At 70.9% G+C, this 57,671-nt stretch carries 42 protein-coding genes and 1 pseudogene (1 of these 43 cut by a window edge); 26 read left to right on the top strand and 17 right to left on the bottom strand.

The window, feature by feature from the left end; translation table 11 throughout:
* The 3 genes from AB0K60_RS01900 to AB0K60_RS01890 all read right to left on the bottom strand — a co-directional run.
* A protein-coding gene (locus tag AB0K60_RS01900) for a DUF4193 domain-containing protein (protein ID WP_161479042.1) crosses the window boundary here: on the bottom strand, positions 1–214 show its 5' portion. The gene continues 86 nt to the left of window position 1, outside the view; only the first 214 of its 300 coding nucleotides appear in the window; its start codon is at positions 212–214; its stop codon lies beyond the left edge, outside the window.
* Positions 215–499: 285 nt separating this feature from the next.
* On the bottom strand, positions 500–1,861 hold the full coding sequence (locus tag AB0K60_RS01895; RefSeq protein WP_364047491.1) for a HAMP domain-containing sensor histidine kinase: 1,362 nt from the start codon (positions 1,859–1,861) through the stop codon (positions 500–502).
* 7 nt (positions 1,862–1,868) lie between these two features.
* The gene (locus tag AB0K60_RS01890; RefSeq protein ID WP_364047489.1) at positions 1,869–2,522 is read right to left on the bottom strand and encodes a response regulator transcription factor; all 654 of its coding nucleotides are present in this window, start codon (positions 2,520–2,522) and stop codon (positions 1,869–1,871) included.
* 295 nt (positions 2,523–2,817) lie between these two features.
* On the opposite strand from AB0K60_RS01890, the gene AB0K60_RS01885 reads away from it, so the two are divergent.
* Positions 2,818–2,994 (top strand): hypothetical protein, encoded by a 177-nt coding sequence (locus AB0K60_RS01885; protein ID WP_364047487.1) that lies wholly within the window; start codon positions 2,818–2,820, stop codon positions 2,992–2,994.
* Here AB0K60_RS01885 and AB0K60_RS01880 read toward each other — a convergent pair.
* Positions 2,966–3,823 (bottom strand): inositol monophosphatase family protein, encoded by an 858-nt coding sequence (locus tag AB0K60_RS01880; protein WP_364047485.1) that lies wholly within the window; start codon positions 3,821–3,823, stop codon positions 2,966–2,968. The genes AB0K60_RS01885 and AB0K60_RS01880 overlap by 29 nt on opposite strands.
* A 40-nt stretch (positions 3,824–3,863) precedes the next feature.
* Here AB0K60_RS01880 and AB0K60_RS01875 point away from each other — a divergent pair, with 40 nt between their 5' ends.
* Positions 3,864–4,838 carry a ferrochelatase gene (locus AB0K60_RS01875; protein WP_364047483.1) on the top strand — a complete coding sequence of 325 codons (975 nt, stop codon included), beginning with the start codon at positions 3,864–3,866 and terminating at the stop codon, positions 4,836–4,838.
* A 123-nt stretch (positions 4,839–4,961) separates the two neighbouring features.
* On the opposite strand, the gene AB0K60_RS01870 is transcribed toward AB0K60_RS01875, so the two are convergent.
* Positions 4,962–6,299, bottom strand: coding sequence for a lytic transglycosylase domain-containing protein (locus tag AB0K60_RS01870; RefSeq protein WP_364047481.1), 1,338 nt, complete (start codon positions 6,297–6,299; stop codon positions 4,962–4,964).
* 216 nt (positions 6,300–6,515) lie between these two features.
* On the opposite strand from AB0K60_RS01870, the gene AB0K60_RS01865 reads away from it, so the two are divergent.
* From AB0K60_RS01865 to sepH, 3 genes are all read left to right on the top strand, one after another.
* The gene (locus AB0K60_RS01865; protein WP_364047479.1) at positions 6,516–7,745 is read left to right on the top strand and encodes an MFS transporter; all 1,230 of its coding nucleotides are present in this window, start codon (positions 6,516–6,518) and stop codon (positions 7,743–7,745) included.
* Positions 7,746–7,760: 15 nt separating this feature from the next.
* A complete protein-coding gene (locus AB0K60_RS01860; RefSeq protein ID WP_364047477.1) occupies positions 7,761–9,062 on the top strand; it encodes a D-arabinono-1,4-lactone oxidase in 1,302 nt (433 codons plus the stop codon).
* A 419-nt stretch (positions 9,063–9,481) separates the two neighbouring features.
* The gene (gene sepH, locus AB0K60_RS01855) at positions 9,482–11,410 is read left to right on the top strand and encodes a septation protein SepH (protein WP_364047475.1); all 1,929 of its coding nucleotides are present in this window, start codon (positions 9,482–9,484) and stop codon (positions 11,408–11,410) included.
* Positions 11,411–11,732: 322 nt separating this feature from the next.
* Here the strand turns inward: sepH and AB0K60_RS01850 are convergent, their stop codons facing one another.
* Together AB0K60_RS01850 and AB0K60_RS01845 are read right to left on the bottom strand one after the other, a co-directional pair.
* On the bottom strand, positions 11,733–13,325 hold the full coding sequence (locus tag AB0K60_RS01850) for a PH domain-containing protein (protein WP_364047473.1): 1,593 nt from the start codon (positions 13,323–13,325) through the stop codon (positions 11,733–11,735).
* 290 nt (positions 13,326–13,615) lie between these two features.
* Entirely contained in the window at positions 13,616–14,131 is a 516-nt protein-coding gene (locus AB0K60_RS01845; RefSeq protein WP_364047471.1) for a PH domain-containing protein, read from the bottom strand.
* A gap of 521 nt (positions 14,132–14,652) precedes the next feature.
* Between AB0K60_RS01845 and AB0K60_RS01840 the strand changes: the two genes are divergently transcribed.
* Together AB0K60_RS01840 and AB0K60_RS01835 are read left to right on the top strand one after the other, a co-directional pair.
* Complete coding sequence (locus tag AB0K60_RS01840; RefSeq protein WP_364047469.1) at positions 14,653–15,627, top strand: ATP-binding cassette domain-containing protein; 975 nt, start codon at positions 14,653–14,655, stop codon at positions 15,625–15,627.
* Positions 15,624–16,436: an ABC transporter permease gene (locus AB0K60_RS01835; RefSeq protein ID WP_364047467.1), complete on the top strand. Its 813-nt coding sequence runs from the start codon at positions 15,624–15,626 to the stop codon at positions 16,434–16,436. Before AB0K60_RS01840 ends, AB0K60_RS01835 begins: the two co-directional genes overlap by 4 nt.
* A 113-nt stretch (positions 16,437–16,549) precedes the next feature.
* On the opposite strand, the gene AB0K60_RS01830 is transcribed toward AB0K60_RS01835, so the two are convergent.
* A complete protein-coding gene (locus AB0K60_RS01830; protein ID WP_364047465.1) occupies positions 16,550–20,371 on the bottom strand; it encodes a BTAD domain-containing putative transcriptional regulator in 3,822 nt (1,273 codons plus the stop codon).
* Positions 20,372–20,572: 201 nt separating this feature from the next.
* On the opposite strand from AB0K60_RS01830, the gene AB0K60_RS01825 reads away from it, so the two are divergent.
* The 7 genes and pseudogenes from AB0K60_RS01825 to AB0K60_RS01795 all read left to right on the top strand — a co-directional run bounded on the left by AB0K60_RS01825 (position 20,573) and on the right by AB0K60_RS01795 (position 29,493).
* Positions 20,573–21,064: a YbhB/YbcL family Raf kinase inhibitor-like protein gene (locus AB0K60_RS01825; RefSeq protein WP_364047463.1), complete on the top strand. Its 492-nt coding sequence runs from the start codon at positions 20,573–20,575 to the stop codon at positions 21,062–21,064.
* Between the two features lie 192 nt (positions 21,065–21,256).
* Complete coding sequence (locus tag AB0K60_RS01820; RefSeq protein ID WP_364047461.1) at positions 21,257–23,830, top strand: hypothetical protein; 2,574 nt, start codon at positions 21,257–21,259, stop codon at positions 23,828–23,830.
* A 1,027-nt stretch (positions 23,831–24,857) separates the two neighbouring features.
* Positions 24,858–26,867, top strand: a pseudogene (locus AB0K60_RS01815) (SulP family inorganic anion transporter); the annotation flags it as partial.
* Between the two features lie 21 nt (positions 26,868–26,888).
* On the top strand, positions 26,889–27,260 hold the full coding sequence (locus tag AB0K60_RS01810; RefSeq protein ID WP_364048133.1) for a carbonic anhydrase: 372 nt from the start codon (positions 26,889–26,891) through the stop codon (positions 27,258–27,260).
* A 22-nt stretch (positions 27,261–27,282) separates the two neighbouring features.
* Positions 27,283–28,329, top strand: a complete 1,047-nt coding sequence (locus AB0K60_RS01805; protein ID WP_364047459.1) for an NAD-dependent epimerase/dehydratase family protein — start codon at positions 27,283–27,285, stop codon at positions 28,327–28,329.
* 445 nt (positions 28,330–28,774) lie between these two features.
* On the top strand, positions 28,775–28,987 hold the full coding sequence (locus AB0K60_RS01800) for a DUF397 domain-containing protein (RefSeq protein ID WP_364047457.1): 213 nt from the start codon (positions 28,775–28,777) through the stop codon (positions 28,985–28,987).
* 86 nt (positions 28,988–29,073) lie between these two features.
* Positions 29,074–29,493 carry a hypothetical protein gene (locus AB0K60_RS01795; RefSeq protein WP_364047455.1) on the top strand — a complete coding sequence of 140 codons (420 nt, stop codon included), beginning with the start codon at positions 29,074–29,076 and terminating at the stop codon, positions 29,491–29,493.
* A 56-nt stretch (positions 29,494–29,549) separates the two neighbouring features.
* On the opposite strand, the gene AB0K60_RS01790 is transcribed toward AB0K60_RS01795, so the two are convergent.
* Complete coding sequence (locus AB0K60_RS01790) at positions 29,550–30,464, bottom strand: bifunctional nuclease domain-containing protein (protein WP_364047453.1); 915 nt, start codon at positions 30,462–30,464, stop codon at positions 29,550–29,552.
* 500 nt (positions 30,465–30,964) lie between these two features.
* Between AB0K60_RS01790 and AB0K60_RS01785 the strand changes: the two genes are divergently transcribed.
* Both AB0K60_RS01785 and AB0K60_RS01780 read left to right on the top strand, forming a co-directional pair.
* Positions 30,965–32,125 (top strand): glutamate--cysteine ligase, encoded by a 1,161-nt coding sequence (locus AB0K60_RS01785; protein ID WP_364047451.1) that lies wholly within the window; start codon positions 30,965–30,967, stop codon positions 32,123–32,125.
* A gap of 193 nt (positions 32,126–32,318) precedes the next feature.
* Positions 32,319–32,789 carry a molybdopterin-dependent oxidoreductase gene (locus AB0K60_RS01780; protein ID WP_364047449.1) on the top strand — a complete coding sequence of 157 codons (471 nt, stop codon included), beginning with the start codon at positions 32,319–32,321 and terminating at the stop codon, positions 32,787–32,789.
* On the opposite strand, the gene AB0K60_RS01775 is transcribed toward AB0K60_RS01780, so the two are convergent.
* Genes AB0K60_RS01775 through AB0K60_RS01765 form a run of 3 tightly spaced genes read right to left on the bottom strand, consistent with a single transcriptional unit; the run spans position 32,778 to position 34,323 of the window.
* Positions 32,778–33,083, bottom strand: coding sequence for a hypothetical protein (locus AB0K60_RS01775; RefSeq protein ID WP_364047448.1), 306 nt, complete (start codon positions 33,081–33,083; stop codon positions 32,778–32,780). The genes AB0K60_RS01780 and AB0K60_RS01775 overlap by 12 nt on opposite strands.
* A 6-nt stretch (positions 33,084–33,089) precedes the next feature.
* Positions 33,090–33,896, bottom strand: coding sequence for a molybdate ABC transporter substrate-binding protein (gene modA, locus AB0K60_RS01770; protein WP_364047446.1), 807 nt, complete (start codon positions 33,894–33,896; stop codon positions 33,090–33,092).
* A gap of 13 nt (positions 33,897–33,909) precedes the next feature.
* Positions 33,910–34,323, bottom strand: a complete 414-nt coding sequence (locus AB0K60_RS01765; RefSeq protein ID WP_364047444.1) for a helix-turn-helix transcriptional regulator — start codon at positions 34,321–34,323, stop codon at positions 33,910–33,912.
* A gap of 110 nt (positions 34,324–34,433) precedes the next feature.
* Here AB0K60_RS01765 and AB0K60_RS01760 point away from each other — a divergent pair, with 110 nt between their 5' ends.
* The 5 genes from AB0K60_RS01760 (at position 34,434) to AB0K60_RS01740 (ending at position 38,697) form a co-directional block, all read left to right on the top strand.
* Entirely contained in the window at positions 34,434–35,036 is a 603-nt protein-coding gene (locus AB0K60_RS01760) for a molybdopterin-dependent oxidoreductase (RefSeq protein WP_364047442.1), read from the top strand.
* A gap of 76 nt (positions 35,037–35,112) precedes the next feature.
* On the top strand, positions 35,113–35,313 hold the full coding sequence (locus tag AB0K60_RS01755) for a hypothetical protein (protein ID WP_364047440.1): 201 nt from the start codon (positions 35,113–35,115) through the stop codon (positions 35,311–35,313).
* Positions 35,314–35,894: 581 nt separating this feature from the next.
* A complete protein-coding gene (locus AB0K60_RS01750) occupies positions 35,895–37,799 on the top strand; it encodes a DUF6571 family protein (protein WP_364047438.1) in 1,905 nt (634 codons plus the stop codon).
* A gap of 314 nt (positions 37,800–38,113) precedes the next feature.
* Positions 38,114–38,389 carry a hypothetical protein gene (locus AB0K60_RS01745; protein WP_364047436.1) on the top strand — a complete coding sequence of 92 codons (276 nt, stop codon included), beginning with the start codon at positions 38,114–38,116 and terminating at the stop codon, positions 38,387–38,389.
* A gap of 14 nt (positions 38,390–38,403) precedes the next feature.
* Positions 38,404–38,697, top strand: coding sequence for a hypothetical protein (locus AB0K60_RS01740; protein WP_364047434.1), 294 nt, complete (start codon positions 38,404–38,406; stop codon positions 38,695–38,697).
* 268 nt (positions 38,698–38,965) lie between these two features.
* Here AB0K60_RS01740 and AB0K60_RS01735 read toward each other — a convergent pair whose 3' ends face one another.
* Together AB0K60_RS01735 and AB0K60_RS01730 are read right to left on the bottom strand one after the other, a co-directional pair.
* Complete coding sequence (locus tag AB0K60_RS01735) at positions 38,966–39,589, bottom strand: hypothetical protein (protein WP_364047432.1); 624 nt, start codon at positions 39,587–39,589, stop codon at positions 38,966–38,968.
* A 9-nt stretch (positions 39,590–39,598) separates the two neighbouring features.
* Entirely contained in the window at positions 39,599–40,156 is a 558-nt protein-coding gene (locus AB0K60_RS01730; protein ID WP_364047430.1) for a WHG domain-containing protein, read from the bottom strand.
* A gap of 739 nt (positions 40,157–40,895) precedes the next feature.
* Between AB0K60_RS01730 and AB0K60_RS01725 the strand changes: the two genes are divergently transcribed.
* Genes AB0K60_RS01725 through AB0K60_RS01710 form a run of 4 tightly spaced genes read left to right on the top strand, consistent with a single transcriptional unit; the run spans position 40,896 to position 42,348 of the window.
* The gene (locus tag AB0K60_RS01725; RefSeq protein WP_364047428.1) at positions 40,896–41,723 is read left to right on the top strand and encodes a helix-turn-helix transcriptional regulator; all 828 of its coding nucleotides are present in this window, start codon (positions 40,896–40,898) and stop codon (positions 41,721–41,723) included.
* Positions 41,714–41,905 carry a DUF397 domain-containing protein gene (locus tag AB0K60_RS01720; protein WP_364047426.1) on the top strand — a complete coding sequence of 64 codons (192 nt, stop codon included), beginning with the start codon at positions 41,714–41,716 and terminating at the stop codon, positions 41,903–41,905. Before AB0K60_RS01725 ends, AB0K60_RS01720 begins: the two co-directional genes overlap by 10 nt.
* Before the next feature lie 31 nt (positions 41,906–41,936).
* Positions 41,937–42,128: a DUF397 domain-containing protein gene (locus AB0K60_RS01715; protein WP_364047424.1), complete on the top strand. Its 192-nt coding sequence runs from the start codon at positions 41,937–41,939 to the stop codon at positions 42,126–42,128.
* Positions 42,129–42,141: 13 nt separating this feature from the next.
* Positions 42,142–42,348 (top strand): DUF397 domain-containing protein, encoded by a 207-nt coding sequence (locus AB0K60_RS01710; protein WP_364047422.1) that lies wholly within the window; start codon positions 42,142–42,144, stop codon positions 42,346–42,348.
* Here AB0K60_RS01710 and AB0K60_RS01705 read toward each other — a convergent pair.
* The 3 genes from AB0K60_RS01705 to AB0K60_RS01695 form a co-directional block, all read right to left on the bottom strand.
* Positions 42,337–46,539 carry a DNA methyltransferase gene (locus AB0K60_RS01705; RefSeq protein WP_364047420.1) on the bottom strand — a complete coding sequence of 1,401 codons (4,203 nt, stop codon included), beginning with the start codon at positions 46,537–46,539 and terminating at the stop codon, positions 42,337–42,339. The genes AB0K60_RS01710 and AB0K60_RS01705 overlap by 12 nt on opposite strands.
* Positions 46,539–49,559, bottom strand: coding sequence for a DEAD/DEAH box helicase (locus AB0K60_RS01700; RefSeq protein ID WP_364047418.1), 3,021 nt, complete (start codon positions 49,557–49,559; stop codon positions 46,539–46,541). Before AB0K60_RS01700 ends, AB0K60_RS01705 begins: the two co-directional genes overlap by 1 nt.
* A 91-nt stretch (positions 49,560–49,650) precedes the next feature.
* Positions 49,651–56,025, bottom strand: coding sequence for a protein kinase (locus AB0K60_RS01695; protein WP_364047416.1), 6,375 nt, complete (start codon positions 56,023–56,025; stop codon positions 49,651–49,653).
* A gap of 775 nt (positions 56,026–56,800) precedes the next feature.
* Between AB0K60_RS01695 and AB0K60_RS01690 the strand changes: the two genes are divergently transcribed.
* Positions 56,801–57,671 (top strand): hypothetical protein (locus AB0K60_RS01690; RefSeq protein WP_364047414.1); only part of this gene is annotated, 871 nt, incomplete at its 3' end.

The following is a 57,671-nucleotide window of genomic DNA, read 5'->3' as shown; positions in this document are numbered from 1 at the left end:
AGGTGAACTCGTCGGCCTGCCTGGGTATCACCCGCAGCGACAGCTCTTCGTTCGACAGGTCCGCGCCGGGCAGCTCCAGCGACTCGGCCAGGTCGGTCTCGTCGATGTCGATGCTGCCGGAGGACTTGTCGCTCCGCCGCGCCTGGAGCTCCTGGAGGCTGTCCTCGCTCAGGTCGTCGTCGGTCTTACGTGGGCTGTCGTAGTCGGTAGCCATGTGAGTACTCCATCCCCCTCATCTATGTGTCTGCGCACCGTCGCGCGCCTATAACGTCTGGGAAGCCCATCTTGTGCCCGTTTCACCGGGGAGATTTTGCATCGGTACCCCGAGATGGCATATCACGAACCTCCTAGCACGCCGGGGCCGTGCTTCCGGCACGCCGAGTTAGCCAAATATGGCCAAACCCCCAGCGCCGGACGCGTGGCCCGACATGTTCGACGGCACATCCAACCACATGTCCGCACCGTTTTGAGACGCTCCCCCGCCGGTTGTTCCGGGGAGTCACGCCTGCGGCAGGCGTACGGTCACCACCAGGCCGCCGCCGTCCCGCGGGGCCGCCTTGACCGTGCCTCCGTGCGCGCGCACGACCGCCCGCACGATCGACAGGCCGAGGCCCGCGCCACGGGCGGAATCGATCCGGTCGGCGTTGAGCCGCCGGAACGGCTCGAACAGGTCGTCCACCTCGTACGCGGGCACCAGCGGCCCGGTGTTGGCGACCTGAACAACCGACCCCCCGTCCAGAATTCCCGTGCGTACCCACAACTGGCCCGCCTCGGGCACGTTGTACTTGATGGCGTTCTCCACCAGGTTCGACACGCACCGTTCCAGCAGCACCGGGTCCCCGGTCGTACGCGCGGGGAACAGGTTGACGTGCACGGTGACGCCGTTCTCCGCGGCGTTCGCGGCGAGCTGGTCGACGGCGGTCTGCGCCACCTCGCGCAGGTCCGCCTCCTTGCGCACGCTCAGCTCCCGCTCGCTGCGGGCCAGCAGCAGCAGGCCCTCGATGAGATGTTCATTGCGGGCGTTGGTGCCGAGCAGGGTGCGGGCCAGCACCTTCAGGTCCTCCGACGCCTCCGGGTCGCCGAGCGCCACCTCCAGCACCGTACGGTTGATCGCCAGCGGGGTGCGCAGCTCGTGCGAGGCGTTGTCGACGAACCGCCGCTGCGCGTCGAAGGCCCGGTTGAGCCGGGTGAGCATCGCGTCGAAGGTGTCGGCCAGTTCCTTCAGCTCGTCGTCGGGGCCCTGCAGGTCGATGCGCTCGTGGGCGAGGGAGGTCTCCGACAGGCGGCGTGCCGTGGCGGTCATCTTCTGCACCGGGCGCAGCGCCCGGTCGGCGGCGAAGTAGCCGAGGATGAGCGCGATCACGCCGAGCCCGAACAGGGTGAGCAGCGACCGTCTCAGCAGCGCGCTCTGCACCCCCTGGATCGCCGCCTCCCGCTCATGCGCGTACACCTCACGGAACTGGTCGATCACCTCCGGCGACCAGCGGGGGTTGACGGCCACGTCGCCGGGCATCAGCAGGATCTCATCCATCAGGTGACCCGCGTACGCGTACATCACCGTCAGCAGCACGGCCCCGCCGAGGAAGAACAGCGCGCCGTAGATGAGGGTGAGCCGCACCCGGATGCTCATCCGGTCGCTGATCGCCTTCAGCCGCTGGTAGGGGCTGGGCCGCAGCGCGATCGGCGAGGGCGGCGGGGGCCCGTCCCAGACCGGCGGGCCGGTGGGCGGGGGCGGCTGGGCGCCGGGCCGGGAGGCGCGCGGGCTCTCGACGGTGAGCTGCTCGCTCTTCCAGCCCGCCGCCTTGCCGGCGGGGTAGCCGGGGCCCGCCCCTGCCGTTCCCTGATTCCTGTCCTGGCTCATCGGCCGCTCACAGCTTGTAGCCCACGCCCGGGACGGTCTCGATCACCTGGGGCTCGCCGAGCTTCTTGCGCAGCGTCATCATCGTGACACGCACCACGTTCGTGAACGGGTCGATGTTCTCGTCCCAGGCCTTGTCCAGCAGGTCCTCCTGGCTGACGACGGCGCCCTCGGCGCGCATCAGCTCCTCCAGGACCGCGAACTCCTTCTTGGTCAGCGTCACCTCCCGGCCGTCGCGGGTGACGACGCGCTTGCCGGGGTCCAGCCGGATGCCCGCGCGCTCCAGCACCGGCGGCAGCGCCGGGGCCGAGCGCCTGCCCAGCGCCCGCACCCGCGCCACCAGCTCCAGGAACACGAACGGCTTGGCGAGGTAGTCGTCGGCGCCCAGCTCCAGGCCCTCGACCTTGTCGTCCACCTCGCCGGAGGCGGTGAGCATGATGATGCGCGAGGCCGTGCGCTCGGCGACCAGGCGGCGGCAGACCTCGTCGCCGTGCACCTTCGGCAGGTCCCGGTCGAGCACGATCACGTCGTAGTCGATGTAGGAGGTCTTCTCCAGCGCCTCGGCGCCGTCGTAGGCCACGTCGACCGCCATGGCCTCGCGACGCAGGCCCGTCGCGATCGCGTCCGCGAGCACCCGCTCGTCCTCAACCACAAGCACCCGCACCGTCCCGCCGCCTTTCCTCGTGCGCTTGTCCGTGTGCGCTTGTCCGTGTGCGCTTCTCCGTGTGACTCGCTTCTCCGGATGGAGTCGGAGCCGAACCGCCTCCAATTCTCGTCCCTCGCAGCGTAAGCGGGCGGTAAGCCCGCCGCCGCCCGGTACGCGGGTGACCCAGGTGACACACGACACACCGCGACTTGGCGAAAAACTCCGAAAGTCATGTTTAGCCGAATGCAACGCCTGGGTAGGGCGTGGTCCAACCAACCGTCCCTGCCCCCTACAGCACGAGAGAGAAGGTGAGATGGGCGAGTTCACGACCACGATCGAATTCCGGCTCGACCAGGCCTACAAGGGTCTGGCGGAGGCCCGGTCGGCCGGCGACGACTTCCTCGCCGACACGCTCACCGCGGAGATCGAGGACCTGCGTCGCATCGCCGACGACAACGGCATCACCCTTCCCCGCCAGATGTCCCGCTGAGATCCCGCTCAGGTAGATCGCGTTCCGGGTCCAGCGGCGCGAGGAGGTCGTGTAGCTCCTCGAACAGATCCGGCGCGGCGCAGATCGTGAGTTCCGGGCTGTACGGCTTGCCGTACAGCCCTCCGATCCTCGCCCCGGCCTCCACGGCGATCAGGCCCCCGGCGGCGTAGTCCCAGTACTGCGGCCCGCGCTCGTAGTAGGCGTCCACTCGCCCGGCCGCCACCGAGCACAGGTCCGACGCCGCCGATCCCGCGCGCCGGATGTCGCGCACCCGGGGCAGCACGTGCGCCAGCACCTGCGCCTGTACGGCACGCCGTCCCGGCCGGTAGCCGAACCCGGTGGCGACCAGCGCCTGCGCCAGCGGCACGCCGGTGTTGCAGCGCAGCCGCTCCCCCGTGGTCAGCAGGTAGGCCCCCGCGCCCCGCTCGGCCGCGAACACCTCGCCGCGCGGGACGACGTTCACCACCCCGGCGGCGATCTCGCCGTCCACCTCCACGGCGATGCTCACCGACCACTCGGGCAGGCCGTACAGGAAGTTGACCGTGCCGTCCACCGGATCGACGATCCAGCGCACCCGGTTCTCGCCGGAGCTGTGGCCCCCCTCCTCGCCGAGGATGGCGTCGTGCGGCCGGCTCTCGCGGATGCGTCCCCGGATCAGTTCCTCGGCGGCGCGGTCCAGCGCCGTCACGACGTCGGTCGGGCTGGATTTGGTCTGGATCACCTCCGGCCGGTCCGGCCGCTTGTCCAGCAGCATGTCGCCGGCCTCCCGGGCGATGCCCACGGCCAGGTCGAGCAGATCACTCAGGGGAACGTCCAGCACATTGCTCACTCTGCCGAACCTACATCGGCGCGTGCGGTTGGATGGAGGCATGGGGAGTTATGACGCTTTGCTCGTCGTCTCGTTCGGCGGGCCGGAGAAGCCCGACGACGTGATGCCGTTTCTGGAGAACGTCGTACGGGGGCGCGGCGTGCCGCGCGAGCGGCTGCTGGAGGTCGAGGCCCACTACCAGCGGTTCGGCGGGGTGAGCCCGATCAACCGGCAGTGCCGGGAGCTCATCGAGGCGATTCGGCCGCACGTGGACCTGCCGATCTACTGGGGGAACCGCAACTGGCATCCGTTCCTCGCGGACACGCTGCGGGAGATGGCGGGCGACGGGGTGCGGCGCGCGGCGGCGTTCATCACCTCGGCCTACAGCTCCTATTCGAGTTGCAGGCAGTATCTCGACGACATCGAGCGGGCGCGCGCGCAGGTGCCCGGGGCCCCCGAGGTCGTACGGCTGCGCCACTACTACGACCACCCGGCCTTCATCGAGGCGTTCGCCGATCACGCGGCCGAGGCGCTGGGGCGGCTGCCCGAGCAGGTGCGGGACCGGGCGCGGCTGGTGTTCACCGCGCACAGCATCCCGGTGTCGATGGCGGCGGGCGCGAGCCCGTGGGGCGGCGGGTACGAGGTGCAGTTGCGCCGGGTGGCGGGGCTCGTGGCGGATCGGGTGGGCCGCGGGGACTGGGACCTGGTGTGGCAGAGCCGCAGCGGCCCGCCGCACGTGCCGTGGCTGGAGCCGGACGTCTGCGACCACCTGCGCGTGCTGGGCAAGGAGGGCGTCGAGGCGGTCGTGCTGGTGCCGATCGGGTTCGTCAGCGACCACATGGAGGTCGTCTACGACCTCGACGTCGAGGCGGCGGAGGTGGCCCGCGAGCTCGGCATACCGTTGACCCGCGCCGCCACGGCGGACACCCATCCGCGCTTCGCCGCGATGGTCGCCGACCTGCTCGCCGAGCCCGAGCCGGTCAACTGCCCGGCCTTCTGCTGCCCGGCTCCAAAGCGTCCGGGCGTCCGGCCGTAACCGGGGGTCGGGTTCACCCGTCGGCCGGACGTGCGTCGGGCCTGTCGTCGTGGATCGGTCGCGGGATCGCCCTCCGTCGCGGACGCCGCTCAGGGGTGTGGCGGCCTGACCCCGGTCACGTCGTCACGGGTAGGCGGCGGCGTAGGCGTTGGCCAGGTTGAGGACCTTGGCGACGTACGACCACGAGTGGTTGTAGTGCCAGACCGCCTTCTCCAGTTTTCTCCCGCCCTGCCCGGCGCCGACGGCGCACAGGTAGTTCGCCGCGCCGGGGACCGCGTCGTACGGGCTCCAGATGTCGGCCTTGCCGTCGCCGTCGCCGTCCACGCCGTACACCTTCCAGGTGGCGGGCATGAACTGCATGGGGCCGAGCGCCCCGGCCGACGACGGGCCGTTGTTGCGGCCGTGGCCGCTCTCCACCTGGCCGATCGCGGCGAGGACGGTCCACGACAGGCCGGGGCACAGGGTGGCGGCCCGCTGGTAGAGCTCGATGTAGCTGCCGGGCCTGCCGACGCGGCCGGTGAAGGTCTCCCGGGAGGGCGGGGCGGCGGACGCGAGCGGGGTGGCGGACGCGCTCGGGGCGGGGCGAGCGGCGGCTGCGGGGCCGGTCAGGGCGACCTGGCTGCCGTCGCCGAGCACGCGGCGCACCTGGCGGGACACCGTGGTCGCCTGTGCCGCCGGGCCGTTCACCAGCACGACCGCGCCGGGCATGAGGCCGAGCCGACGTCCGGTCTCCTCGCTGACGTAGCCGTCCACGCCGGGCAGGCCGATCGCGGCGGAGGCCGCCAGGCGCAGGCGGGGGCCGCCGTCGAGCTGGTAGTACGCGCCGGGGACAAGGCTGAGCCGACGGGCGGTGGCGGCCTCGGCGATGAACTCGCCGCGGCGCAGGGCGTCCCACGGCTCAGGGCGGTCGGCGACGCCGACGGGCGTCCAGGCGCGGAACTCCTCCACCGGTACGGCGAGCAGGTTGAGCGTGACGCCGGAGACGCGGACCGCGCCGCCGCCGAGGGTGGCGGTCTTGTTCACGTGCCGCAGGGTGCGGATCCGGCGCAGGTGGTCGTCGGTGAGGGGGCGGGGGGCGACCGCCACGAGGGTGGGCGGGCTGAGCTTGATCACGGTCGGGGCGGTGCCGGTGGCCTGGCCTCCCGGCGAGGCGGCGGGCCCCGCCTGATCGGGTCCGGAGCCGGCGGCGGCGCGGTCGCCGGGCATGGCCAGGAGGGAGATCGCCGACGGGAGGTCGGCGCGCGCGGCCCCCTGCGGCGCATCCGCCGTGCCCCTGTCGCCGGTTCCGCCGGTCGGGGCGGTCGCGTCGAAGCCTCCGAACGCCGTGTCCGCGCCGTCCGCGCCGTCCGTACCATCCGGGCCGCCGCGTACCAGCAGGAAGGTTCCGGCCGCCGCGATGGTGACGAGAATCACCCCGGCCAAGGTACCGACCACCAGGGCGAGTTGGGGAAGACGGGACACGGCGCAAACGTTAGACGCAATGACCTTGTGTCGGGAACGTACGAGAAAAATAACTTGTGCGTACGTAATCGGTGAGTCAAGGTCAAAGGGGACATTCCGTATGTCTCGGGTGGGCTTCGCCGTCCGCTGAGCACGAACGGCGATCGCGATGCCGTGGGCGGGCATCGCGTGGGCGCGCCCTCACGGGCGCGTGGTCGTGAGTGGAAGGAAGACGACGTGGTCGGGCCGTATCGTGATCTCTTCAGCCTGCCCGGGGTCAAGGGTTTCGTCATCACCGGATTCATCGGGCGGATGCCCATGTCGATGCTCGGCATCGGCGTCGTCCTGCTGATCTCCGCCCTGACCGGGTCGTACGCGACCGCCGGCGCGATCTCGGCGACCGTCTCGGTCGCCTTCGCCGTCGCCGGGCCGCTGTCGGGGCGGCTGGTGGACATGTTCGGCCAGACCCGCGTGCTCATCCCGCTGGTGCTGCTGCACGGCGCGGCGCTGGTCGCGCTCATGCTGCTGGCCGGGAACGGCGCCCCGGTCTGGACGCTGTTCGTCGCCGGCGCGGTCGCGGGCGCGGCGGCCACCTCGCTCGGCTCGATGGTGCGGGCGCGGTGGACGTACCTGTTCTCCGGCTCGGCGCGGCTGCACACGGCGTTCTCGTTCGAGTCGGTGGCCGACGAGGTGATCTTCGTGTCCGGCCCGACGATCGTGACCGCGCTGGCCACCATGGTCAGCCCGTACGCCGGGCTGCTGCTGGCGGTGGTGCTCGCCGTCGGCGGGACGGTGGCCTTCGCGTTGCAGCGCCGTACCGCGCCTCCGGTGGTGCGCACCGGGAGGCGGCACCAGGGCACCCCGATCCTCATCCCGGGCATCGCGCTGCTGTCGGCCGTCTTCCTCGCGATGGGCGCGGTGTTCGGCTCGGTCGATCTGATCACCGTGGCGTTCGCCGAGGATCATGGGGTCAAGAGCGCGGCGGGGCCGCTGCTGGGCGCGTTCGCCGGGGGCAGCCTGGTCGCCGGGCTCTGGTACGGCGCGCGGGCCTGGAAGATCTCGCTGCACACCCGGTTCCGGCGCGGGCTGGCGGTGTTCGCCGCCGGGCTCACCCCGATCGTGCTGATCGACAACGTCATCGCCATGGGGGTGACGCTGTTCGTCGCCGGGCTGGCGATCTCCCCGACCATCATCACCGGCTACGCGCTGGTCGAGCGGCTGGTGCCGACGCACCTGCTCACCGAGGGCATGTCGTGGATCTCCACGTCGGTGGGCTTCGGCGTGGCCATCGGCGCCTGGGCGGGCGGACGGCTGACCGACCTGTTCGGCGCGTCCAACGCCTACGCCTTCTCCCTGCTGAGCGGACTGCTCGCGGTCGGCATCGCGCTCGGCGGCTCGGCGCTGCTACGCGTGCCGGAGACGACGGTTCGCCCGGCCGCGCACCCTACCGGCGACCAAGGTTCATGAGTATCGTTCACGTTCATGAGCGAGGTGTTCCGCAACTGGGCGGGTAACCAGGTCGCCACCCCCATCGAGGTGCGGACGCCGTCCTGCACGCGGGAGGTGGCGGCGGCCGTCGCGGAGGCGGCCGAGACCGGGCGGCGGGTGCGCATGGCCGGCAGCGGGCACTCGTTCACCGGCGTGGCGCTCACCGAGGGCCTGCTGCTGCGGCCGCACGCCCTCACCGGGGTGCGCGAGGCCGGCGACGGACGAGTCAGGGTCGCGGCGGGCACTCCCCTGCACGTGCTCAACGAGGAGCTGCACCGGCGCGGCCTCGCCCTGGCCAACATGGGCGACATCACCGCGCAGACCGTCGCCGGGGCGATCCAGACCGGCACCCACGGCTCCGGGCGGGACGTCGGCGGGCTCGCCGACCAGGTCGCCGCCCTGGAACTCGTGCTCGCCGACGGCTCGGTCGTCGAGGTGGGCGAGGACGACCCGGACCCCGAGCGGCGCGACCTGTTCGACGCGGCCCGGGTCGGGCTCGGGGCGCTCGGCGTGGTCACCGAGGTGACCCTCAAGGTGGTGCCCGCGTTCCGGCTGCGCTCCGAACGGCGGCCGATGCGGTTCGGCGAGGTGCTGGAGACGCTGGAGGAGCTCACCACGCGCAACGAGCACGTGGACTTCTTCTGGTTCCCGCACACCGACTTCTGCATGGTCAAGCTGCACAACCGCGACGACGGGCCGGTCACCGGCTCCGGCGGGTTCAAGCGGTGGTTCGACAACGTGTTCCTGGAGAACACGGTCTTCGGGGCGGTGTGCGAGGTGGGGACGCTGTTCCCCCGGACGATCCCGGCGATCAACCGGCTGTCCGGCCGCGCGCTCACCGCCGCCGCGTACACCGACGTGTCGCACCGGGTGTTCGCCACGGTGCGCCGGGTGCGGTTCCTTGAGATGGAGTACGCGATCCCCGCCGAACGGCTCCCGCAGGCGTTGCGTGAGGTGCGCGACCTGATCGACCGCGGCGACTGGAACATCGTCTTCCCGGTCGAGGTGCGGGTGTCGCCGCCGAGCGACGCGTGGCTGTCCACCGCGTACGGCCGCGCCACCGCGTACCTCGCCTTCCACGTCTACCGGCGCATGCCCCTGCCCGCCTACTTCGAGGCGGCCGAGCAGATCATGGTACGGCTCGACGGCCGCCCGCACTGGGGCAAGCTGCACACGCGGGACGCGGCCTACCTCGCCACGGCGTACCCGCGCTTCGGCGACTTCGCCGCGCTGCGGGCGAGGCTCGACCCGCGCCGGCTGTTCGGCAACGACCACCTGGACGCGGTCCTGGGGTGAGCGGCGCGGGGACGGACGATGCCGGGCGATGCCGGGCGATGCCGGGTTGCGCCTGGTTAGCGGCCTTTCGGGCGGGGTAGTAACCCGCGCGGCGGCAAGGACTTGGCAAACCGGGAGGGGTGACGGCGCGGCCTCCTCAAGGATGTGGGCGCGTGAATTCTTCTTCGAACTCTTCGCCCAAGTTCACGGCACGACCGCGTCCGATTCGCGAGAATCCGTCAAAGGCCGTTGCCGGTTGCCATACGCCGGTGGTCTGTATAAGGGTGATTACGACAAATGTGACCGGCGTCACAGCGACTCCGGCGCCCCCTAGGAAGGCGATGTTCGGACATGCCGGGTACGGTGCTGGCAGGGAACCGACTCACGCGAGAGACTCAAGGGTCCGGGGGAAGATTGAGCACGACGACGAAGGGACTCGCATGCAGGAGCTCCGACTCGTCGCGGTGAGCGAAGACGGCACGTACCTGGTGCTGGCGACGGCCGGCCGAGGTACGCGCTTCACGCTCCCCGTGGACGACCGGCTCCGTGCAGCCGTCCGCGGCAACTTCTCCCGTCTCGGCCAGTACGAGATCGAAGTGGAGAGTCCGTTGCGCCCCAAGGAGATCCAGGCTCGCATCCGCGCGGGAGAGACCGCCGAGGAGATCGCCGCCACCGCGGGGATCCCGGTCGAGCGGGTCCGCTGGTTCGAGGGCCCCGTGCTGCAAGAGCGCGAGTACATGGCCCAGCAGGCGCAACGCATCGCCGTACGCATGCCCGGTGAGGCCGGCGGCCCCCGCCCGACCCTCGGCGAGCTGGTCATCGAGCGGCTGACCCGGCGGGGCGTGCCCACCGACGAGATCGACTGGGACTCCTGCAAGCGCGACGACGGACTGTGGCGGGTCAAGCTCGGCTACGTCTGGAACGGCCACACCCGGCACGCCGAGTGGCTGTTCGACCCGCGCCGCCGCCACATCACCCCACACGACGACGAGGCGATGCGCCTGTCGGCCGCCGAGTACGTGGAGCCGGTCGAGGACACCACCGTCACCCCGTTCGTGCCGCGCCTCGCCGCCAAGCTCGCCCCCGTACCGGCGATCAACGACCTCCCCCCGCAGTTCACGCCACTGCGCTCCGACGCGCCCGGCGACCCCGCCACGCCGCCGCCGCTGCCTCCGGTGCCCGTCGATCCCGACTCCGACCTCATCACCGCGGACTCCATCAGGCCGCCCCTCGACCGGCGTCCCCCATCCCCCCGCGAGCCCCTCGGCCTGCCCGCCGCGTTCCTCGGCGACGACCGCGCGCTCCCCGCCGACCCCGCCCACCGCGCCGACCCACGCCCGCCCGCCTCCTTCGCCCCCGAGACGGCCACGCCCACCGACGCGCCCGCGTCCGGCCGGGGCTTCGAGCCGTCCGCCCCCGACCTGTCCGCGTCCCCCGAGCCCGACCAGGCGGTACGCCCCGTCGTGGCGGCCCGGCCCGCGTCCGAACCGGCGGAAACCGGCCTCCCGGCCCAGGAGCCCGCCACGGCCGCCCGCCCCGCCTTCGAGTCCCCGGCCTCGGAGGCGTCGGCCGCCGAGCCCTCGATCGAGCCCGCGACCCCGGAATCGCCGCACGTCGCCTCGCCGATAGCGGAAACGCTGCCGACGGACCCCACAGGTCCGGCAAAGGCATCGGCACCCGCCCGCCCGGCATCCGAGCCCGCGACGTCACTGGGATCGACGACGGAATCGACCCCCGGCCACTCCCCGGCCAAGCCTTCGGCCCCGGATCCGTCGGCGTCCGAGCCCGGCACGGCCCAGCCAACGCCCACACCCACACCGTCGGCCCCTGCGCCGTCCGCTCCCGCGCCGTCGGCCCCTGCGGCCGAGACCCCCGCGTCCGGGACGCCTGTGTCCGGGACGCCCGTGCCGCCCAGGCCCGCGCCCCCGGTCCCCGCGCCGTCCCCCAGCCCCAAACCCGACCTCGTGGTTCCCGAGCCCCGCGTGGTCGAGCCACCGGTAAACGATCCTCAGCCCGCCAAGCCCGCAGCCGAGCCCATCGTCGCGAAGGTCCCGGCCCCACCGGTCGCGCGCAAGCCTCTCCCGGCCACCCCTCCGACGAAGGCCCCGGCAGAGCCGGTGGCCGTCCCCGCCGCCCGCACCAGCGAGGACGGCGCCGACGCCGCCCCCAAACCGGAGCCGCCGATCGAGGACCCCGCGACGGAGCAGGCCGCCGACCCGGCCCCGCAACCCGTTCCGCCCCAGCCGGCCCCTCCCCCTCAGCCCGTCAAACCGGCCAAGGCACCCCGCTCCCGCAAGGGCTCCCGCAGCCGCCGCGCCTCCGTCCCCACCTGGGACGAAATCATGTTCGGCGCCCGCCGCCAGGACTGACCCGCACCCACCGGCAAGGAGGCCCCAAGCCCGATCCGCCGGCTTCGCCCCCATCACGGCGAAGCCGGCGACCCATATCCCCGTCCATCACCTGAATCTTGGACGACTCGGACATACCACTAGACCGCGACCAACTCGGGCTTACTTCGCCCCAACGCCCCTGGGCACCCTGGTTTCTGGCCACGGAGGTCTCTGGTGCGGAGACCACACTGCTACGCCGCGCCATCCTGGGCCATCCCTTCCGGGCGCCGCAGCGGCGCGCAGGTGTACGGCGCTGACCGGCGCCTCTTGGACGGCGTCCAACCCTGTGATCGGCAGGGCCTTATCCCTTGTCGTTGGGCGGCGGTGGTGAGGAGGTCCGGAACGGTTCGATCCAGGCCGGGGTGACTTTGGCGGCGAAGTCGACGCCCTGGGACTCCCCCACGTCGATGGCGGAGTAGCCGCCGCTTCCCGCGCCCACGCCGGCGATGACGGTCATGACGCCGGCCTGGCGCTGGAACAGGGTCTGGCGGATGGTCCAGCCGACGACGGCGCGGCCTTCGAGGTTGGCCTGGGTGCGGCGCAGCGAGCCCGAGCGTACGGCGAGGTGTTCGCCGTCGAAGGTGTGGCCCAGGGAGCGGTAGCGGTCCAGGCCCAGGGGGATGCCGAGGAGGGCCAGGGCGACGGCGGCGAAGGCGACGATCAGCCAGCCGACGGCGAAGGCGATCACGGCGACGAGCGCCCACGGGGCGATGGCCCGGAAGAGACGGCGGCGGAGGGCGGCCGGGGGGTGGCGTTCGAGGGGCAGGGTGAAGGGCCAGATCGCCTGGGCCATCGTGTCCAGGGCGTATGGCCGGGGGGTGGCGGGCAGGAGTTGGCCCCTGCTGGAGGAGTCGCCGAGGCCGGTGACGATGGCGCGCAGCCGTACCACGCCGGCGGGTCGCTCGCCGATGCCGTCCAGCACCTCGTAGCCGCGGACCCGCTGGTGCTCCAGGGAGACGCTGCGACGGGTGATGAGCCCGCGTTCGGCGACGAGGAAGTCGCCGCGGCGGCGCAGGGTGAAGTCCCAGTGGAAGATCGCGTACATCACGCCGCCGACCAGGGGCATCGCCAGCACCAGCACGACGGCGGCGCCGACCAGCAGGTAGGGGCGCTCCAAGATCCACTCGCCGATGCTGCGGGCCGTGCTCGCGCTGATCCCGAGTTCCTGACCGGCCTGGAAAACCAGCCCTATCGCACCGGCGAGCAAGGCGAACGGGGTGAGCAGATAGGCCCCCGACAGCGGGCCGTACTTGAGCCAGGATCGCGGCACGCGGGCCAGCACCTGCTCCGGCTCGGCAGACCGGTCGGGGCCGACGGCACCGGGCGACGCCGCCCCCGCCTCGGGCCCCGCGCCCGCAGCCCCCGCCTCGACCCTCGCGTCCGCCGCCACGCCCTCGGCGGCCTGGGTCGCCGCCGCGCGCTGGAGCAGCAGGGCGCGGACGCGCTCGGCCTGCCCGATGGTGAGCGCGTTGAGCTCGCCCTCCTGCGCGCCCGCGCCGCTCGCGCCGGTGTCGACCCGGAGCACGGCGAGCCCCAGCAGGCGATGCAGCGGCGGGGTGCTGATGTCCACGCCGCGGATCCGGTCGAGGGGGATCGTGCGGATCGAGCGGCCGATCAGCGCGCGGTTCAGCTCCAGGCGGTCGCCCACCACCTGGTAGGTGAACGTGGCCCAGCGGAGCGAGGTGTAGACGACGGTGATGACGATGCCCAGACCGGCCCACAGGAACGATCGCGGCGAGAATCCGCCCACGAAGAGCACGCCCACCAGCGGCACGAAGAGCGACTTCAGCGTGCGCACCGGGTCGATCAGCAGCACCCGAGGGCTCAGCCGGGTCGGCGGGAGGACCTGCGGTCCGCCGGGCGGCTGCCCCGGCCACGTGCCCCAGGGCGGCATCGCCGGGCCGTTCGGTTGCGCTCCAGGGCCGTACCGACCCGCTTCGGAGCCGTGCTCTCCCGATCCAGGGGCGTACCGCCCCGCCTCGGGGCCGTGCTTCTCAGGGGCGAGCTGTCCCGCTCCATGACCGTACGGTCCTGGCCCGGCGTCGTGTGGGGCCGCCTGCGGGCGGTGTGAAACGGCTCCAGGGCCATACGATTCCGGCCTCGCGGCTTCGGGGCCGGGAGGGGGAGGGGCCGAATCGGGGTGCGGCTCTCCCCCCGGCCGGGCGGCGGGATCGTGAGGTTGCGTCATGTGGCATCGTCCCGGAGCTGCTGGGCGCGCTGGGCGATCTGTTCGGCGAGGGTGGCGGCCACCGCGTAGTCCAGGCCCTTGATGGAGGACGATCCCGCGTACGAGGCGGTTCTGATTTCAAGGGTGGCGAGGCCCAGGGCGCGTTCGAGCCAGCCCTGCGTCTTGTCGACCGTCTGCACGCGGCTCACCGGGACGAAAACCCATTCCCGACTGAACCAGCCGGATCGGGCGTACACCACATCGTCGGAAAACTCCCAGCGGTGCACCGCGTACCGCCAGAACGTCTCGATGAACGCGAGCGGGGTCATGATGCCCGCGACCAGGAGGGGCAGCCAGCGGATGTTGTCGTAAATCCATGTCGGCACCCACGACCAGCCGCTGCCGTCGATCCAGGTGGAGATCAGCATGGCCAACGCAACGAAGATCACGATTCCGATGATCTCGTGGACCAGCCACAGCACGATCGCGCGCGGCGATATCCGGTGAGCAGGAGCACGCAGGGCGATGGACACGTCATCAACCCTAGTGCCTGATGTCGAGTACGCCCCGGTGTCAGCGATCTCTCAGCGCCGTCGGCGGCATCCGCGGCCCCGTCGGCGATCGGGCCGTCGGCGGCGGTAACTCGCCACCCGATCAGTGACCGCGCGACGCCATCGAACCGCACTCGCCGGACCATCGGGGATCGCTCAACGTCATCGCGGGAGATTCACCTCCGTCGGCGCACGTGCGCTGACATCGCCGACGCGCACGGCGGGTCGTGGTCGTCAGCGCGTCAGCGCACGTGCGGCGCCGTCGGCCGACGCTCGCCGAACCAGCAGAGACCATCGCCAACGGCCGCCCGGCATTTCGCGCCCGTAAGCGATCAGCGAACGCCGTCGACCGACCGGCGCTCGCCGGACCGCCATTGATCGCCTACAGCCGTCCGGCATTGCGGCCCTGTCAGCGAACGCCCGCGGCCGTCAGCCGCCGCTCAGGATTCTGTCAGTGGTGACTGGCAGCATGGCGGCGACTACATGCAGAAGGAGTTCGTGCGATGCAAAACGCCATTGAGGCCGAAGGGCTCGCCAAGCGCTACGGCGAGACGCGGGCCCTCGACGGCGTCGATCTGGTCGTGCCGCAGGGAAGGTTGCTCGGCGTGCTCGGGCCGAACGGCGCGGGGAAGACGACCGCCGTGCGCATCCTCGCCACGCTGCTCCGGCCGGACGGCGGCCGGGCGACCGTGGGCGGGTTCGACGTGGTCAGGCAGGCCCACCAGGTGCGTTCGCTGATCGGCCTGACCGGTCAGTACGCGGCGGTCGACGAGACGCTGACCGGCGCGGAGAACCTGGTGATGATCGGCCGCCTGCTCGACCTGTCCCGCGCCGACGCCAAGCGGCGGGCGGCCGAGTTGCTGGAGCGTTTCGACCTGACCGACGCGGCCGGGAGGGCCGCCAAGACGTACTCGGGCGGCATGCGCCGCCGATTGGACCTGGCGGCCAGCCTGGTGGGGCGGCCCCGGATCCTGTTCCTGGACGAGCCGACGACCGGGCTCGACCCGCGCAGCCGTACCGAGTTGTGGGACGTGGTGCGCGGCCTGATGGCCGACGGCGTGACGGTGCTGCTCACCACGCAGTATCTGGAGGAGGCCGACCAACTCGCGGATGACATCGTCGTGTTCGACCACGGCAGGGTCATCGCCAAGGGCACCTCCGACGAGCTGAAGGCGACCACCGGCGCCCAGGTGCTCCAGGTGCGCCCACGGCGGGCCGAGCATCTCGACCTGGTCGCGCAGGTCATCGCCGACGTGGCCGGCACCGCGCCCGACACGGCGGGCGGCCAGGCCACGGCGAATCTCACCGATCCCGCCCTCGTGCCGCTGATCGTCCGACGGCTGGACGACCTGGGCGTGATCGCCACGGAGCTGTCACTGCGCAAGTCCACCCTGGACGAGGTCTTCCTCGCCCTGACCGGGCACCGCGCCGAGGAGGAGCCGGGCGACGCCGCGGCTCAGGAGGGGAGGGCCGCATGACCGCGATCGCGCAGGAGGCGCCGACCGCCTATCGGGCGGCGCAGCGCATCGGCCCGCTGGGCACGCTGCGACACACGATGACCTTGGCCTGGCGCAGTCTCGTGCAGGTCAAGCACAACCCGATGGAACTGCTCGACCTGTCGGTGCAGCCCATCATGTTCCTGCTGCTGTTCACCTACGTGTTCGGCGGTGCGATCGCCGGTTCGACCGGGGACTACCTGCAGTTCTCGCTGCCGGGTTTGATCGTGCAGAACATGCTGTTCGCCACGCTGAGCACGGCGCTCGGCCTCAACACCGACATCAAGAAGGGCGTGTTCGACCGGCTGCGCAGCCTGCCGATCTCCCGCGTCGCCCCCCTGGCTGGCCGCATCGTGGCCGACACCCTCAAGCAGGTGTGGGCGTTCGCCCTGTTCCTCGGCCTCGGCATGATCCTGGGGTTCCGCGTGCACACCGGAGTCCTCGGCGTCGTCGGCTCCCTGGCGCTGCTGCTCACCTTCGCCCTTGCGATGTCCTGGATGTCGGTCCTGATCGGCCTCAAGGCGTCGGATCCTGAGAAGGTGCAAATCGTGGCCTTCTCCACGATGATGCCGATCACCTTCACCAGCAACGCGTTCGTGCCGCTCGACACCCTGCCCGACTGGCTGCAGACCTGGGTCGAGGTCAACCCGGTCACCTTCCTGGCCGACACGATCCGCGGCCTGCTCAGCGGCGGCCCGGTCGCCGAGAACATCACCCCGTCCCTGCTCTGGGCCGCAGCACTCGTCCTCGTCTTCCTCCCCCTGTCCGTCCGCGCCTTCCGACGCACGTAACCTCCGCCACGCCCGACAACGGGCCGGCGATCCCCGGGCCGGTGCCGAAGCCGATCGACCGATCGCCTCCGGCACCGGCCATTCGCTTCCCGGCCGCACCCCGGATCATGGCGTCACGAAACATGAGGAGCCAAGACATCAGCCGTGAGCAGAGCAAGGGCCTCATCGCGGGGCAGGGCGCGTCCGCGCTCGTATTCCGTGTCGAAGGCAGGGCCGAGGGTTGCCTTCGTCTGGTCGACGACGCGGACGCAGTCGAGGCTCGCGGGGTCGTGGCTGCCGCGGAGGCGGTGGCCTACTCCGAGCATGGTCGCGGCCTTCCGTGGCTCGCCCCGGGCCAGGGCGAGGGCGGCGGCGCCGACGGCGTTGGCCGCCAGTACCTGGCCGTCCATGCTTTCGATGGCCCCGTCGAGCGCGTCTTCGAGCAGACGACCGGCGCGGGGCAGGTCGTTTTCCTCCAGGGCCAGGAAGGCATGGCCGAGCAGCACCAGCGAGACCTGCTGGGGTGCGACGCGACGGATGTGGGGCATCGCCGTGGCCGCGGTGGCGTACTCACGTCGGGCCTTGTCCAGGTCGCCCTCCCAACGGGCGATCTCGCCGCGGACGTGGTGCAGGAAGGACATGCCGACCTCGTCACGCACCTTCTCGTAGAGCCGTTCGGCCTCCTCCAAGTGGGCCAGCGCGCGCTCCCGGTCACCGGCCACGTAGACCGCCATGGCGATCGTGCAGCGGATGTGCGGCAGATCCTCCTGATTGCCCATCGCCGCGGTGAGGTCCAGCGTCTCCTTCAGCACCGCGACGGCCTGGCGGAAGTTGCCGCGCAGCAGGTGGATCCCGGCGAGGGCCGACAGGCACATGCCGATGCCCCACCGGTCGCCCGTCTCCCGGAACAGCCGCACCGCATGCTCCGCCTCCGGTTCCGCCTCGGCGATCCGGCCGAAGTTCAGCCACAGGTAGGCCCGGAACATCCGGGCGACCGCGCGGACCCAGGGGTCGGGATGCGGGACGAGGTCCGCGATCGGCTCCTCAAGCTCCTCGTTCCAGGTCATCACCGCCAGGATCGGGTCGGCGAGCATCGACAGCGGGTTGCGGTGGCCGTGCTCGCGCCCCAGCCGCGCCGCCTCCTCCAGCGATGCGCGGATCTCCTCGTCCGGCGGCAGCCCGGCGCCCTGGCCGTTGATGGCGAAACCCACGTACAGCAGCGCGAGGTCCCGCGGATCGACGGACGCGCCGCTCTCCCGCACCAGGCGCAGGACGGCCCTCGCCCACCGGGCTCCCTCGGCCCGGTGACCGATCAGCCACCAGTACCACAGCAGCTCGCCGGTGATCGCGGCGGCCAGTTCGGCGCGTCCGGCGGTCATCGCCCAGTGCAGCGCGCCGGTCAGGTTGTCGTGTTCGCTCGACAGCGTCTCAAGCCACTCGATCTGCTCGTGCCGCCGCAGATGCGGCTCGGCGGTCGTGGCCAGGTCGAGGAAGCGGCGCGCGTGGGCCAGCCGGTAGCGATCCTCCTCGCCCGCCTCGACGAGCCGTTCCGAGGCGTACGCCCGGATTGTCTCCAGCATGCGGTAGCGGGGGACGCCGTCCCGCTCCTCCATGACGACCAGCGACTTGTCGACCAGGCGGGCCAGCACGTCGAGGATGTCGTCCTCGTGCAGGCCGTCCCCGGCGCAGACGCCCTCGATCGTCTCCAGGGTGGCGCCGCCCGCGAACACGGCGAGCCGCCGTACCAGCCGCAGCTCCTGCTCGTCCAGCAGCTCCCAGCTCCACTCGACGACCGCGCGCAGCGTCTGGTGCCGGGGCAGGGCCGTACGGCTCCCGCCGGTCAGCAGCCGGAACCGGTCGCCGAGCCGGGCGGCGATCTGCTCGGCGGACAGGGAGCGCAACCGCGCCGCGGCGAGCTCGATCGCCAGCGGCAGCCCGTCGAGCGCCCGGCAGATGCGCACCACCGCCGTAGGGTCGTCGATGCGGTGGCCGGGCCGTACGCCGGATGCCCGATCCAGGAACAGCCGGACCGCCGGAGACTCCCGCGCGTCCGGATCGTCGGGAGCCGGCAGGCCCAGCGGCGGCACCGTCAGCAGCGTCTCGCCGGTGATGCCGAGCGGCTCCCGGCTGGTGGCCAGCACGCGCACGCCGGGACACTCGGCCAGCAGCCGGTCGGCGAGCCGGGCGGCGCCGTCCACCAGGTGCTCGCAGTTGTCGAGCACGAGCAGCGTGGTGCGCGCGCCGAGCAGCGTCACCAGCCGGCTCACCGGATCGCCGCCCTCGGGTGAACGGGACGTGGGGCCGCGCGGGGAGGCGACCGGGGTCATGTCACGCAGGCCCAGCGCGGCCAGCACCGCCTGGGGGATCTCGACCTCGTCGCGTAGGGGGGCCAGTTCCACCAGCCACACCCCGTCGGGCATGCGGTCGCCGATCGCGTCGGCGGACTCCACCGCGAGCCGGGTCTTGCCCGCCCCACCGGGCCCGACCAGGGTGACCAGCCGCCGCTCGGCGAGCAGGCGGCCGACCCGCTCGACCTCCTGCTCGCGGCCGACGAAGCTGGTGAGACGGGCACGCAGGTTGCCGACACGGACGGCCGCAGGCGTGGGGGGACCCGCCGTGGGGGACGCCGACGGAAGTACCGATTCGGCAGACGGTACGGGGGCGGACGCGAAGGGCGACCCGGAGCCCGGCGGAGGGAATGACGCGGCAGCCGACCCGGCAGCCGACCCGAGCGGAGACGCCGACTGAGCAGGCGGCACAGAGGCCGAACCGGGCCCCGAGGCGGAGGCCGACGCGGGAGACGGCACCGAACCAGACGGAACAGACGAGGCAGGGGCCGACCCGGAACCCGGCGAAGGGAAGGACACCCCAGCCGACCCAGCAGCCGACCCAGACAGAGACGCCGAATCAGCAGGCGGCACAGAGGCCGACCCAGGGGCCGACCCGGGAGCCGACGTGGGAGACGGCACCGAGCCAGATGGAAGAGATGAGGCGGGAGACGACCCGGAACCCGGCGAAGGGAAGGACACCCCAGCCGACCCAGCAGCCGACCCAGACAGAGACGCCGAATCAGCAAGGGGCACAGAGGCCGACCCAGGGGCCGACCCGGGAGCCGATGCGGGAGACGGCAGCGAGGCAGGCGGAAGGGGCGAGGCGGGGGACGGTCCGGAGGTGACGGCGTGGGGTGGTCGGGGCGGGGTGGGCGGTTTGTGCTCGCGGCGAAGCATCGCCAGGTGTAGTTCGGCCAGTTCGGGCGAAGGGTCGGCGCCGAGCCGATCGGCGAAGTACGCCCTGGCCTCCTCGTAGGCGGCGAGGGCCTCCACCTGGCGGCCGGACTCGTACAGGGCGCGCATCAACTGACCGCGCAGCCGCTCGCGGAGCGGGTGGGCGGCGATCAGCCGGGTGATTTCTGCGGGGAGGCCGTCGTGTGCGCCCAGCCGCAGGTCCGCCTCGACGCGGTCCTCGATCGCGGCGAGCCGGAGCTGTTCCAGCCGGGCGATCTCGGCGCCGCCGACCTCGGTGCCGGACAACTCGGGCAGCGCCGGGCCGCGCCACAGCCGCAGCGCCTCGCGCAGCGTCGCGGCGGCCCGTGCGGCGTCGCCGTCGCCGAGCGCGGCGCGGCCGGCGCGGGCGAGGCGGGCGAACGCGTGGGCGTCCACGTCGCCGGGGGGCACCGACAGCCGGTACCCGTGCGGCTCGGCGACGACCAGGCCGCGGTCGGCGCGGAGGGCGGCGCGCAGCCGGGAGACCAGGGCCTGCAGGGCGTTGCCGACGCCGCTCGGCGGGCGGTCCTCCCACACGCCGGAGATGAGCGTCTGGGTCGGCACGGTACGGCCCGGCGTCAGCAACAGCAGGGCGAGCAGGGCACGCAGCCGCTGGCCGCCGATCTCGACTGCCTGGCCGTCCCGGCGGACCTCAAGGGGGCCGAGAATCGCGAAACTTACCTCTGTGGGCAATCTCACCCCCTCGCAGGACGCGTCTCCTGCCTAGATTCTGGCTGATCGCAGGACTTGTCCGTGCACGTCGATGACACCGATGCGTGTCGTCGATGACACCGATGAGTGGGATCGGGTCAGCATGGTGGCGAGTTCCGCGTAGCATCGTCGGTCATGGGGCAGCCGAGATTGGCCGGACGCGCGCGTTCTGCCGTGGTGGGCGTGACCATAGGGGTCACCGCCGTGTCCGGCTGCGGTGCCGTGGGGGCGGATCGGCCGGTCGACTCGGTGACCGTCTCCAGCTCGCAGTTCCGCAACGGCGCGCCCCTGCCGAAGGAGTACGCGTGCGGAGGGGTGGGCAACCCCCCGCTGCGCTGGTCCAACATTCCCGCCACGGCCAAGTCGATCGCCTTGGTGGTCGACGACGGCTCCTCGGACGGCTCGTCGGTGCACTGGGTGGTGTTCAACGTCGACTTCCGCACCACGGTGCTGGTCGAGAGCGCCGTGCCCCAGGGCGCCCGCCAGGGCCGGGTGACCAGCGGCAAGGTCGGGTACGATGCGCCCTGCCGCGACGGTGACACCTATCGGTTCAGTGTCTACGCCCTCGACTCGCGGCTGGATCTTCAGGAGGGCGCGAGGCTCACCGAGACCTTGCCCGCCATCGCGAATCACACCATTGCTCGTGGACGCCTCACGGCGACGGGCATCGAATGACATGCTGAGTACCGGAGGTTGTAGTGGCGATCAGATCTTCACGTAAGGTGTGACAGCGGTCATAGTGGTCGGACACAATCAGATCCAATCTCTGAGCGCAGGTGATCGAAGGGGGAAGATCGCGTTGATGGCCGCGCGGTCTCACCGGCGCCTCTGGAAGGCCATGGCCGGCTCGGCCTTGAGGATGGTGCTATGACAGCGATCATTGTGGGCCTCGGGGCCGTGGTGTTCCTCGTGGTCGCAGTCGTGGTGTCGGGCGTCCGGGGCATGAAGCGGCGGGAGAGCAACCTGTCCCCCGAGCGCATCAAGGCCATGGCCGAGGGCAAGACCAAGCGGGCGTCGAGCCGTCCCGCCGAGGACACCTTCTTCGAGAGCTTCCCCGAGGGGTTCGACAAGTTCGAAGACCCCGACTCCGGGCCCAAACGCGCTCCCCAGCGTCCGTCCACCGGCAACCGTACAGCTCAGCGCGCCGCCGGGCGCAAGGGTCGCGGCGTCGACGAGTGGGGCGACAACGACGACTACGACGACGACTACTGGACGCGGGTACGCGCCGACGAGGGCGGCTTCGGCGGATCGATCGCCGCCCGGAAGGCCTCGCCCCATCCGTCCGACGAATCCTCCCCCGCCGGTACGCCCGCCGCGGGTGCCGGTGGCGCTCCCGGTGGCGCGCTCGGTGGCCCGCGCAACGCCGAACGGGTCGATCCCAACGCCGCGACCGTGCAGGCACCGCTGCCCACCCGTCCCGGCAAGAACCTCGCCGACCTGGTGGAGACGGCCCGTGCCACGCCGTCCTCCGCCGCCGAGGAGAAGACCATCCGCTTCACCAGCCCATCCGGGCAGACTCCCGCCGGAGCGGCCCCGGGCCTGAGCCCGACCGGCCAGACCCCTGCGGGAGCCGCCCCGGGCCTGAACCCCACCGGGCCGACGCCCGCCAGGGGGACCTCCGGGCTGAGCTCGACCGGACCGACCCCCGCCAGGGGCACCTCCGGACCGACCCCCGCCAGGGGCACCTCCGGGCTGAGCTCGACCGGACCGACCCCGGCCAGGGCCACCCCGGGCCTGAACCCCACCGGGCCGACCCCCGCCAGGGGAACCCCCGGCCTGAACTCCACCGGCCAGACGCCCGCCGGAGCCCTCCCGGGCCTCAGCCCGGCCGGACCGGCCCCCCGGCCCTCGACCTCCACCGGTCCCGCTCCCGCCACAGGCCCGGCGGGCCGCTCCGGCCCCGCGACCGGTCCGGCGCCCGCGACCGGCCCCGTACGCCCGGGAAGCGCCACCGGTCCCGTCCGCCATGGCGGTGCCACCGGCCCCGTGCCCGGCTCGGGCCCCGCCGCCCGCCCGGCGGCCTCCACCGGCCCCTCCGCCCGGCCCGCCACGGCCACCGGGCCGGGGACCCGCCCCACGCCCGGCCCCGGGTCCGCTTCCCGCACGCCGCTGGGCGGCCCCGCCGGCATGCCCGGCCCCACCGGACCGGCTCCGCTGAGCCCCGGCGGCACGGGTCCCGGCAGTGTCGTTCCTCCGTCTCGTCCGCAGCGGGACACCCGCTCACCGCGAAGCGCGCCCCGCCCCGCCGCCGCGTCCGCCCGCCCGGATCCGTTGTCCGATCCGCTCGGCACGGGCGGCTCCTCGCGGCGCACCCCGGCCGACCCGGCGAGCACGACCGGGCCGCGCCGCGGCTCCGCCGATCCGCTCGGCGGCACGGGCCCTCGTCGCGCCCCCGCCGGGCCGTTCCAGGAGGGCCGCGGCGGCGCCACCTCCGCACCGCTCGACACCGGCCGGGGCAGCGGCTCCTTCGAGGCCGCGCGCACCCCCACCGGCCCCTTCGCCGGGTCCCCGCCCGGCCCGCGCGCCGGTGAACCGCCACGCACGCCCGGCGCCCCCTTCCCGGGGACGCGGCTGCCGTCGGGCCAGTTCCCAAGCGCGCCGGACGCGCGTGCCGTACCGGGGGCCCCCGAGCTCGGCATGCCCGAGCCGCGCCGCTCCCCCAGCGACTCGTTCCCCGCGATGCCCCCCGCGTCGGCCACCCCCGCCGGCCTCATGGCCGAGCCGCAGGGCAGGCCGATGCGCCGCACCCCCACGCCCACCGGCCCCGCCCCGGCGGACGCCGCCCTGCCGGAGACCGGCGTCTTCTCCATGCCGCCGATCCCGTCCGCGTCCCCGGCCTCTCCGGCGGGCTCCCCTCGCCCGGCCTCACCGGCCCAGACGCCGGCGGCCTCGGCCGCCCCGTCCGGCCCCACCGGCACGCCGACCCCCATACCCGGCTGGTCCGGGGTCCGCGACGTACTGGACGACGACCCGCCGCCGTCCTCCTCCTCACGCGAGACCTGGTCCACCGCCGGATACCAGACCTCCTTCAGCGACGGCTACGGATCCTCCCGGACCGGCACACCGACCGGCCCGGTCGGCTCCGCCGGCTCGTCGTACGAGGTCAGCCCCGGCTGGGCCACCATCGACGAATCCGACACCGTGACCGGCCCCACCCCGGCCACAGGCACGCCCACCAGCCCGTCCCGCGCCATCGGCCGCCCGGACGGCACCACCGGCGACGACGTCCTGTCGGGCGGCTACTACGGCATCGACCGTGGCGGAACCCCGGCGGCCCCCGTCGCCTGGCCGGAGCGCGACTCCCAGGCAAGCTGGCCGTCCTATAAGGAGATGTACGGCGACGCCGAGTCCCCCGACTCGGAGAAGACCATTCAGGCGCCCCGGGGCCGTCGCGGCAGCCACCGCACCCCCGACACCGATTACCCCGACTACTACCGCTGATCCGATTCCCAACGTCACCGGCGGCCATCACGGCCGGTATCCTCGCCGTGCCTCAGCGCATAGGCCATGAACAGGGCATTCGCTCAAGCGCCGCCCCCCAGGATCAGGTGGCCGGTTCCCGGCGTCTCCGCGCCTCAGCGGATGGGCCGCCAGCATGGCGAGCGCTCCCGGCTTCCCGGACGCCGGCCACCAGCATCAGGTGGGTCGGCTCCACGCCTCTCCACGCATCGGCAAACAGGCCGTGGTCGTCGCGTACGCACAACGCCGACCCCCCCCATGATCGAGTGAGCGGCCATCACACGCCTCCGCAGCTCAACCAAGGGCCGTGGGCACGGCCCTCCCCACCTCCAGAACCGGCCACCAGCATCAGGTGGGTCGGCTCCACGCCTCTCCACGCATCGGCAAACAGGCCGTGGTCGTCGCGTACGCACAACGCCGACCCCCATGATCGGGGGGGCACTACACGCACGCCTCCGCAGCTCAACCAAGGGCCGTGGGCACGGCCCTCCCCACCTCCAGAACCAGCCACCAGAATCAGGTGAGCCGACTCCACGCCTCTCCACGCATCGGCAAACAGGCCGTGGTCGTCGCGTACGCACAACGCCGACCCCCCATGATCGGGGGGCACTACACGCACGCCTCCGCAGCTCAAGCATGGGTTGTGGGCACGGCGCGCTCCCCACCTCCAGAACCGGCCGTCAGCATCAGGTGAGCCCGCTCCAGACGCCTTGACGCCTCCGCCTTCTGTCCGGGGCCGTGCAAAGGTGGCCGCAGGTGGCCGGGGTGAGGTCACCGCTGGTGGCCGGTTTTGAGTCCCCACGTCTGTTCGCGCGCGTGGCGTGTCGTGGGGAAGGGGTGTGCCCCTGAGCGGTGCCGCGTGCGCCGATCACACCCAGTCCGCCCGCGAGGGCACCCGGTTGCTGACCGGGCGTCGGTTCGCGTACGGGTCGGCGTTGGTTTCTCTAGGGGCGAAGGGGGTTTCGCCGGTTCTTTCGCGAAGAGATGTCCGCTGTCATAAGGTCGCCCCATGAGGGATACTCAGCGTAGTCAAATAAGTACGAGGAGTGCGATATGGTCGGTTATCCGCCATGATGCACCGGCGTCGTTGGTGGTCTTTCTGGTCGCGGTGCCGCTGTCCCTCGGTATCGCCGTCGCGTCAGGGGCGCCGCTGGTCGCCGGTCTGGTGGCGGCCGTGGTCGGTGGCGTGGTCGCCGGGGCTCTTGGAGGCTCGGCGATGCAGGTGAGCGGGCCGGCCGCCGGGTTGTCGCTTGTGGTGGCGGACCTGGCGCAGACGTACGGGTGGCCGGCCACCTGCATGATCACGCTGTTGGCCGGGCTGCTGCAGCTGGCGTTCGGTCTGCTGCGGGTGGCGCGGGCGGCGCTGGCCGTCTCCCCTGCCGTCGTGCACGGCATGCTCGCCGGAGTCGGCGTGGTGATCGCGCTGGCCCAGTTGCACATCGTCCTGGGCGGCCGGCCGCAGCGGTCCGCGTTGGAGAACATCGCCGAACTGCCCGCTCAGATCATCGACATCCACGGCCACGCGGTCATGGTCGGCGTGCTCACCGTCACGGTGCTCGCCGTCTGGCCGCGCCTGCCCCACCTGCGCACGGTGCCGGCGCCGCTGGCCGCCCTGCTCGTCGCCGCGGCGGTCGCGGCCCTCGCCGACTGGAAGGTCACCCACGTCGACCTGTCGGACCTCGACGACTGGACCACCCCGGTGTGGCCGCAGGGCGACTGGCACGGCGTCGTCGGGGCGGTGCTGCTGGTGGCGGTGCTCGCCGGGGTGGAGTCGCTGCTCTGCTCGATGGCCGTCGACCGGATGCACGACGGCCCGCGCGGCGACCTGGACCGTGAGCTGATCGGCCAGGGCGCGGCCAACATGATCTCCGGCGCCCTCGGCGGCCTGCCGATCGCGGGCGTGATCGTGCGCAGCTCCGCGAACGTGCGGGCGGGGGCGCGCAGCCGCTGGTCGGCGATCCTGCACGGGGTGTGGGTGCTGGTGTTCGCGCTGGCGTTCGGGTGGGCGATCACCCTCATTCCGATGGAGGCTCTGGCGGCGCTGCTGGTGTCCATCGGCGTGCAGATGGTCAACGTCGGTCACGTGCGCAACCTGCGCGGCCACGGCGAGATCTGGGTGTACGCGGTCGCCCTGGGCGGCGTGGTGGTGCTCGGCCTCGCCGAGGGGGTGCTGCTCGGGCTCGGCCTGACCGCCCTGCAGGTGCTGCGCCGCCTGACCCGGATCTCCGCGCAGGTGTGCCGCGAGCCGGACGGCCGCTGGCATGTGGCGGTGACCGGTTCGCTCACCTTCCTCGGGGTGCCGCGGCTGGTCGAGGCGCTGCGGGCCGTACCCGCCGGAGCCGCCGTGGACATGGAGCTGAACGTGGACTTCATGGACCACGCGGCGTTCGAGATCCTGCACACCTGGCGGCAGGAGCACGAGCGCGGCGGCGGCACCGTGGAGATCGACGAGATGCACGGCGACTGGTACGCGGCGGCCGCCAGCGGGTCCCGCGCGTTCTCGGCCAAGTCGCCGCCGCGCGTGCCGTATCGGTGGTGGCTGCCCTGGGCCTACCGCAGGCGCAGCCGACCCGGGCGGCACCAGCAGCTCGCCCGGGGCCGCGACGGCCAGGCGATGCCACAGCTCCTCGCCGGGACCCTGGAGTTCCACCGCCGCACCGCCCCGCTGGTCAGGCCCATCCTCAGCCGACTCGCCTTCCGGCAGGACCCCACGCACCTGTTCATCACCTGCTCCGACTCGCGGGTGGTGCCGAGCCTTATCACCGCGAGCGGCCCGGGGGACCTGTTCACCGTCCGCAACGTGGGCAACCTGGTGCCGCGCCACCGGCTCGCCCCGCCCGACGACTCGGTGGCCGCCGCGATCGAGTACGCCACGGGGGTGCTGGGCGTGCAGACGATCACCGTGTGCGGCCACTCCGGCTGCGGCGCGATGTCGGCCCTGCTCAACGCCGAGGCGGACACGGAGAGGATGCCCGGTCTGTCCCGCTGGCTGCAGCACGGGGGGCGCAGCCTCGCCCGGTTCTACGACGCGTCGCCGAGCGTGCCCGTCGCCGGGGCCAGGGTGCCGGTCGGAGCGGCCGGGGCCACGCGGGCGCCCACCTTGGACGAGCCGGGCCTACCTGACGAGCCGGGCTCGCCGGTCGAGCCGATCGAGCCGGTCGAGCCGATCGAGGGCCGTGGGCGGCTGGACCGGCTCTGCCGGGTCAACGTCCTGCAGCAACTGGACAATCTGCTGACCTATCCCGCCGTCGCCCGGATGGTCGGCGAGGGCCGACTGGAGCTGGTGGGCCTCTACTTCGACATCGGATCGGCCCGGGTCGAGGTGCTCAACCCGGAGGAGTCCCTCGGCGGGCCCTTCCGCCCTGGGCGTACGGCGTGCGCCGGTGGTGAAACGGTCTCGCCGACACGCTGACCAGGCGCCAACAATGGCGCCCATGAAAGTTCTGGTGATTGGCGGCACGGTTTTCCAGGGACGGGCGATCGTGGCGGAGGCGCTGCGGCGCGGCCACGAGGTCACGACGTTCAACCGGGGCAGGAGCGCGCCGGACGTCGAAGGCGTCGAGGCCGTCCGCGGCGACCGGCAGGCGACGGCCGATCTGGAACGGCTGGTCAACGGCCGGGAGTGGGATTTCGTGGTCGACGTGTGCGGGTTCGTGCCCCGGGTCGTCGCCGAGTCCGCCCGGCTGTTGTCCGGCCGGGCGGCCACGTACGCCTTCGTCTCCAGCATCAGCGCGGTGTCGGGCTACCCGGCGAGCGTGGTCGACGAGAGCTCGCCCCTGTACGAATGCTCCCCCGACGCGGGGCCCGACGACGGGCCCGACGGCGGGGACTACGGCGTCCTGAAGGCGGGCTGCGAGCGTGCCGTCGAGAAGTACTTCGACGGCAACAGGCTGATCGTCGTGCCCGGCCTCATCCTCGGCCCGCACGAGAACGTGGGCCGCCTGCCGACCTGGCTGCGCCGGGTCCACCGCGGCGGCCGGTTCGTCGCCCCCGGCGACCCCGGCCGCCCGCTCCAGCTCATCGACGCCCGCGACATCGCGATCTTCACGCTCGACCAGGCCGAGCGGGGCGTCGACGACCGTTTCCTCCTCACCGGCCCGCCCGGCGGCACCACCTTCGGCGACCTGCTCGCGGACTGCGCCGCCGTCACCGGCTCCACGGCCGAGCCGGTGTGGATGGACGACCAATTCCTGCTCGACCACGGGGTCCAGCCGTGGCTCGAACTGCCGCTGTGGGCCCCCGAGCAGCCCGACTGGACCTTCGTCTGGCAGATCTCCACGGCGAAGGCACAGGCGGCCGGCCTGCGCTGCCGTCCCATCACGGAGACGGTACGGGACACCTGGGCCTGGCTGCGCGACCTCGGCGTGCCCGACAAGCTCATCCGCTACCGCGACACCGTTCCCGAACCCGGTATCGACCCCGGCAAGGAGTCACGCATCCTCGCCGCCTGGGACGCCCGCGCGCGTGAGGGTGGGCGGTGACGGTTGTGGGTGACGGTTGGGAGCGCGTCGCCGTACCACCGGGTGAGGCACCGGGCGGCAACGCCTCCGCCGAGGGCGACGCCATAGCCTCGCTCCGAGCCACGCGGTACGCCTTCAGGTCCGGAGTCGCAGCCTTGGCCTGCCGCCCCTGCCGTCCCGGCTTCGCTTGGGTTCGTTTCGCTCCGGCGGCGTGGCGTTTTCCGATGATGCGCACGCGCCATTGCAGCCGCCAACGGTCGTTTGGGCTGGTCAACCGCCGGTAGACCAGTTGATGCGAATCGCCACATCAGCCTGTGCCGTACGCCGACGATCAGTAACGTCTAGTCACGGAAGGTGAGAACCTTCCGCGAACGGCACCGCGTCGGCTCCACCCACGAGTACGACGCCGGGGGGCGTCGGCCGATCGCGGTGGCGTACGCAAGATCGTTCAACGACAGGAGGCGAAGTGGACCTGTACACGCTCGACCTCGCCGGGGCGCGTTTCCGGCGGTTGTGCGGAGGCAACCAGCAGGAGGACGAGATGGAGTCGTGCGTCGAGCTGGCCGCGATTCCGGGAGAGGCGGACGCGTTCGCCCTGCGCGACAGCAAGAACCCGGCCGCCGGGACGCTCCGGTTCACCGGCGACGAGCTGCGCGCCGCGGGCATGACCACCGTGTAGAAGAACCGCTGGGATAGGAAACCTCTCGGCCGGTGGCCCCTGCCCGCCGGTAACAGGCAGGGGCCACCATCACTGTAGGGAGCGTCATGCACCTGCACTGCTATGTCTGGACGGGGATGGGGGAGGATCTGCGCAACGAGGCCGAACGCCGGATGCCGCCGCCGCCCGCCGATCCGGCGCCGTTCCTCTCCTCCCCGCTTCCGCCGATGCGCACCTGCGACTGGCTCCTCAAGCCGACCCGCCGCATCGACGCCACCCACACCGGCACGGACGGCGCCCTCGACTGGCTGGCCGCGCGATACCGATCGGCCCAGCCGTCGTTCCTGCACCCGGACGCCGAGGCCAGGATCGGCCTGGACTTCCGGCTGGACCTGGCGCGCGACTTTCTCGGCGGCGGCGTCGACGTCCAGTGGGGGTTCTGGCTGACGGGCGGGCGTTTCCTCACCTGCGGCGTCGTCTGCTGCTCGCCGAACAGGCACGCCGACCACCGCTGCCCCGCCCGCTGAACGCCCGGCGGCGTCGCCGTCCCCCGCCGTCTCCGCCGCGTCCTGGCACCGGCAGGTCAGCCGCATGGCGTCAGGGCGGCGTTCCTCAGCCAGATCTGGCCCGGCCCGGTCAGGGTGACACCGAAAATTATCATTGTGGCGTCGAGCGGGACGTCGGCCTCGATGCTGGTGGGGGCCCAGTCGGTCGTGCCGCGCCGAGGCTGCTGGGCGCGCTCCCGGGCGCCGCCGTGAGTCTCGGGAGTCAGGACCGACAGGAACAGGGCGGCACGGTCGACCACGTCGACGGTACGGAGGTCGGCCGCGAGGCGGACGGCCCGGCCGCGGTGGTCGTCGGCCAGGATCACCTGGCGCAGGTCGGCGAACCGGAACGGCGCCCGTACCTGGGCCTTCAGATAGCCGCCGCCGTCGCCGGTGCCGCAGGTGTAGTCCCCCACGTGGTTCTCGCTGAAGTCCGTCAGGAAGCTGCCGCGCAGCTCCCAGCCGCGCAGGCCGTCGGAGAAGTCCAGGTTGCACGGCCGCGGTGAGCGTTCCGCCTTGCGCACGACGCCCGGCAGCGGGATGCCCTTGGCGGTGATCGCGGCATCGACGGCCCGCTCCAGGGATCCGTGGTCGGCCAGGCTGAGGCCGAGCTCGTCCATCAGATCGTCGTCGATCAGCACGGGGCAGCCGTAGTGCCTGGCCATGGCGAGCCCTTCCCCGATGCCGGCCTTGACGACCTGTTCGCCCAGGCGGGTGTCGAGGCGCACCTCGCTGGCGTACGACTGGTCACCGAGCCGGTCGACACGAACGGACTCCACCCGCTGGCCGGTGGAGTCCACCAGCGTGAACACCAGCTTTCCCGGGGCGAGGAGACCGTAGGCGTGCTGATGGCGGAGCCACAACGGGAACATGCGCCCTCCCGCCTCGTCCACCAGGACGACCAGCACCCACATCAGAACATGCCGGACCTCGGCGACGCGTACGTCGACCACCGTGTGCCTCCTCCACGATCGGTTACGGCATGGGGTACGGCCGAGCGTGGCGCCGCGATCACCCGAAGGACGCGCGCTCGCGCCCGGCCCGATGAGCGGTCGCGGAGACCGCGCCGACCCCGGCCACCCACCACCAGAACCCGACCCCAAAGGTAGAGCAAAGCGACTTTTCAGGAGATGCCGGTTTGGGCACAGTGGGGGCGGATGCCCGTCGCGGACGGCCTCCCGTCCGGGTCGGCCCCTGTCCCCGCCAAAGGGCGAGGGCGCGGACGCCCGGAGAGGCGCCGCCTCGCGGGAGGCGTCCAAGCGCCAGGCGCGTTCGCCGGCCATCGGCGTACCGACGGATCGGCGACGCTCCCGCCTCCCTACACATGGGCCTGTACAGCGGCCTGCACACGGGCCTGCAAACAGGCTCGCACACGGGCCTGCACATCGGCCTGTAATCGGCACGGTCGCAACCAGGGTGGCCGGGTGCCACCCTCGACGGCGAGGAGGCGCCCATGCACGACACATGCGGGCACGGTCCGCTCACCGTGGGCGTGGAGGAGGAGTTCCTGCTCGTCGACCGTACGACCGGCCGGGCCGTACCCGCCGCCTCGAAGGTGATGCGCCGGATCAAATCGCCGATCGCCAAGCGGGTGGTGCCGGAGCTGACGCAGTTCCAGATCGAGACCAACAGCGACGTGCACACCGACCTGCGCGAGCTCGCCCGCGACCTGACGGAGCTGCGCACCGCGGTCGCCGACGCCGCCGACGCGGCCGGGGTCGGCCTGATCGCCTGCGGCAACGCCCCGCTGAACCCCCTCGGCGCGATGCCGCCGCTGACCGCCGCGCCCCGCTACCGGACCATGTGCCGCCACTACCGCGCGCTGCTGCACGGCCAAGGCGTCTGCGGCTGCCACGTCCACATCGGCATCCCCGACCGCGAGCAGGCGATCAGGGTGTCCAACCACGCCCGCCCCTGGCTGCCGCTGCTGCAGGCGTTGACGGCCAACTCCCCCATCGCCGAGGGCGCCGACACCGGCTACGCGAGCTGGCGGGCCATCCTGTGGTCGCGCTGGCCCAGCGCCGGCCCGCCGCCGCCGTTCCACTCGGCCGCGCACTACGACGCCCTCGTCGACGCCTTGATCACCTCCGGCGTCATCCTGGACCGTGGCATGGTCTACTGGCTGATCCGGCCCTCCCACCACCTGCCCACCCTGGAGTTCCGCACCGCCGACACCTGCGCGACCGTGCTGGAGACGGTCCTGCTGGCCGCCCTGGTACGCGCGCTGGCCGCCACCGCCCTGGCCAAGGTGCGCGCCGGGCTGCCCGCCCCGGCGCTGGAGCAGACGCTACTGCAAGCGGCCTGCTGGCGCGCGGCCCGCGACGGCCTGGAGGGCGACGCCCTGGATCCGGCCACCGGCCGCCTGATGCCGGCCTGGACCCTGCTCACCCGGTTGACGGACCACCTGCGGCCCGCCCTGCACGCCTACGGCGACCTGGAGACGGTGACCACCGCGCTGACCCGGCTCCGCCGCGACGGCTCGGCGGCGGCCCGCCAGCGTGCCGCCTTCCACCGCCGCGGACGCCTGTCGGACGTGATCTCCCTGCTCCTCCGGCAGACCCGCGCCGACCCCGCCCTCGTACGGCACCGCCCCACCCTGACCCGGCACCCGTGACGACCGGACGGCTCCCCTCCCCCGGCCGTGGCCACGCGAGGACCGGCCCCTCATGCTCATAAACGGCCGAATCGACACATAAATCATCGCATTTGCGATGCATAACCGCTTGACGGACTTGCAGATAAGTGTGACCGTGATCGGTGGTGGACGTCGGCGGACCGGCCGGGTCATCGAGGCAAGGAGGTGCCAGGTGAAGTCAACGTCGATCGAGCCGAGGGCGAGGGATATGGTCGCGCTGACCGGCGAGGTACGCGAGCCCACCTGGCTGACCATGGACACGCTGCGGTCGATGGCGCAACGGGAGACCACGGTGACGTTCGAATGCCGCACCTCGGGGCTGCGCCGCCATCACTTCCGCGGCCCGCTGCTCATCGACGTGCTCCGCGCGGCCGGACCGCTGTTTGACCCGGGAGAGCGCAAGGACCGGCTGCGTTTCATGATCCTGGTACGCGGCCGTGACGGCCATCACGCGGTGGTGTCATGGGGCGAGGTCGACCCGGAGTTCGGCGACATCCCGGCGCTGCTGGCCGTGTCCCTGGACCACCGGGACCTCGACGAGCAGGGACCTCACCTGGTGATGCCGGGCGATCGATGCGGCGGCCGGCACATCAGCCAGGTCACCGACATCAAAGTCTGCGCGGACGACCCGCTATGGGGCTGAGCACTCGCAGGCCGACTCCGCGGGACCGACCCAGTGCAGTGCGATGTACGGCTCGGCCCGCCCGAAGTAGCGCACCCGTTCGCCCGTGATGCGATAGCCCGCGTGCCGTACGGGCTCGTCCGGCGAACGGCGCGGCACGGGCACGCCCAGCACGCCGACGTCCTGCTCGACGTGGACGAGCAGGCCGTGGCAGGGCCCGCCGAGACAGATGGCGTCGCGGTCGTGGCGGCCGAGTCCTCCGGATCCGCCGGGCGGATCCGGAGGACCAACCTGCGCAGCGGCAGAATCGGCCATGGGCGATCAGGGCGTCTCGAAGCCGGCCTTGCTGAGCACGTCCTTGCCCTGCTGCGACAGCACCAGGTCCACGAACTGCTTGGCCAGGTCACCGGCGGGGGCCTTGGCGAGGGTGGCGATCGGATAGTCGTTGATGGCCTGGTCGGCCTCGGGGAAGGAAATGCCGGTCACCTTGCCCTGTGAGGCGATCACGTCGGTCTTGTAGACCAGCGCCGCGTCCACCTCGCCCAACTCGACCTTGGTGAGGGTGGCCTTGACGTCCTGCTCCAGCGTGACCGGGGTGATCTTGAGCCCGGCCGCGTCGAGCGCCTTGATCGCGGCGGCCCCGCACGGCACCTGCTCGGCGCACAGCGCCACCTTCACCTTGGGATCGGTCAGGTCCTTGAGGTTCTCGACCTTGGCCGGGTTGTCCTTGGGCACGGCGATCTGCAGCTTGTTGCGTACGAACGTGGTCGGCGAGGTGGCCAGCGACGCGTCCGTCACGGTCTTCATCGTGGCCGGGCTCGCCGCCGCGAACACGTCCGCCGGAGCCCCCTGGACGATCTGCTGGGCCAGCGCGGCGCTGGATCCGAAGTTCAACTTCACCGTCGTACCGGGGTGCGCGGCCTCGAAGGACTTCCCGAGCTCGGTGAACGTCTCGGTGAGCGAGGCCGCCGCGAACACGGTCACCTCTTTGGCCCCGCCACCGGCGGCCGAGGCCGACGACGCCGGGGCCGACGACGTGCCCGAGCCGCCGGAACCGCAAGCGGACAGACCCGCCAGCGCGAGCGCGACGGGCAACGCTAAGACCCATCGGGGAAGACGCCTGAACATCAAAGGGGGCTCCTCACAAGTGACTGGTCACATGCTCGTGACCGGGTATCTGCACGACGACGTTGGTGGCCTTGACCACGGCGACCGCCACCACCCCCACCTCCAGGCCGAGCTCGTCGGCGGCCTGCCGGCTCATCAGCGACACCACCCGGAACGGCCCCGCGGTGATCTCCACCTGCGCCATCACCGCGTCGCGGATGAGCTCGGTGACGATCCCGCGGAAGCGGTTACGCGCCGAGGAGCGAACCTCGCCCCCGGCCTCCTCGACCTGCGCACGGGCGAACATGGCCAAATCAACGCCGTTGATGCGCCGATGGCCGTACTCATCCCGCTCCGCCCCCAGCCGACCGGCGTCCACCCAGCGGCGGACGGTGTCGGGGCTGACCCCGAGCAGCCCCGCGGCCTCGCTGATCCGAAACGTCGTCACAAGCCCTCACCATACATGCCGCAGATGCAAGCATGAATACCCAGATTTCGTTGCACTAGCGGCTTGATCTATGGTTATCGCATCGCATCCACGAGATAGGAGCGTACTCGATGAGTGTCGGTACCCCCCGCCGCCGGGCCGCCTCGTTCGCACTGGCCACGGCCCTGCTGACAGCCCTGACGCCCGCCACCGCCGCAACGGCCACCGCCGCCACGATCACCTCCGGCGCCACCGTTGTCGGCTCTGTTGTCGGCACTGTTGCGGGCCCTGCCGTCGGCCCGGTCAAGGTACGCGGCGAGGTCGCCCACCCGCGCTCGTTCACCTTCGCCCGGCTGCGCAGCCTGCCCCAGCACACCGTCCGCGTGCGCTACCAGACCTCCCACGGCCCCGAGCGGCACACCTTCACCGGCCCGCTGCTGGCCGACGTCCTGGCCCTGACCAAGCCCCGCATCGACCCCGACGTCAAGAACGCGCAACTGCGCCTGGTCGTCACCGCCGTCGGCTCCGACGGCTACCGCGCCACCGTCGCCTGGGCCGAGATCGACCCGGCCTTCTCCGGCAAGAAGGTCCTGCTCGCCGTCGCCCAGGACGGCAAGAAGCTCGACAAGCAGGGGCCACGCCTGGTCGTCCCCGGCGACGTCAAGGGCGGCCGCTACGTCAGCGGCGTCGTCCGCCTCCACGTCGGCAACACCGACGCCCTGGACCCCTCCTGACCGGCTTCCCCGGCCGCCTTCCCGCGCGGCCGCGACACCCCGCCCCGGCCGGAGCGGGCCGGCGGAGGGGCCTCCCATGTCACGACGCGTCCTGCGGTGGACCGGCGCGGCACTGGCCGTCGGCTCCGCCATCGCCATGACCGCGTACTCGCTGACCGTCGGCGCCGAGCACGCCGACCCGCTCGTCCGCGCGCTCGGCGCCTTCACGGGTCTGGCCGGGCTCGCCCTCGTCGCCGCCACCGCCGACCGGCACGACCGCCGCGACGGCGGCTCCTGAGCCGGAATCCGGCCGGGGCGGATCCCCATCCCGCCCCGGCCGGCATTACGGACGCCATCGGAATAGCCGTACGGGGTGGACCGATACCAATCGAAATTGCCGACCTTTATCAGACTTCACCCCTGATCGTCCCTGCTACCAGCGACGCGGCAGAGCACCCGCCCTGCGCCATATCACCCGAATTCACCGGGCCGATCGACCCGCCTTTGCACGCCGGCGCCGCCCACAAAACACCGGATTCGACCTCGGACAGCGCTCGCCATGCCCAAGATGACCAAAGAATGCCATCAAGCGGTTGGATCAAGATAATGTGACCCCATACGCATCCGTGTGCAGCCGACAGAGCCGGAGACCTGATGGGACATCCGTCTCCCGAGCCATCGCCACACCCGCACCCCACCGCGGGCTCGCCGCCACACCACCAAAGCACCGTCCCTTCGACGGCTCACCCTCTGCCCAAACCGTCACCGCAACCGCAACCCAACCCGGTGTCCCTGTCCACGACCACCGGACGCCGATCGGGACACCCCACCGGCGGCGCAGCCCCAAACCCCCACCCCACCGTGACCATCCATGCAACGGTGGACTGGGACTTCTCCGGCATCGACCCGGCGCAACTGGACGACTTCGAAAAGGCCCTGGCCCGCGCGGAGGACACCCTCGGCACCAACGAACTGCAGATCCGCCGCGCCCTGGACAAACTCGACCTGGACACCTCGGGCCTGACCGCGCTGCGCGAAACCCGCAACTGGATCAGCACCAAGCGCCCCGAACTGCGCCGCCGCAACCAGACCATCCAGGCCGTCCGCGAGAGCTGGAGCCCCGGCTCCGCCCCCGCCACCGGCCTGACCCCCTTCGACGAGGCCCTGTACAACAAGGCCGTCAACAACCCCGACGCCTACGCCGCCGCCCTCGCCCTCACCCAGGCCGCCCAGACCGGAAAACTCGACCAGAACACACTGGCCCAGCTGGAAAAACGCACCGGCGACGCGGACTTCGCCACTGCGTTGATGTACGCCATGGGCGCCACCCGGTTCCGCGAACTGCTCACCAAGACCGGGGAATCCACCGACCGCGCCACCGCCCAGCGCCTCCAGACCGCCCTGGGCAAGACACTGGCGGCGGCCAGCCCACGCCTGACCACCACGTGGCGCTCGGAGCTCACGGCCAACGGCTCCGCAGGCCAGCACTACTGGCTCTCCCGCGCCCTCATGCACGGCACCTACGACGCCGACTTCCTGGTGGACGTCGCCAGAAAGATAGAGGCCGCAAACCGCGTCCCGGTCCTGGACCCCCTACCCGGCGTCCTGACCGCCCTGTCCCGCGTCCCCGAGGCGGCCCAAGACTTCTTCGTCAAAGACCCCGAGGTCCTGAAACGCCTGCTCAACGAACGAAGAATGTTCGATGACGGTAAGGCCCTGAGCGCAGCCCTGCTGACCGCCACCACGACATTCCGCGACCACGACGGCTCAGCACAGAACCCGTCACGGGGCTACCTGTCGGCCAAGCTGGCGTCAGAGCTCATACACCTGGAAGCGAAGCGGCTCAAGGATGGAGAAGCGCTCAGCGTCACGCCCAATACTATGAGTCGCATCCTCGCCACCTATATCGTGGATGTGAATCGTGTCGCGAATTCCGACTCCGACTGGAGGGTCGGTGTCGCGGGAGAGGATCACCCGGGCCTTCCAGGACGAGAGCCTTGGGGTGCCAGATTGTACCGTCAGGACCTCAAAACACTCATGGCGGAGGTCTTCAAAGAAGACCCGAAGGGATTCGCCCTGGTGGCGGGCACTCAAACCATATGGGCCAGCAAGCTACTCGACGCCAGCGCTGCTCGAATGGCAGCCGGCAAAGGAAGCGAACACTTCTACGATGCGGCACACGGAATTGCAGCGGGGTTCGGTTTTATCACCGACGCCGCCGGTCTGGCCCGCATCGAGCAGGGACAAGAGTTAGACGAAGCGCAGGAGCGCAATGCGAAGGTCTTGGCGGCCTTGGTCAACACCGGTCTTGCCATCCCCCAGCACGCGGGTTGGCCGATCGCCGCGGGCGTTGTCAGCGCATGGACTGGCATCTTCGAGGAGGCCTTCAAGGGAGTAGAAGCAAAGAAGGCGACTACGGACGCGAACACGCGAGCGAATGAAACGCATTTCCTTGTAGAGCAACTCGCCGCACAGGCGATGCTCAAGCGCGGCTTATTCGGACAGGCCGAACCACCTGATAAGCACCATCCCTGGGCATCACTCAGCGACCTACCCCCAGGTAGTGATCCTCGCAAAGCGCCCAACAACTTCCTGAAGGAGGACGGTAAGACCTTGATGACACGAGAGGAGATGCTGGCCACCAAAGACGCCGACGGCAACCCTGTCGCCTATGACGCGTACCGCAAGTGGATCTATGACGGACCAGCCGGAAAAGAATGGTCAACCGTGCGATCACAGATAGACTCCGCCTTCCTCAAGGGGTTCAATAGATATCAACAATGAAGATAACTAGAGCATTCGCGGCCCTAACGGCAGCAGCCTGCGTCCTGGCATCGGCCTCTGGCTGCAGCGAGTCACCAGCGGCGGTCGACACCACCCCTTTGCCCTCCGTTGCCGCTGCCCCCTATATCTGCGGACACATTCCCTTGGATGCAGTGCAACGAATAACCGGGGTCCAAACCCCGTTGACTCAGGGAAATTTCGACTTGGCTGCAGCAAATGGATACGGCGATGGATGGTGCGGTGCCTACGAGCCAACCGGGGACCGACACAAGATACTGGAAGTCGTACTAAGGGCACACGGCACCCCCGGACGGGTGAAGGAAGAACTCGACCAGGGCGCGAAGCGCCTGCCCGCCATCATGCCAGGTGGGGACGGATATTACGCAGCGAAGGAGTTCGACGACAAGCACGCAAGCGCAGTAGCCGTCCTGATTCGCGATAAGGCGATGCTCGTCGTGGACATCATACAAGGTGCCAATGGGCGCGACCACGAGGCGGACGCAGTGGCATTGATGAAGTTGATTGCGCCAAGGCTGATGACCGATAAGAGCGCGCCCACCCCCTCCCCCACAGCAGAGAAAGGGGCCTGAGCAGGATGGCGCAGATGGTGCCCAATCCACTGCATCTGGCGCTACAGAACACTCTGCGTCTGGTGGAGCCGCTTGTGCAGGCGGTGGACGCAGACCTGGGCCGGCCGGTCGAGAAGTTCCACTCGGGCAAGGTGTGGACCGGTCCGGCCGCCAAGCTCTTCGACGAGCAGCTCGCCCAGTTCCGCTCCCGCGTCCGGGCCTCGGGGGACCGCATCCTCTCCGATCTCCATCAAGCGCTTGCCCGAACCCCCCAGCAGGTGACCGAGGAGGAGGCCACAACCATCAGATCCCGGTACGACTTGCCCTGATCGAGCCTCGCCTCGCATTCGTGGGCGGCGATGCCGCAGACCGGTTGAGTTCGGAGGCATGGCTCGTCACCGCCGCCGTCGTCGCCTTCTGCGCACCGGCCCGCCGCCCTCGAACGCCACCTTCTTCTCCGGGGGCGTCCTTCTTCGAGGCGCCGGGGGTTGTCTTCCGCCTCTGCGGTGACGGTGGGCGGCGAGGGTCGCCGGTGCGTGGACGACCCGCCGCCCGGCAGCAGGCACGATTCTCACCAATTGCGTTGGTTGCCCCTCCTTAAGCACTGCTCAACCGAGAGCGAGAGGTGCGGGCCCGCCAAAGGGAGACCGCGAGCCACCCGCATCCGGCGGCCATGAGTACGCCGTGCGCGATTCGCCCCGCCTCGCCGACGAAGAACTGCGGGAGGAACAGGGCGAAGCCGATGCCGAAGGGCACCGCGCTGAAGGGAGGCAGTACGTGCGAGCGCCAGATCGCGACGGCGGCGGCCAGTGCGCCGATGCTCAGCAGGATCAGCCCGATGAGGAACGTGGTGGCCGCCGCCGGGTGGAAGCGGATGCTGTCGGAGAGGCCGACCAGGTCCAGTCGTTGTCCGTCGCTCACCTTGACGGCGAGGGTGTTCAGCGCGAAGTCCTCCGCGCCGTAGTAGGGCAGGGTCAGCCCCGCGCCGATCCACATGATGACGGCGGCGGTCCGGTTGATCGGCAGCAGCGCCAGGGGGACGAGGATGAACCCGATCATCGCGAACAGGTGGGTCGCCACCCACCATGGCGAGGACATCGCGTACAGGGCGCCCTCGGCCGTGGACTCGTCCGCCCACGGGCGAAGCGCCGGATAGAGGAAGAACAGCACGCCGGCCGCGGTCAAAGCGGCGGCGGCGAGCCGGGTGTGGGTGAGGGGCATGGCGATCTCCTATAGCGGGGGGAGGGTGGCGAGGAACATCCGGATCAGGCGCTCGTAGGTCTCGTCGAGGTCCTGTGGCAGGCCGAAGCCTCCCGCCGCCTCCAGGGACGCGAATCCGTGCACGATCACCCTGGCGGCCCGGAGCGCGTGGATCGATTCGTTCTCGTCGAGCCGCCAGGGGTGCAGCGCGGCCTGCATGACCTGGAGCATGCGGTACCCGGAGGCGGCGTATTCCTGCTGGTGCAGGGGATCGACGGGGACGGCCGCGTAGCGGGCGGGGTGTGCTTTCACGTAGGCGCGGTAGGCCCGCATGACGGCGGTTATGGCGTCGGTGCCGCTGCGGCCGAGCACGGCGGCCGTGAAGGCGTCGGTCATCTCCTCCAGTACGCGGATGCCGACCAGAGTGCGCAGCTCCGCGATGTTGCTCACGTGCTTGTAGAGGGACGGGGCCGCGACGCCGCAATGCTCGGCGACGGCGGCGAGGGTCAGCGCCGGAAGGCCGTGCTTGTCGACGAGTTCGATGGCGGCATCGACGACCCGGCTGCGGGTGAGCCCGGCCCTAGCCATGGCCGGCGTCCCCGCTCCTGTGGCTACGCTGCATAGCTTGAAAGCTAATCGACATAGCCAATAGATGTCAATCGGTACGCCCCGCGGCCTGATCGTCAGGCGAACCGGGCTGCGAGCGCTGGACGCGCCGGCGACTCCCGTAGTGGGACACCAACCACCTCCGCACCCGTGTGTGTGGGGCATTTACGGCAGTTTCGTCCGCCCGTTCAACACGTAACCTGAGACACCGGACGCCACGGCGGCCACCGCAATATGGCGCAATCAGCGCCGGAGCCGCAGTGACCCTTCAGCGTCGCCGAACCGGCACTCGGCGGGGCGGTTCAAGGGCGTTCAGGCCCGGCGGATCGGCTGTGCCGCGACGCCTCCGGCCGTCATCCGCGTCGTCCACGCGCGAGATGTCGGCCATGAGCACAACGGAACTCGATGATCGAGTGGGTTGCGGCGGGCTCGGCGTCGATCGAAGGCGTAGGGGTACGCCAGGCGGACCACGACGCGGCCGAAGGCAGCGTCTGTCCAGATTTTAGAGATTGAGCAGAGGAGTCCCACTTGCCATTGATTTGTTGTTGTTGAGGCCAGGATGGCGATGGAGTATCTGGTATGCGACTGGAATATTTTGGGATGGGTGAAAGAGTTTTTATTCTTGAGTGACGTTGACGGGTGGTGATTAATATGATGCGCGAGCGGGAGCAGCGACGGATGGGAAGATGGTCTCTTTTGGGGGGATTGGGGAGTGAATGGGATGAACGTGGTGCCGTCCCTGGATCCTGGGTCGCCTCGGGTGCGGTTCGGGATGGAGATGCGGCGACTGCGGGAGATGGCTGAATTGTCGCAGGCCGCTGTGGCGGCGCGTCTCGGGTGTACGCAGACTCAGGTGAGCCGGCTGGAAAAAGCCACCCGGACACCGTCACGCTCGGACGCTGAGAAGCTGGACAAGCTCTTTGGCACGACCAACGGCATCTCTTTCGTCCGGCTGCATGAGCGGATCCTTATGCGCCCCGGCAGCCCGTCCTGGTTTCAAGATTGGGCCGAGGAGGTCGAACCCACCGCTACCGTCCTGCGCTCCTGGGACCCGCTCCTTATCCCTGGCCTCCTGCAGACCGAGGCATACGCACGGCACATCTTCAGCCAGGGACTACAGGGCACGCCCGAGCAGGTGGAAGCGAGCGTCGAGGCCCGTATATCCCGCCGACGAATTCTTGATCGGGAGAACCCGCCAAACGTTCTGGTGTTGATCGATCAGGGTGTACTTCACCGCCGGATCGGGAGCAATGAGATCATGCGGGAGCAGCTCGGCCATCTGCTGGAGATGACACAGCGACCCACCGTCTTCGTCCAGATCGTCGACCCGGAGTGCGTCGCAGGTCTGGCGGGCAACTTCGCGATGGCCGAGTTCCCGGACGGCCAACCGAACGTCGTGCAGGCGGACTCCCCAACACAGGGATATATCACTGCCGACTATGACATTGTTACCTCAGTATGGCAGCGGTATGAGGCGATACGACGCTGGGCATATCCTGAGCGGGTATCCCTTCAGATGATCGAGAAAGCGAGACGCGAATGGACCTAAACACCGCCGTTTGGCGGAAATCATCACGCTCTTCGGACAACGGCGGCCTCTGCGTTGAGGTTGCCACCAATCTGCCTGGTGTCGTCGCGGTCCGCGACAGCAAGAACCCCAACGGCCCCACGCTCCTCTTCAGCCCTACTGAGTGGCGCACGTTCATCGGCGAACTCAAAGCTCACCTCTAGCTCAAAGCTCACCTTAGGAGGCGGGGGCCGTATGGACCTGAACACCGCTGTTTGGCGGAGATCATCGCGATCTTCGGACAACGGCGGCCTCTGCGTCGAGGTTGCCACCAATCTGCCCGGTGTCGTCGCGGTCCGCGACAGCAAGAACCCCAACGGCCCCACGCTCCTCTTCAGCCCTACTGAGTGGCGCACGTTCATCAGCGAACTCAAAGCTCACCTCTAGGAGGCGGGGCCGTATGGACCTGAACACCGCCGTTTGGCGGAAATCAACACATTCTTCGGACAACGGCGGGATGTGTGTCGAAGTCGCCGCCAACCTGCCCGGGGTCATCGCCGTCCGCGACAGCAAGGACCCCAGCGGCCCTGTACTCCTCTTTACCCCGACCGAATGGCAATCCTTCGTCGGTGGTCTAAAGCTGGGTCGCTTCGACTCACAGTCCTAGCATCCACCTCGTCGCCTGTCCCACCTCGCCGACCGCCTCGTGACGAGGGCCGTGACCCGGTGGTGGAGTGAGCGTGGAAATGTAGTTCTCGCCGTCTATGAGCGGAGTGGTCAAGCCGACACCAGCAGGGGCCATACGGTCGTAGGCGGCAAGGACGAGATCCTTGGTGCGGTACGTGCCGTATTTGGCGATCTCATTGTTCTTGAGGCCACCGTTCTCGGTCTGGAAGGTCTCCAGGATGTAGTCCACGTCGGGGCGGCTGATCCCGTAGAGGTGAAAGAAGTAGGCATCCAGTTCAGCACGAATTTGGGCACGACGCTCCTCGCTCCAATAGAAAGGAGCACCAGAGTCCCCGAGATCTCGGGCAAGCTCGACCATTTCATGGGTGGTGTAGACGAGTTCAAGGACGCGAGGCGTGAGGAAGGATGTATGAGGATTCAGCATCTCAGGAGTGGGAACTGGGAGCTGCTTCCATATCATAAGCGCCATATGAATCCCACCCACTTTCTGTCTGCTCACAAAGTCGAAAACTAGCGAACTCTGGGCAGCGACCAGAGCTGCCGTAAGAGTCGGGGAAACACCTGGGAGCATCAGGGGAAACGTATGTCCCACGGCCACACGAGGTAGAAACGCCGGGATAGCTGTGCGCTCATCGGTTGTGCGGCAAACGTCACGCCATCCGCACAACCATTCCCGCTCCCAGCGCAATTCAGCCAATCGCAGAGAAACACCCGGTACGTCGACTTCCTTCTTGTTCCTGACAGTCGAAATGAGTCCGTCTGCTGCCACCCAATACCGCGGTTCGGCCACCTGCGCTGGATTCTTCTTCTCACTGGCAGCAAGGCGGCGACGGTCTTCGCTACCGATGCCAAAGTAAGAATTCCAACGGTGGTCGAAGTGGTGAGCCATCTTCGCTTCATACAACGGCAGCATCCGCTCACCATTGCGCCTGAAGATGTTTCCGATAAGCGCCCAGCCATCCGCCTCCAACTGCTCTCGGGTGCGGAAAAGATCGGAGTCATCAGTCATATCAAAGAGGCGCTTGAAGGTGACACCCCAAGGATTGCCGCTTTCCTTCCTTTCATCACATAGGACTGGGATGCGACGATAAATCGCCACAGTAAGATCCGCATCGCGGCGAGTACGGAAAATGGGCAAAGTGCCGGTACTCGGATTGATCAGGTCAATCTCCTCTGAAGTGAGCTCGAAGACACGCTCCACATCATCGAGATCGATGGCCTCCCCAAGGAAGAAGGCAAACTTCGCCGCATGTTCTCGAATATCTCGACCGGCCAGGGACAGCAGACAGAACTTGTAGCTGGAGTGGACTCCGACAAACAACGGCTTGCGATTCTCGAAATCGAATAGGGAAGCAATGGAGCGGCGCTGGGTGAGATCAGCAAAGAGGTACTGCGCCCCTGCCCCTGTAGCAATGGCCGTAGGAATGATGCATCCGACGCGACCCGTGCGTGCAACAATGGACACGAATCGTTCAACGAAAAGCTGGTCCGTTTGGAGCGAGTTGACACCCTTAACGGTGAGTCCCTTACCGCATAGCGGATACGCTCCCGAGCTCCCGGCGAAGAGAAAAGTGGACTTCACCTTGCGTCGCTCGGCATAGTAGCGCTCGCCTGCCACCGGGTTTTCCGCCGCCCAGTCGGCAATGCGGATACGCCGGTCAACGCCCGCGATCGCAGCAATTGACGGCTCGACGACGCTGAAGTATTTCTTGTCCTCGAAGTCCACCTTGTCCCACGGCGGATTGCCGAGGACGCACGAGAAGCCGCCCGCCCAACCCGTGGCCGGGTCTACATCCGTGCCCGCGCCGTCGTCCGGCACCGTGAACACGTCGGGAAACGCCAGGTGCCAGTGGAAGAAGCTGTACTGCTTCCTGAGCCGCTCGATCTCGTCGTGGGTTTCCTGTGAAGCGGCGCTGGCGTCCGGGTCCTGGAGTGCCTGGAACAGGTCATGTGTGATCGCGGGCGGCGCGTCCTTGGTCTTCTTCCACATGAACGCGGCGCACCAGGCGTCGGCGATGTGCCGGGCGTTGACGTACTCCGCCGAAAGTTCCCACTTGCGGTACTCCGCCGCCTGTTCGTGGACCTGTGCGAGAGTGCCGGAGGGCGCGGCCATGATGTCGCGCAGGCCGGAGGCGAAGGCGGTGTTGGTCACCTTCGTCGCCTCGGTCAGGTCGAACAGGCCGCCCTGTCCGGCGCGTTCCTGCTCGTTCTGCCGCTCCAGGAACCGCGCGTAGGCGGGGTCGTCGCCCTCGACCGGCTTGAACGCCGTGCTCGGGATGCCGTCACGCAACAACGCGGGCGTGGCCCCGATCAGCGCGTTGCCCTGCTTGATGTGCGCGTCGAGGAATCCGAGCGGCTTGCCCGGCTCCAGGGCCTCCAGCCACAGCGACACCTTGGCCAGTTCGACCGCCATCGGGTTGAGGTCAACGCCGTAAATGCAGCGGGAGACCACTTCGCGGAGTGCGTGCCGTACCGCATCGACGGTGGGCTCGGGGTTGCGTTCCCGCACGGCCGCGACGCGCTTGGCGATGCGGCGGGCGGCGGCAACGAGGAAGTGGCCGGAGCCGCAGGCCGGGTCGCAGACGGTGAGGGACAGCAGCTCGGCGACGATGTGCTCGGACGGGTCGGCCGCGCCGGCGGCGGACGCCTTCTGCTCCCCACGCTTCTGCGCGTCGTCGATGACCGGGTCGAGGGTGGAGTCGAGGAGGGTCTCGATGAGGGAGCTCGGCGTGTAGTACGAGCCGGTCTTCTTGCGTTCGTTGCCGAGGCGGTTGACCAGCTCGAAGGTGCGGTCGACGGCGCTGTGCTCGGGGACGAGCTCAAGGAGGGACTCGTAGATGGAGCCGAGCTCCTCCGCGCCCATGTTGCGGTAGTCGACCTGACGCCAGCGCGCGGAGTGGACGTCGCGGACGCGGGACAGGTGGCGTACCGCCTCCAGCAGGTCGGCGTTGGACAACTGCAGCCCCCGCAGCGGCGCGTCCTCGTCGGTGTCGTCGAACAGGCCGCCGAGGCCCGGCAGGCCCAGTTCGGGGCGGCCGTTCTCGTCGCCGAGCGCGTCCAGGACGAACCGCAGGGCCTGGTAGAGGTCGCCGTGGGCGGTGCCGCGGCGGCGGTTCGCCTGGCGGCGCAGCCGCTCGGACGAGAAGTACGCGGCGTAGCGGCGGCGGGCCTCCTCGGTCGCGTCGGGGTCGTGGAGCGCGCCGCGGTCCTCGGCGACGAACAGGAAGATCAGGCGGTAGACGAGGCGGAGCAGGGCGATGTGGTAGGCGTGGACGTCCAGGTCGGCGCGGAGGCGGTCGTTGGCGGGGTGCCGGAGGAAGCCGGTGCCGAGGGTGGTGATGGCCTGCTGGACGCCGTCGCGGTGGTGGTCCAGAGCGCGGGTGCCGGAGACGATCGCCTCCTCGCGCCACTTCTCCAGCCAGCACGACGACGGCGGTTTGCCGTCCTCGGTCTTGAAGCGGGAGACGTGCAGGACGCGGTAGAGCAGGACGAACTCGCTGAACAGCTCGCCGTCGAAGATCGCTTCCAGGTCGAATTCGACATATGAAGCCGTGGCGAGGGCGCTGGAGTCGCGCAGGAGGCGCAGGCGGCGGCCGTTGGTGACGATGCCCCACAGGTGGGATTCGGCGCGGTTGAGGCACTCCTGCAGCAGGGAGTGCGGGGGGATCGCGCCCGGGGCGGGGCGCTTGTCGAGGGAGGCGTTCCACGGGACCAGGTGGATGGGGACGTGGGTCCAGCGGTGGCTGATCGGGAACGTCTTCTCGCCGTCGTCGGACGGGATGCCGGGCGGGGCGATCGCCGTCAGGTCGCCGAAGCCGAGTTCGGTGAAGAGGGGTTCGAGCCACTGGGTGACGGCGACGCCGGTGGGGTCGGCGGGGGTTTCGGCGTCCGGGGCGGCCGGGAGGCGGTCGCGGAGTTCGGACCAGATGGACTTGAGGTAGTCCCAGTGGCGTTCGGCGTCGTCGCGTACCGAGCGGGAGCCGACCACGCGGTAGTCGGCGGGCTTGCCGCCCGGGACGTCGCGGCCCTCGGAGACGCGTACCAGCATGTCGGCCGGGAGCAGGCCGCCGACGGTGGAGACCGCCGTGAAGACCTGGGCGCGCGGCGCGGCGAGGGGCCGGGCGGCGGCCGGGCGCGGGGCGGCGGCGAGAGTGCGGGGGGCGGCGGGCATCAGGCGGCACCTCCGGACACGGGCAGGTAGACGTAGACGCCGAGGATGTCGGCGGGTTGCTGGGCGGTGACGGTCACGCCGCGGACGATCTCGCCGGCGGCGCTGCGGACGCGGCGGTGGGAGGCGAGGAGCTCGGCGGCCAGGTGCTCGCCGTACTCGTTGAGGTGGGCCTCGATGGCGGGCAGGCCGTCCAGGACGCGGTTCATGGTGCGTTCGCCGAACGACGGGTCGGTGTTGTCGTCGGCGGTGGCGTCGAGGAGGCGCGCGGCCTCGTCCGGGGGGAGCCAGGAGGCGCCGGCGGGGGCGCCCGCGAAGGCGAGGAGGCGGGCGTCCTCAGCGACGAGGCGGCGTTCGCCCCAGCGGGACGGCAGGGTCAGGTGGAAGCGGTAGCGGACCAGCAGCAGGGTCGTGCGGGTGGCGACCGCCGTGGTGCGGACGACGCCGCAGCGGCGGGCCGGGCGGGGGCCGGACGCCTGCGGGTCGAGGGCGGCGTTGAGGACGTAGCCGGCGAGGGCGCCCACGATCGGGTCGGTGCGGACGAGGGCCGCCTCGCCGCGCGCCACCGCCGGGGTGTCGCGGAACGGGATCGGGCCGCCGTCCTCCGCGCCGCCGCGTGCGGCGGCGAGCGCGTCCCGCAGGCCCGCCGGGGCGCCGCCGACGTCGGCGGTGAAGTCGCGGCCGGGGCCGTCGCGGAGTACGGCGTGCAGGGCGGGGAGGGCGTGCCGTACGAACTCGCGGACCTCGGCGGCGCGGCCCAGGGTGTCGCGGATCGCGGTCACCTCGCGGGCCACCTCCTCCGGGTGGATGGCGCGCTGGGCGAAACGGGAGCGGGAGGTCTTCTCGCGTTCGGCGGCGGAGTTCCACTCCGATTCCAGGGCGGCGGCGCGGTCGTCGATCGTCTGGAGTTCCTCGATGCCGAACAGGGCCTGCTGGCGGCCGTCGTCGAGGCCGCGCATGAGGAGCCATTCGACGATCGCGTCCGTGACGCCGGTCGCGGCGGCGTCCGGGACCGAGACCGAGATGCCCAGGTCCTTGCGGATCTGCCGGTGTTTCTTCAGCAGGACGTCAAGGACCTTGCCGTCGATGCCGTTGTCGCTGCCGTACAGGGTGATGACCTTGACGATGTCGCGTCTTTGGCCGAAGCGGTCGACGCGGCCCTCGCGCTGGTCGTGGCGGGTGGGGTTCCAGGCCAGGTCGTAGTGGACGACGGCGTCGAAGTGGTGCTGGAGGTTGACGCCCTCGGACAGGCAGTCGGTGGCGACCAGGACGCGGCGGGCGTCGGGGTCGTCACCGGCGGCGTCGGCGAGGTCCTCGATGCGCTGGAGGCGCTGCTGCGGGGAGAGGGTGCCGGTGACGGCGCGGATCACGGTCTTCTTGCCGAGTTTGCCGTCGAGGTGTTCGGCGACGTACTCGGCGGTGGGGATGTAGCGGCAGAAGACGATCGGGTGGTGGCCCTCCTTGAGGAGGGACTTCAGGTGGCGGATCAGGGCGGCGAGTTTGTGGTCGTGCTCGGGGCCCTCCAGGGCGGCGGCGCGGTCGGCGAGCTCGGCGAGGCGGCCGGGGGGCGCGGCGGCGGTTCCGGTGGCGTTGTGGGCGGCGTTGTGGGTGGCGGGCGCGGGGGCGGCACCGGCACCGGGCGTTGTGCCGGTCGCCGGGCCAGGCAGGGTGTCGGCCGTTGTGTCGTCGGTTTCCGCGCCGGGGGCGACGTCCAGGCCCTCCATGACGTCGCTGTCGGCCGAGTCGCCGGTCAGGGGCGCGCCGAGGCGGTCGGCCTCCTCGGCGGTGGTGGCCGTGGCGGCGGCCGAGCGGGTGCGGAGGGTCTGGGCGGCGGCTCGGGGGGACGACACCAGGGAGCGGAGCAGGGCGATCGCGGACCACCAGGCGATGCGGGTCTCGCGCTTGCCCCGGTCGCCCGCGGCGGTGACCCGCTCCCCCGCGTAGGCGATCGCGTCCTCCAGCAGGGCGCGGTACGCCGGGGAGAGCTTGTACGTCTCGTCCTTGAACAGGCGGTCGGAGGGGAACAAGGTTTGCTCGGCGAGGCTGTCGTCGGGGAGGCCGTCCTTGGGGGTGAGGAACTGGCGGACGTCGGCGCGCTTGCGGTTGACGAAGTGGGCGGCGAGCAGGGTGCGGCCCTCGTCGGTGGACAGGTCGGCGGTGGCGAGCTCGGGGCGGACCAGGCCCAGCAGGTTGCGGAACGCGCTCTCCTTGCCGCTGTGCGGGGTCGCGGTCACCAGGATCAGGTGGCGGTCGGGGTCGGCGGCGACGCGGCGCAGCAGCTCGTAGCGGAGCTGGGTCTGGGCGGAGGCGGTGTCGTCGGCGGCCACGCAGGTGTGCGCCTCGTCGACGATGACCAGGTCGGGGCAGTGCCGTACGAAGTCGTCGCGGTGGCGGGTGGACTTGATGAAGTCGGTGGAGACGACGACGTGCGGGTGGCGGTCGAAGAGGGACTGGCCGAGGTCGAGGCCGCGTTCCAGGCGGGAGACCGTGGAGGCGAGGACCGGCTCGGCGTCGATGCCGAACTTGGCGCGCAGCTCTGCCTGCCACTGCTCGGCGAGGGCCGGGGAGCACAGGACGGCGAGGCGGCGGGCGCTGCCCTGGGCGAGCAGCTCGGCCGCGATCAGGCCCGCCTCGACGGTCTTGCCGATGCCGACGTCGTCGGAGATGAGCATGCGTACGGTGCGCTGGCGCAGCGCCATCAGGAGCGGGACGAGCTGGTACGCGCGGGGTTCGACGGCGATGCCCGCGAGGGAGCGGAACGGGCCCGCGCCGGAGCGGAAGCCGATGCGGAGCGCGGAGCGGAGCAGTCCGGCGGCGCGTTCGTTGCCGAGGTCGGCGGCGGACGGGGGTGCGAAACGGGCGGGGGTGACGTCCTCGAAGGCCGGGAAGACGGCCGCGATGTCGTCGTCGGCGCCGCCGAGGGGGCGCAGGACGAGCATGTCGGGGGCGCTCTCGGGGAGCACCACCCAGTCCCGGCCGCGGGCGGAGACCAGGGAGCCGGGGGTGTAGGCGGCGGTCGTCATCGGGGGAATCCTCGGGTGGTCATGGTCACGGGGTTGTGCTGGGCTTCTGGGCTGGGCTGGGGTGAGCGGGTGCGGGCCGGGGCGCCGGTGCTCAGGTTCGCACACCCGGGCCGAAATAGCGCTCGAACTCGCGGACGATCGCGGCCCAGTCGCCGTCGTGGGGGAAGCGGACGACGTCCCAGCCCAGGTCGATCAGGCGGTCCTCGGCGTCGCGGTCGCGTTCGGCGACGTCGGGGAGGTCGTGGACCGGGCCGTCGACGAAGACGGCGACGTTGACGCCGGGCAGGCGGTAGACGTAGTCGGGGCGGGCGTGGGCCTCGGGGACGAGCGTCTGCGCCTCGTCGGGGAGGCGCAGGCCCCGCTCCTTCAGCCAGGTGATGAACTTCGCCTCCAGGGCGGTGTCGGACTGGGCGGTCAGCCGGGCGAGCTGCTCGGTACGGGTCTCCCCCTGGCCGGTGGTGACGGCCTCGGCGTTGGCGAAACGCAGCAGCAGGTCGCGTATCGCGTGGCGGTCGATCGCGTCGTGGTGGAGCTGGTTGCCGTAGGTGAGCAGGCACTCGTAGCAGCCCAGGGCGCAGGGGCGGTCCGGGTGCGGGCCGCCCAGGTCGACGCCGTCGGGGGTGAAGTGGCAGATGGCGAGGGCTCCGGCGGCGGCGCGGGCGAGCGCGTCCCGGTCGGACTGCATCAGGCGCAGCACGCCCGCGCCGCCCTCGGCCGCCTCGGTGAACAGCATGCGGTCGCGGGGGCCGTCGTCGGGCGGGAGGAGCTCGCTGGTGAGCTCGGAGTCCTCCAGTTCGAAGACGGCCTCGATGCCGCGCTCCAGCGCGTACATGAGGGACAGGGCGACCTCGGCGGGCAGCGGCTCGGCGAGTTTGAGCACCAGGATGTTGCGGGTGTCCTCGACGTAGGGGATGACGCGCTTCTTCTGGCGCTTCTCGTTGCCGTCGGCGTCGACGACGGGCATCTCGCTGGAGTCACCGGACGCCTCGGCGGCGTCGCGTTCGTTCAGCCAGCGGCCCTCGGCCGGGTCGAGCCAGAAGCCGTCGGGCTCGTTCGGCTTGGCGCGCAGGCGGCCCAGGTTGGTGACGCGTACCTTCGCCGAGTCACCGTACGAGACGGTGGCGAAGGTGCCGGCGGCGTCGCCGATCAGGGCGTCCCGGCGGCCGGGGCGGGGGCCGTGGTCCTGGAAGCGGTAGGAGGTGACCAGGCGGAAGCCGGCCCTGCGGCGCTCCTCCTCGTCGGAGGAGATGCGTTCGCGGCGGCGGGTGTAGACGGTGTGCAGGTGCAGCAGGCCGTAGGTGGTCTCGCGGAGCGGGGCGTCGCACATGCGGCAGCGGTCGTCGCGGTCGCGGGGGTCGTGGTGGTAGCCGCAGCCGGGGCAGCGCCGGGCCTCGCCGGTCACCAGGTCGCCGGTGCCGTCCGGCGGGAGCTGGATGCGGGTGACCTGGTAGCGGGCGCCCTCGTGGTAGATGAGCGCGCCGGGGCCGAATTCGCGGATCGCGAGGAAGCGGGGGCGCTGCAGGTAGTCGCCCTCGCCGGAGCGGCGGCCGGTGGTCGGGATGTACGCGGCCAGCGGCAGGCGCGGGAAGGAGTAGCCGGGCAGGAAGCCCTCGCCGGCCAGGTAACGGTAGGGGTTGAAGTCCGACAGGACCGACTTGCTGTCGAGGCTCTCGTTCTTCAGCAGGTTGAGCTGGGTCTCGGCCTCGCGGCGGCGGCCTACGGCGATCTTGCGGTCGCTCTCGGTGAGGGTGTGGTCCAGGACGCGGCGGTTCTGCTCGTACTGGTCGATGAGGGCCGCCTTGTACAGGCCGCGCCAGCGGTCGAAGGCGCGGTCGAACTCCTCGGGCGCGAGCCGTACCTTCTCCTCGATCCAGGACTCGTGCCACCAGGTGGTGGTGGCGGCGAAGTCGGCGAGCAGGCCGGACAGGACGCGGCGGGCGGCGGCGACGGCGCGCTGCCGCGCGTCGGCGTCGCGCAGCGCGGCGACGGCGCGGTCCTGCAGCGGGAGCCGCGGGTCGGGGCGGCGGGAGTCCTCCGGGTAGGAGATGTCGATGATCTCGGGTATGGCGTGGCCCAAGCGCAGGCCGGACTCGGCGAGCCAGATCGCCTGGACGTGGGAGCGCACCAGGTCCTCGTTGGCGAGGTCGAGGCGGGGCGGGGTGACCACGCCGGCGACCATGCGCTCGGAGCGGCGGAAGTAGTACTGGTCGTGGCTGTTGCCGGTGGCGCAGTAGGTGGTGACGAGGGCGGGCTGGCCGGAGCGGCCCGCCCGGCCGCTGCGCTGGGCGTAGTTGGCGGGGGTGGGCGGCACGTTGCGCATCAGCACCGCGTTGAGCTCGGAGATGTCGACGCCGAGCTCCAGGGTGGGCGAGCAGTACAGCAGTTTCAGCTTGGCCTGGCGGAAGTCCTCCTCCCGGCGCTCCCGCTCCGGCGGCGGGACCTGGGCGGTGTGCTCGCGGGCGGACAGGCCGGCGAACGCGTTCGCCGTCTCCCGGTACAGGTCGCGGAAGAACGCGTTGACGCGGGGGCCGTCGCCGCTGGCGTAGGTGCGGGTGAGGGGGTCGTGGGCGCCGGTCTCGCCGGTGCCCGCGCGCCAGACGAGGGCGGCGGCGCAGACGCGGTAGCCGGTGATCGGGGGGCCCGCCGGGCGGCGGAAGCGGGACGCCTGCTGCGGGGCCGTCTCGACCCTGGTCACGAGCCTGGCGTCGGCGAGCACGTCCAGGAGGTCCTGGATGATCAGTTGGGCGTCGTCGACCGGCAGGTCCTGGCCGAAGTGGACGCGGCGCAGGTACTTGCCGAACTTGCCGCGGCCGGACAGGAACAGGCCGGAGCGGTCCAGGCCGGGACGGGACGGGCGCGGGTACGCGGTGCCGACCTTGGGGCGGTCGCCCGCGGCGAGCCGCCACGGGTCGACCAGGCGTTCCTCGCTGGCGCGCTGCAGGACGTCGAAGTCGTCGCGGAAATGCTGGACGTCGATGGCGAGGGCGCGGCGCATCTCGTCCAGGAGCACCTTCATGATCTCGGCGCGGCGGCCGGGGCCCGCCTCGCGGAGCCGGGGGTGCCGGCCCGCCCAGCGGTCCTCCTGGGCGGCGAGCCAGTCCAGGTCCTCGTAGTGGATCTCCAGCAGGCCGGTCTGCTCCAGGTTGGGCATGGTGACCCGCCAGCCGCGTTCCAGGTCCAGGTAGAGACGGAAGGCGATGACGTCGCGGAGGGTCTTGGCGGCGTTGCGGGCCATCGACGGGGGCAGGTCCGCGGTTCCGGCGTACTCGGCGGGCTGCAGGGCGAGGGCGTTCGCGACGCTGGTGGCGAGATCCTCGTGGCGGATGCCCTCCTCGCCCGCGTCCACGGCGGCGCGGTACAGCGCGCCGCGCAACTGGGCGATCTGCACGAAGTCGTTGAAGTGGCCGGCCTGGAGGGAGGCGTCCTGGCGGTTGTCGACGAAGGTGAGCAGCTTGCGGGCCCTGGTGTCGAGGGCCTCGGGGGGCGCCTCCTTGAGGGAGCGGACGATCGAGGCGGAGATCAGGGACGTCGCCGACGAGCGGCCCTCGGCGTCGAGGGTGGCGAGTTTGGCGAAGTCCTTGCCCCGGACCTGCTCGTAGCTGACGCCGCAGTGCGGGCAGAACAGGAACGGGGAGGGGATGAAGGCGGCCTTGAGCTCGCCGCGGCCCTCCACGCCGTACGGGTCCACGGTGACGGCCCTGGGGAGGCGGGGGCGGTAGGAGGCGCGGACGGTCTCGTTGCCGGCGTCGTCGACCTCCAGCCAGGACTCGGGGAGGCGGCGGGTCTCGATCGCCTCCTCGACGGTGGACGGCCAGGGGCGGTCGTCGTCGATGAACAGGTAGCCGTCGCCGGCCCGGCCGCCGGTGGCCGCCGTGTCGCGGCGCGGGCGGTAGACGATGTCGCCGTCGCGTTCGGTGCGCCAGACGGTGAGGTACTCCTGGCCGCACTCGCGGCAGAAGGCGAGCGGGAGGAGGATCTTGCCGTTGGTGCCGGGCTGGACGAGCTGGTAGTCGCGGGTCAGGTGGCGGGTCTGCTTGTCCTCCAGGGTGACGTAGACGGTGTCGCCCTTGGAGAGGAACTGGTGGAGGCGGAAGGCGAACAGGGGGCGGCCCGTGACCGGGTGCCTCGCCTCCGAGCCCGCCTTGAGGGTGGTGCGGATCGCCTCGGCGCAGGTCTCCTCGGGGACGCCGGTGGATTCGGCGAGTTCGGCGGCGGCGTCCTCGATTCTGGCGGGCTTGCGGCGGATGAGGCGGCCGGTGGGGTCCTCGGTGAGGCCGAAGCGGGACTCGATCCAGCGGGCCAGGGGGTCGTGGACCAGGTCGGCGTAGGCGCGGGGGGCGCCGGGGGCGCGCAGGCGCTCGGCCGGGACCTGCGCGGGGGGCTCGTCGGTGGCGCGGACGAGGGTTTCGCCGATGACGTTCTCGGGGCGTACCTCGGTGCCGAACAGGGTGGTGGCCACGCGGGCGATGATCTCGCGCTGGTCTTTGGCCGCGCCCGTGCCCGGGGCGGGCGCCTCGCCGGTCGCGGGGTGCCCGGCGTGCGCGCCGGGGTCCTGGCTGGACATGGTCGCGGAGGTGCCGACGCACTGGAGGCGGTCGGCCTGGCACGCCTCGCGTACGCGGCGGATGAGCAGGCCCACGTCGGCGCCCTGGCGGCCCCGGTAGGTGTGCAGCTCGTCGAAGACGAGGAACTCCAGGCCCTGGGCCATCCTGATCAGGGAGCGCCGGTCCTCGGGGCGGGTGAGCATCAGCTCCAGCATCACGTAGTTGGTGAGCAGGATGTCCGGCGGGTTGTCGCGGATGCGTTTGCGCGTCTCGTCGTCCTCCTGGCCGGTGTAGCGGGCGTAGGTGACCGGCTCGTTGCCGGGGCCGTAGCCGTCGCGGAGGAACTTGTGCAGCTCCTCAAGCTGGCTGTTCACCAGGGCGTTCATCGGGTAGACGATGATCGCGCGGACGCGTTTGCGTGCCTGCGGGCCCTCGCGTTCGCGGTCCCTGAGAACCTTGTCGACGATCGGGACGATGTACGACAGGGACTTGCCGGAGCCGGTGCCGGTGGTGAGCACGTAGGAGGCGCCGGAGCGGGCGGTGTCGATGGCCTCGCGCTGGTGGCGGTGCAGGGTGAGGGGGCGGCCGTCGCACACGGTGCCGCCCTTGGTCTTCTTCTCCTGGAAGATCCGCGCGCACTCCTCGTGCAGGACCTTCTCCTGGGCCAGTTCCAGGACGGTGCCGCCGGAGGCGAAGAACGGGTTCAGCGACACCCAGGGGGCGGGCCACTGGGAGCCGGCGTCCATGTCCTCCTCGACGAAGGCGGCGATGCGGTCGTCGCGGATGACCGTGCCGCCCTCGGTGAAGGCGCGGTAGTCCTCGATGAGGCGGCGGTGCACGTCGAAGACGTCCATGCCGGTGGCGGCCTGGCGGGGGCCCTGGGGGGTTCGGGGTCCTTCGGGGCGGTCGGGGGCGGCGGGCCGTTGGGGGGTGGTGCGCGCGTCGGCGCGGGCGGCCGCCTGGTGGACCAGGTGGCGGACGGGGTCGAAGTCGTCCCAGCCGGGGACCTGCGGCGCGTCCGCCCGCTGGTCGGTTCGCCGGTCCGGCGTGGCGTACGGGAGCAGGGCCTCGCGGACGGCGACGGCGTCGGCCGGACGGTCGGCGGGATCCTTGGCGAGGAGGCTCTGGATGAGCCTGGCCAGGTCCTCGGGGACATCCGAGCGCAGCATCCGCACCGGTGGCGGGGCCTCGTTGATGTGCTTGTCGCCGAGCTCGTGCGCGGAGGAGCTGTGGAAGGGCGGGACGCCGGTGGCGAGCTCGAACAGCACGCAGCCCAGGGCGTACAGGTCGGCGGCCTGGGTCACGGCGGCGGTGACGAACTGCTCGGGGGCCATGTAGCGGGCCGTGCCGACGGTGACGCCCGTGCTGGTCACCTTGCCGCCCTCGGGGTCGTCGACGATGCGGCCCATGCCGAAGTCGAGGATCTTGACGGTGCCGCCGCGCAGTAGCATCAGGTTGGCGGGCTTGAGGTCGCGGTGGACGACGCCGGCGGCGTGCGCGGCGGCGAGGCCGTCGGCGATCTGCGCGCCGAGGGCGGCGACCCAGGCGATGGGCAACTGGGGGTGCTCGGCCACCAGGTCGTTGAGGGGCTCGCCGTCGAGGAGTTCCATGGCGAGGTACGGCTGGGCGTCTTCGGCGCCGTTCGCGTCGTCCATGCCGCCCGCGATGATGCGGGTCAGGTTGGGGTGGCGCAGCCTGCGCATGATGCGTACCTCGCGCTCGAAGCGCTGGACGGCCTTCAGGTCGGAGCGCGAGTCGATGACCGCGCCGGAGCGGCTGCGCAGGATGCGCTTCACCGCCACCAGGCGGTCCGGGGCGTCGGCGGGGACCGCCGTGTCCTCGGCCCGGTGGACCTCCCCCATGTTGCCGGTGCCGATGGGTGCCAGGAGCCGGAAGCGGTTCGCGACCATGACGGTGTTCATCGGCTACTCCTTACGCTTCCGGGGGATGGGGGCTCGGGCGGGAACGGTGCCGCGCGACCGGCGAGGCGATTCCTCCACGCCCAGCACAATATAAGAGTGTGGCGACAATTACGCGGGATGCTGGCGTTTACGGGATTCACGGGGCGATGCTGCGCCGCCTGGGCTGCGAGAGGCGTGCATGGGCGAAACCGGCGTGAGCGCGGGGCCGGGCGCTCGGCGATGAATCTCCGCAGGTAAGTGCACGCCTGTCATATCAACGCGACGGCGCGGTCACGTCACGCTCGACGCACCGATTGTTATGAAGCCGGAGCCAAGCCCTCCCCCGTACGATCGCCGCCGCCTCCCCCGCACGCCATCCGCACGGTGCGGACGGCGCGGTGACACGCCCGCGCGCCGATCCCCGGTTCCGCGCCCGTAACTGCGGCGGCGGCGTCCGCAGCACCGCCAACGGCCACACCACCGCCACACCATCACCCGGTACGCCTGCCTCGTCAAGGCATCGTCCAGGGCTGCGACCGCAACACCTTCGACTGGGGAGATCGGCGAAGCGGAGGAGTCTCCGAGCGCGGCGCCCGCCAGCGGATGGCAGGCCGAAACGCCCGAATCGAGACGCTTAGGCCAGGTCTCCGACGGCGTCGCGGGCCGGGCCGGATCGAATCCATGACAGCGGTGGCCCCCGCATACCACCCACCAGTCACCGTCTGTCATGAAGTCATCCACAAAAAGTGGCGCAACTCTAGGTAATGAACTTCTCTCGCATAGTAATGTGCCGCCCGTGTCTTCCGTAAAACACGAACTCCTGATCGACCTCGTCCGCAAGGAGCCCGAGGCGGCTCCCAGGGTGCTGGCCGAGTGTCTGGGCTTGGACCTTCCCGCCCACTACGAGGTCCTCATCGAGTCGCCCGACCTCAACGAATCCAAGCCCGGCATCTATCGCACCGACGCCGTCTTGTCGCTTCGCAACAAGGGCAAGCGCGTGCTCGCGATCGTCTTGGAGGTCCAGCTCAGCAAGGACCGCCGCAAGCGCTTCACCTGGCCCGTCTACCTCGCCATGGTCCGTCACCGCCTCAAGTGCCCGGTCCTGCTGGTCGTCATCTGTCGCACCAAGCGCATGGCCAAGTGGTGCAGCCGCCCCATCTACATGGGGCACCCCGGCTGGGTCCTGCGCCCCCTGGTGATCGGCCCCGACCAGATCCCGATCATCACCGACCCCAAGAAGGTGGTTGCCACCCCCGCTCTCGGCGTCCTGTCGGCCATCGCCCACGGCGCGGGCCCCTACGGCATGCAGGTCGCGGAAACGCTGCTCGAAGGCCTCTACCAGGCGGGGCGTAACCGCGACGAGGCCACCATCGCACTGTACTCTCACTACATGGACTCGGTCCTGGACGAGCTTCCCGACCTGGTCCGCAAACACATGGAGACGCGGATGGCAACGAAGATGGAGTACCGCAGCACCTTCGCCCGACACTACTACGCCGAAGGCGCAGCCGAGGGCCGCGCTGAGGGCCGCGCTGAGGGCCGCGCTGAGGGCCGGGCCGAGGGCCGGGCCGAGGGCCTGGCAGATGCGATCATCGAGGTGCTGGAGGCACGTGGCCTGACGGTGCCTGAGGAGGTTCGCGAGCGCATCCTCTCCTGCCACGACCACC

Source organism: Thermopolyspora sp. NPDC052614 (assembly GCF_040678635.1).
Classification (GTDB): Bacteria; Actinomycetota; Actinomycetes; order Streptosporangiales; family Streptosporangiaceae; genus Thermopolyspora.
This window is presented reverse-complemented; position numbering and strand designations above follow the sequence as displayed.

Bases quoted from the DNA above. Each gene is read 5' to 3' on its own strand.
- AB0K60_RS01720 (WP_364047426.1), top strand. From the start codon at position 41,714: ATGGACCTAAACACCGCCGTTTGGCGGAAATCATCACGCTCTTCGGAC.
- AB0K60_RS01715 (WP_364047424.1), top strand. From the start codon at position 41,937: ATGGACCTGAACACCGCTGTTTGGCGGAGATCATCGCGATCTTCGGAC.
- AB0K60_RS01850 (WP_364047473.1), bottom strand. From the start codon at position 13,325: ATGCCGCCCTGGGGCACGTGGCCGGGGCAGCCGCCCGGCGGACCGCAG.
- AB0K60_RS01700 (WP_364047418.1), bottom strand. From the start codon at position 49,559: ATGACGACCGCCGCCTACACCCCCGGCTCCCTGGTCTCCGCCCGCGGC.
- AB0K60_RS01710 (WP_364047422.1), top strand. From the start codon at position 42,142: ATGGACCTGAACACCGCCGTTTGGCGGAAATCAACACATTCTTCGGAC.
- AB0K60_RS01795 (WP_364047455.1), top strand. From the start codon at position 29,074: ATGCACCTGCACTGCTATGTCTGGACGGGGATGGGGGAGGATCTGCGC.
- sepH (WP_364047475.1), top strand. From the start codon at position 9,482: ATGCAGGAGCTCCGACTCGTCGCGGTGAGCGAAGACGGCACGTACCTG.
- AB0K60_RS01840 (WP_364047469.1), top strand. From the start codon at position 14,653: ATGCAAAACGCCATTGAGGCCGAAGGGCTCGCCAAGCGCTACGGCGAG.
- modA (WP_364047446.1), bottom strand. From the start codon at position 33,896: ATGTTCAGGCGTCTTCCCCGATGGGTCTTAGCGTTGCCCGTCGCGCTC.
- AB0K60_RS01875 (WP_364047483.1), top strand. From the start codon at position 3,864: ATGGGGAGTTATGACGCTTTGCTCGTCGTCTCGTTCGGCGGGCCGGAG.
- AB0K60_RS01725 (WP_364047428.1), top strand. From the start codon at position 40,896: ATGAACGTGGTGCCGTCCCTGGATCCTGGGTCGCCTCGGGTGCGGTTC.
- AB0K60_RS01885 (WP_364047487.1), top strand. From the start codon at position 2,818: ATGGGCGAGTTCACGACCACGATCGAATTCCGGCTCGACCAGGCCTAC.
- AB0K60_RS01895 (WP_364047491.1), bottom strand. From the start codon at position 1,861: ATGAGCCAGGACAGGAATCAGGGAACGGCAGGGGCGGGCCCCGGCTAC.
- AB0K60_RS01775 (WP_364047448.1), bottom strand. From the start codon at position 33,083: ATGGCCGATTCTGCCGCTGCGCAGGTTGGTCCTCCGGATCCGCCCGGC.
- AB0K60_RS01860 (WP_364047477.1), top strand. From the start codon at position 7,761: ATGAGCGAGGTGTTCCGCAACTGGGCGGGTAACCAGGTCGCCACCCCC.
- AB0K60_RS01695 (WP_364047416.1), bottom strand. From the start codon at position 56,025: ATGAACACCGTCATGGTCGCGAACCGCTTCCGGCTCCTGGCACCCATC.
- AB0K60_RS01785 (WP_364047451.1), top strand. From the start codon at position 30,965: ATGCACGACACATGCGGGCACGGTCCGCTCACCGTGGGCGTGGAGGAG.
- AB0K60_RS01740 (WP_364047434.1), top strand. From the start codon at position 38,404: ATGGTGCCCAATCCACTGCATCTGGCGCTACAGAACACTCTGCGTCTG.
- AB0K60_RS01705 (WP_364047420.1), bottom strand. From the start codon at position 46,539: ATGCCCGCCGCCCCCCGCACTCTCGCCGCCGCCCCGCGCCCGGCCGCC.
- AB0K60_RS01735 (WP_364047432.1), bottom strand. From the start codon at position 39,589: ATGCCCCTCACCCACACCCGGCTCGCCGCCGCCGCTTTGACCGCGGCC.
- AB0K60_RS01755 (WP_364047440.1), top strand. From the start codon at position 35,113: ATGTCACGACGCGTCCTGCGGTGGACCGGCGCGGCACTGGCCGTCGGC.
- AB0K60_RS01820 (WP_364047461.1), top strand. From the start codon at position 21,257: ATGACAGCGATCATTGTGGGCCTCGGGGCCGTGGTGTTCCTCGTGGTC.
- AB0K60_RS01835 (WP_364047467.1), top strand. From the start codon at position 15,624: ATGACCGCGATCGCGCAGGAGGCGCCGACCGCCTATCGGGCGGCGCAG.
- AB0K60_RS01805 (WP_364047459.1), top strand. From the start codon at position 27,283: ATGAAAGTTCTGGTGATTGGCGGCACGGTTTTCCAGGGACGGGCGATC.
- AB0K60_RS01760 (WP_364047442.1), top strand. From the start codon at position 34,434: ATGAGTGTCGGTACCCCCCGCCGCCGGGCCGCCTCGTTCGCACTGGCC.
- AB0K60_RS01730 (WP_364047430.1), bottom strand. From the start codon at position 40,156: ATGGCTAGGGCCGGGCTCACCCGCAGCCGGGTCGTCGATGCCGCCATC.